39 protein-coding genes and 1 pseudogene (1 of these 40 cut by a window edge) are annotated in these 50,799 nt (G+C 72.1%); 9 read left to right on the top strand and 31 right to left on the bottom strand.

What is annotated here, in order from left to right; translation table 11 throughout:
- From BGP79_RS06495 to BGP79_RS06465, 7 genes and pseudogenes are all read right to left on the bottom strand, one after another.
- Nucleotides 1-937: pseudogene (locus BGP79_RS06495) on the bottom strand (peptidase M23); the annotation flags it as partial.
- A 2-nt stretch (nucleotides 938-939) separates the two neighbouring features.
- Nucleotides 940-1,854 (bottom strand): permease-like cell division protein FtsX, encoded by a 915-nt coding sequence (gene ftsX, locus BGP79_RS06490; protein WP_076693777.1) that lies wholly within the window; start codon nucleotides 1,852-1,854, stop codon nucleotides 940-942.
- Entirely contained in the window at nucleotides 1,851-2,540 is a 690-nt protein-coding gene (gene ftsE / locus BGP79_RS06485; protein WP_076693776.1) for a cell division ATP-binding protein FtsE, read from the bottom strand. Before ftsE ends, ftsX begins: the two co-directional genes overlap by 4 nt.
- Nucleotides 2,541-2,719: 179 nt before the next feature.
- Nucleotides 2,720-3,736, bottom strand: a complete 1,017-nt coding sequence (locus tag BGP79_RS06480; protein ID WP_076693775.1) for an alpha/beta fold hydrolase — start codon at nucleotides 3,734-3,736, stop codon at nucleotides 2,720-2,722.
- A 255-nt stretch (nucleotides 3,737-3,991) separates the two neighbouring features.
- Nucleotides 3,992-5,107 (bottom strand): peptide chain release factor 2, encoded by a 1,116-nt coding sequence (prfB, locus tag BGP79_RS06475; protein ID WP_076693774.1) that lies wholly within the window; start codon nucleotides 5,105-5,107, stop codon nucleotides 3,992-3,994.
- A gap of 116 nt (nucleotides 5,108-5,223) precedes the next feature.
- Nucleotides 5,224-6,609: a D-arabinono-1,4-lactone oxidase gene (locus BGP79_RS06470; RefSeq protein WP_083701629.1), complete on the bottom strand. Its 1,386-nt coding sequence runs from the start codon at nucleotides 6,607-6,609 to the stop codon at nucleotides 5,224-5,226.
- Nucleotides 6,609-7,955: an MFS transporter gene (locus tag BGP79_RS06465; RefSeq protein ID WP_076693773.1), complete on the bottom strand. Its 1,347-nt coding sequence runs from the start codon at nucleotides 7,953-7,955 to the stop codon at nucleotides 6,609-6,611. Before BGP79_RS06465 ends, BGP79_RS06470 begins: the two co-directional genes overlap by 1 nt.
- 224 nt (nucleotides 7,956-8,179) lie before the next feature.
- Here BGP79_RS06465 and BGP79_RS06460 point away from each other — a divergent pair, with 224 nt between their 5' ends.
- A complete protein-coding gene (locus tag BGP79_RS06460) occupies nucleotides 8,180-9,391 on the top strand; it encodes a glucose-1-phosphate adenylyltransferase family protein (RefSeq protein WP_076693772.1) in 1,212 nt (403 codons plus the stop codon).
- A 179-nt stretch (nucleotides 9,392-9,570) separates the two neighbouring features.
- Here the strand turns inward: BGP79_RS06460 and BGP79_RS06455 are convergent, their stop codons facing one another.
- From BGP79_RS06455 to BGP79_RS06425, 7 genes are all read right to left on the bottom strand, one after another.
- The gene (locus tag BGP79_RS06455) at nucleotides 9,571-10,035 is read right to left on the bottom strand and encodes a pilus assembly protein TadG-related protein (RefSeq protein WP_233121194.1); all 465 of its coding nucleotides are present in this window, start codon (nucleotides 10,033-10,035) and stop codon (nucleotides 9,571-9,573) included.
- Nucleotides 10,032-10,538: a hypothetical protein gene (locus BGP79_RS06450; RefSeq protein ID WP_083701627.1), complete on the bottom strand. Its 507-nt coding sequence runs from the start codon at nucleotides 10,536-10,538 to the stop codon at nucleotides 10,032-10,034. Before BGP79_RS06450 ends, BGP79_RS06455 begins: the two co-directional genes overlap by 4 nt.
- Entirely contained in the window at nucleotides 10,519-10,938 is a 420-nt protein-coding gene (locus BGP79_RS06445; protein ID WP_076693771.1) for a TadE/TadG family type IV pilus assembly protein, read from the bottom strand. Before BGP79_RS06445 ends, BGP79_RS06450 begins: the two co-directional genes overlap by 20 nt.
- Nucleotides 10,935-11,129 carry a hypothetical protein gene (locus BGP79_RS06440; protein ID WP_076693935.1) on the bottom strand — a complete coding sequence of 65 codons (195 nt, stop codon included), beginning with the start codon at nucleotides 11,127-11,129 and terminating at the stop codon, nucleotides 10,935-10,937. Before BGP79_RS06440 ends, BGP79_RS06445 begins: the two co-directional genes overlap by 4 nt.
- 164 nt (nucleotides 11,130-11,293) lie before the next feature.
- The gene (locus BGP79_RS06435) at nucleotides 11,294-12,235 is read right to left on the bottom strand and encodes a type II secretion system F family protein (protein ID WP_076693770.1); all 942 of its coding nucleotides are present in this window, start codon (nucleotides 12,233-12,235) and stop codon (nucleotides 11,294-11,296) included.
- The gene (locus BGP79_RS06430; protein WP_076693769.1) at nucleotides 12,232-13,089 is read right to left on the bottom strand and encodes a type II secretion system F family protein; all 858 of its coding nucleotides are present in this window, start codon (nucleotides 13,087-13,089) and stop codon (nucleotides 12,232-12,234) included. The genes BGP79_RS06435 and BGP79_RS06430 overlap by 4 nt, the downstream gene beginning before the upstream one ends.
- A gap of 2 nt (nucleotides 13,090-13,091) precedes the next feature.
- A complete protein-coding gene (locus BGP79_RS06425; protein WP_076693768.1) occupies nucleotides 13,092-14,312 on the bottom strand; it encodes a CpaF family protein in 1,221 nt (406 codons plus the stop codon).
- Nucleotides 14,313-14,598: 286 nt separating this feature from the next.
- Between BGP79_RS06425 and BGP79_RS06420 the strand changes: the two genes are divergently transcribed.
- The 3 genes from BGP79_RS06420 to BGP79_RS06410 all read left to right on the top strand — a co-directional run bounded on the left by BGP79_RS06420 (nucleotide 14,599) and on the right by BGP79_RS06410 (nucleotide 19,763).
- The gene (locus tag BGP79_RS06420) at nucleotides 14,599-15,363 is read left to right on the top strand and encodes a hypothetical protein (protein WP_076693767.1); all 765 of its coding nucleotides are present in this window, start codon (nucleotides 14,599-14,601) and stop codon (nucleotides 15,361-15,363) included.
- A gap of 285 nt (nucleotides 15,364-15,648) precedes the next feature.
- Complete coding sequence (locus BGP79_RS06415) at nucleotides 15,649-17,646, top strand: GH25 family lysozyme (RefSeq protein ID WP_076693766.1); 1,998 nt, start codon at nucleotides 15,649-15,651, stop codon at nucleotides 17,644-17,646.
- 125 nt (nucleotides 17,647-17,771) lie between these two features.
- Nucleotides 17,772-19,763 carry a DUF6541 family protein gene (locus tag BGP79_RS06410; RefSeq protein WP_076693765.1) on the top strand — a complete coding sequence of 664 codons (1,992 nt, stop codon included), beginning with the start codon at nucleotides 17,772-17,774 and terminating at the stop codon, nucleotides 19,761-19,763.
- Here BGP79_RS06410 and BGP79_RS06405 read toward each other — a convergent pair.
- Genes BGP79_RS06405 through BGP79_RS06395 form a run of 3 tightly spaced genes read right to left on the bottom strand, consistent with a single transcriptional unit; the run spans nucleotide 19,744 to nucleotide 21,982 of the window.
- Entirely contained in the window at nucleotides 19,744-20,118 is a 375-nt protein-coding gene (locus tag BGP79_RS06405) for a DUF2304 domain-containing protein (RefSeq protein ID WP_076693764.1), read from the bottom strand. The two genes, BGP79_RS06410 and BGP79_RS06405, sit on opposite strands and share 20 nt — an antisense overlap.
- A 25-nt stretch (nucleotides 20,119-20,143) precedes the next feature.
- Entirely contained in the window at nucleotides 20,144-20,809 is a 666-nt protein-coding gene (locus tag BGP79_RS06400; RefSeq protein WP_233121192.1) for a glycosyltransferase family 2 protein, read from the bottom strand.
- Between the two features lie 24 nt (nucleotides 20,810-20,833).
- Nucleotides 20,834-21,982 carry a glycosyltransferase gene (locus BGP79_RS06395; RefSeq protein ID WP_076693763.1) on the bottom strand — a complete coding sequence of 383 codons (1,149 nt, stop codon included), beginning with the start codon at nucleotides 21,980-21,982 and terminating at the stop codon, nucleotides 20,834-20,836.
- A 33-nt stretch (nucleotides 21,983-22,015) separates the two neighbouring features.
- On the opposite strand from BGP79_RS06395, the gene BGP79_RS06390 reads away from it, so the two are divergent.
- Nucleotides 22,016-23,494 (top strand): lipopolysaccharide biosynthesis protein, encoded by a 1,479-nt coding sequence (locus tag BGP79_RS06390; RefSeq protein WP_076693762.1) that lies wholly within the window; start codon nucleotides 22,016-22,018, stop codon nucleotides 23,492-23,494.
- Here BGP79_RS06390 and BGP79_RS06385 read toward each other — a convergent pair.
- On the bottom strand, nucleotides 23,430-24,596 hold the full coding sequence (locus BGP79_RS06385; protein WP_076693761.1) for a glycosyltransferase: 1,167 nt from the start codon (nucleotides 24,594-24,596) through the stop codon (nucleotides 23,430-23,432). The genes BGP79_RS06390 and BGP79_RS06385 overlap by 65 nt on opposite strands.
- Nucleotides 24,597-24,679: 83 nt before the next feature.
- Between BGP79_RS06385 and BGP79_RS06380 the strand changes: the two genes are divergently transcribed.
- Nucleotides 24,680-25,861, top strand: coding sequence for a glycosyltransferase (locus BGP79_RS06380; RefSeq protein WP_076693760.1), 1,182 nt, complete (start codon nucleotides 24,680-24,682; stop codon nucleotides 25,859-25,861).
- Nucleotides 25,862-25,903: 42 nt separating this feature from the next.
- Nucleotides 25,904-26,968, top strand: coding sequence for a non-hydrolyzing UDP-N-acetylglucosamine 2-epimerase (wecB, locus tag BGP79_RS06375; RefSeq protein WP_076693759.1), 1,065 nt, complete (start codon nucleotides 25,904-25,906; stop codon nucleotides 26,966-26,968).
- Between the two features lie 128 nt (nucleotides 26,969-27,096).
- On the opposite strand, the gene BGP79_RS06370 is transcribed toward wecB, so the two are convergent.
- From BGP79_RS06370 to glf, 9 genes are all read right to left on the bottom strand, one after another.
- Entirely contained in the window at nucleotides 27,097-28,260 is a 1,164-nt protein-coding gene (locus BGP79_RS06370; protein WP_076693758.1) for a glycosyltransferase family 4 protein, read from the bottom strand.
- Nucleotides 28,257-29,267 carry a Gfo/Idh/MocA family protein gene (locus tag BGP79_RS06365; protein ID WP_076693757.1) on the bottom strand — a complete coding sequence of 337 codons (1,011 nt, stop codon included), beginning with the start codon at nucleotides 29,265-29,267 and terminating at the stop codon, nucleotides 28,257-28,259. The genes BGP79_RS06370 and BGP79_RS06365 overlap by 4 nt, the downstream gene beginning before the upstream one ends.
- Nucleotides 29,267-30,358 carry a DegT/DnrJ/EryC1/StrS aminotransferase family protein gene (locus BGP79_RS06360; RefSeq protein WP_076693756.1) on the bottom strand — a complete coding sequence of 364 codons (1,092 nt, stop codon included), beginning with the start codon at nucleotides 30,356-30,358 and terminating at the stop codon, nucleotides 29,267-29,269. Before BGP79_RS06360 ends, BGP79_RS06365 begins: the two co-directional genes overlap by 1 nt.
- Nucleotides 30,355-30,951 carry an acyltransferase gene (locus tag BGP79_RS06355; RefSeq protein ID WP_076693755.1) on the bottom strand — a complete coding sequence of 199 codons (597 nt, stop codon included), beginning with the start codon at nucleotides 30,949-30,951 and terminating at the stop codon, nucleotides 30,355-30,357. Before BGP79_RS06355 ends, BGP79_RS06360 begins: the two co-directional genes overlap by 4 nt.
- A gap of 40 nt (nucleotides 30,952-30,991) precedes the next feature.
- The gene (locus BGP79_RS06350; RefSeq protein WP_076693754.1) at nucleotides 30,992-32,287 is read right to left on the bottom strand and encodes a nucleotide sugar dehydrogenase; all 1,296 of its coding nucleotides are present in this window, start codon (nucleotides 32,285-32,287) and stop codon (nucleotides 30,992-30,994) included.
- Between the two features lie 171 nt (nucleotides 32,288-32,458).
- On the bottom strand, nucleotides 32,459-33,259 hold the full coding sequence (locus BGP79_RS06345) for an ABC transporter ATP-binding protein (protein WP_083701626.1): 801 nt from the start codon (nucleotides 33,257-33,259) through the stop codon (nucleotides 32,459-32,461).
- Nucleotides 33,260-34,117: an ABC transporter permease gene (locus BGP79_RS06340; RefSeq protein ID WP_076693753.1), complete on the bottom strand. Its 858-nt coding sequence runs from the start codon at nucleotides 34,115-34,117 to the stop codon at nucleotides 33,260-33,262.
- Nucleotides 34,114-36,165 carry a glycosyltransferase gene (locus tag BGP79_RS06335; protein ID WP_083701625.1) on the bottom strand — a complete coding sequence of 684 codons (2,052 nt, stop codon included), beginning with the start codon at nucleotides 36,163-36,165 and terminating at the stop codon, nucleotides 34,114-34,116. Before BGP79_RS06335 ends, BGP79_RS06340 begins: the two co-directional genes overlap by 4 nt.
- Nucleotides 36,162-37,349 carry a UDP-galactopyranose mutase gene (gene glf, locus BGP79_RS06330; protein ID WP_076693752.1) on the bottom strand — a complete coding sequence of 396 codons (1,188 nt, stop codon included), beginning with the start codon at nucleotides 37,347-37,349 and terminating at the stop codon, nucleotides 36,162-36,164. Before glf ends, BGP79_RS06335 begins: the two co-directional genes overlap by 4 nt.
- 754 nt (nucleotides 37,350-38,103) lie before the next feature.
- Here glf and BGP79_RS06325 point away from each other — a divergent pair.
- Nucleotides 38,104-42,504: an FtsK/SpoIIIE domain-containing protein gene (locus BGP79_RS06325; protein ID WP_143588318.1), complete on the top strand. Its 4,401-nt coding sequence runs from the start codon at nucleotides 38,104-38,106 to the stop codon at nucleotides 42,502-42,504.
- On the opposite strand, the gene BGP79_RS06320 is transcribed toward BGP79_RS06325, so the two are convergent.
- A complete protein-coding gene (locus BGP79_RS06320) occupies nucleotides 42,476-42,949 on the bottom strand; it encodes a hypothetical protein (protein WP_083701623.1) in 474 nt (157 codons plus the stop codon). The two genes, BGP79_RS06325 and BGP79_RS06320, sit on opposite strands and share 29 nt — an antisense overlap.
- A gap of 277 nt (nucleotides 42,950-43,226) precedes the next feature.
- Between BGP79_RS06320 and BGP79_RS06315 the strand changes: the two genes are divergently transcribed.
- Nucleotides 43,227-43,475, top strand: a complete 249-nt coding sequence (locus BGP79_RS06315) for a WhiB family transcriptional regulator (RefSeq protein ID WP_076693750.1) — start codon at nucleotides 43,227-43,229, stop codon at nucleotides 43,473-43,475.
- An 81-nt stretch (nucleotides 43,476-43,556) separates the two neighbouring features.
- Here BGP79_RS06315 and BGP79_RS06310 read toward each other — a convergent pair whose 3' ends face one another.
- From BGP79_RS06310 to BGP79_RS06300, 3 genes are all read right to left on the bottom strand, one after another.
- Nucleotides 43,557-45,068, bottom strand: a complete 1,512-nt coding sequence (locus tag BGP79_RS06310) for a sensor histidine kinase (protein ID WP_076693749.1) — start codon at nucleotides 45,066-45,068, stop codon at nucleotides 43,557-43,559.
- A 1-nt stretch (nucleotide 45,069) separates the two neighbouring features.
- Entirely contained in the window at nucleotides 45,070-49,953 is a 4,884-nt protein-coding gene (locus BGP79_RS06305) for an NAD-glutamate dehydrogenase (RefSeq protein WP_076693748.1), read from the bottom strand.
- A gap of 164 nt (nucleotides 49,954-50,117) precedes the next feature.
- Nucleotides 50,118-50,799, bottom strand: partial view of a hypothetical protein gene (locus BGP79_RS06300; RefSeq protein ID WP_076693747.1) — the 3' portion only. The gene runs 902 nt beyond the window's last position; 682 of the gene's 1,584 nt are visible here — the last part of the coding sequence; its start codon lies beyond the right edge, outside the window — the gene reads right to left on this strand; it ends in the stop codon at nucleotides 50,118-50,120.

Here is a 50,799-nt window from a genome sequence, read left to right as displayed (position 1 = left end):
CGGCCGCGGCGGCGGCACGCTGCCGGGCGGCGGCGGCCGCGGCGGCACGGGCGGCGGCCTCGGCGGCGGCACGCTGACGCGCCGCCTCCAGTTCCCGCCGCTGCCGTTCGGCGATCTGGTTGCGCACCTGCGCCTGGTCCGCCTCGACGCGGGCGAGCTGCCGGCTGATCTGCGGCCGCCTGGCCTTGAGCTGGGCGGTCAGCGTCGCGCTGTTGCCGACCAGCCGGTCCACGGCGGACTTCCGGGCGGCGGCGGCGTCCCGGGCGGCCTGCTCGGCCGCGAGGGCCGCCTCGGCGCGCGCCTTGAGCTGCCGGATCTCGTCCTCGACCGCGTGCAGGCGGGCCGCGGCGTTCTGGTCGGTCGCCTGCTGCTGCGTCCAGGTGCTGAGCACGGTGCTCTGGCTGCGCAGGGCGGCGTCCGCGAGGCGGAAGCTGTCCGTCAGGTCCCGGCCGTCGCCGGACCCGAGCATGAGGGAGACGTTGCTGGAGAGTCCGCCGTTCTTGTACGCCTGGGCGGCGATGGCGCCGATGGCCCGGCGGGTGCGGTCGGCCGCCTGCCGGTCCCGGCGCAGCTGGGCGTCCAGATCCGCCTTGGACTGCTCGGCGAGCGTCAGCCGTGCGGACTGGGATTCCACCTCGCGGGTGGCGGCGGCGACCTTCGCCTGAGCGTCGGCCAGTGCCGCCCGCGCACCGGGCAACTGCTTCTGGTAGACGCGCAGCTGGGCGATGGAGCGGGTGATGCCGGCGTCCAGGCTCTCCATGGCCTCGCCGACGTCACGGGCCTCCTGTTCGAGGGCGGACTGCCGGTCGTCGAGGTCGTCGGCGGTGGCCGGGGCCACCGCGACCAGCCCGGCTGCGAGCACGGCGGCGGCCGTGGCCGACGCCCAGCGGGCCGTGCGCCGGGACGGGCAGGACGCCGTCGTCGTCTCGGGACTCACCCTCACACCTTCAGGTAGCGGCGGAGCGTGAGCACGGAGGAGCCCCCGGACAGGACGATGCCGAGCAGGATCAGGGCGGGCGCCACGAGCAGGGCGTCCCCCGACGAGATGAAGGCCAGGTCCTGGCTCTCCCGGCTGAGGTAGTCCTCGACGTAGAACCGGGTGAACGCCCACAGCGCCGCGGAGGCGAGCACCGATCCGATGGTCGCCGCGATGATGCCCTCGAGCACGAACGGCAGCTGGATCACGGACTTGGACGCGCCGACGAGCCGCATGATGCCGGTCTCCCGGCGCCGGCTGAACGCGGAGAGCCGGATGGTGGTCGCGATCAGCAGCACCGCGCAGATGATCATGATCCCGGCCGTCACCAGCGCGAACACCGACGCCTGGTTCAGCTTGGAGAAGAGGGGTTCGAGCAGTTCCCGCTGGTCGTTGACGGTGTCGACGCCCGCGGTCGAGGAGAAGCCCTCCCGGATGACGTCGAACGTCGTCGGGTCCTTCAACTGGATCCGGAACGAGGAGGGCAGCTGGTCCGCGGTGACGGTGTCCACGATCGGGGAGTTCTTGAACTGCTCCTTGAAGTGGGTGAACGCCTCCGCCGAGGACTCGAAGTGGGCGGACGCGACGTACGGGGCGAACGTCGGCGACCGCAGCTGGGCGGCGATCGCCTCTCGCTGCTGCTCGGTCACCGCTCCGGACGCGCAGCTCGGGGACACGGAGCCCTGCTGGCACAGGAAGAGGGAGATCTCGACCTTGTCGTACCAGTAGCCCTTCATCTGGTTGATCTGCATCTGCAGCAGGGCGGCGGCGCCCACGAAGGTGAGGGAGACGAAGGTGACCAGGACGATGGAGATGACCATGGTGAGGTTGCGGCGCAGCCCGTGGCCGATCTCCCCGAGGATGAAGGCGGCCCTCATCGGGCGCCCTCGTAGATGCCTTCGGCGTCGTCGCGGACGATGGCGCCGTGGTCGAGCTCGATCACGCGGCGGCGCATCTCGTTGACGATCATCCCGTCGTGGGTGGCCATCACCACGGTGGTCCCGTTCTGGTTGACGCGGTCGAGGACCTTCATGATGCCCATCGAGGTGGCGGGGTCCAGGTTGCCGGTCGGTTCGTCGGCGAGCAGGATCGCGGGCCGGTTGACGATGGCGCGGGCGATGGCGACGCGCTGCTGCTCACCGCCGGAGAGCTCGTGCGGGAACCGGCCGTCCTTGCCCTCGAGCCCCACGGTCTGCAGCACGGTGGGCACGGTCTGCTTGATCACGGTGCGGCTCCGGCCGAGCACCTGCATCGCGAAGGCGACGTTGCCGAACACGGTCTTGTTCGGCAGCAGCCGGAAGTCCTGGAACACGACGCCGATGCCCCGGCGGAAGCGGGGCACGCGCCAGGGCGCGATGACGGAGACGTTCTGGCCGGCGACGTAGACGGAGCCGCGGGACGGCGCCTCCTCCTTGAGGACGAGGCGGATGAACGTGGACTTGCCGGAACCGGAGGCGCCGACGAGGAAGGTGAACTGGCCGCGGTCGATCTCGGTGCTGATGCCGTCCAGGGCCGGGCGCGACGTGTCGTCGTAGACCTTGGTGACACTGTCGAATCGGATCATGCGCGCGTGCTGCTCCCGGCCCGCCCCACAGGCACCGAGGCGGGACCGTACCTGGGAACAGGGGGCCTCGGCGGTTCGAGTGTAGGGCGGCGTTGCTTCTCGCCCCGTCAGCCGGGCGGGTGTGTCGTGCGGCGTGTCGGTGGGTGCCGGTGTCGTCAGCTGGTGAGGGTGCCCCTCCGTCAGCCGGCGGCGAGGTCGTCGACGGCAGCGCGGATGCGGGCGACGCCGTCCTCGGTGAAGAGCGGGATCCTCCCGGTCGAGGGGTACTCGCTGGCGGTGAGCGTGGGCAGCAGGGACGCCCAGGACTCGGCGCTGCCCTCGATGTCCCAGGCCGCGGCGTCCTCGGCGTGACCGGCGCGGCGCCAGATCAGCCGAGCCGGATGCGTCAGCCCGTTCAGGGCGGCGAGCACGTCCTCCGCTCCCACCACCTCCGTCGCGTCCTCCCACGCCGCGCGGCCCTGCACACGGATCCCGAGCTCGGGCTCGCGGCCGAGCAGGGCGTAGTCGAGGGCCGCCCGGACATCGTCGGAGAGCGGGACGTCGAAGCGGCCGGACTGCTCCCAGAACCGGTGGTACTCGTCTGTGGACGGGTAGGTGCGCTCGATCGTGTCGAACAACGGCGCGAAGATCGTCGAGATCGTCGCGTCGCGGTCCTCGCCCGGGGAGGCGAGCCGCGGCAGCCACATGTCCACCAGCAGCAGCGCGCTGATCCGCTCGGGGTGACGGTGCGCGAGCACCAGGGCGGCCAGACCGCCCATCGAGTAGCCCACGACGATGACGTCGTCGGCGTCCTCCGCCTCCAGGGTCAAGGCGAGGTCGTCCGCGTGGGCGGACATCCCGTAGGGGCCGAGCAGCGCGTAGCTCTCCCCGCGGCCGCGCAGGTCGGGGGCGATGACCCGGTAGGCGTCGAGCCGGTCGGCGACGGCACGGAAGGTCTGGTGGTGCCCGGTCAGTCCGTGCAGCAGCAGGACGGTGCGGGGGCGGGTGGGCGTCGCGTTCGCGGCGGAGGCCGGGGGTTCGACGGCGGTGTACCCCGTCGCCGGGGTGATCGGCGGCTCCGGTGCCACGGCGGCCGGGGCGGGCGTCGTGGGGTCCTCGTCCGGCTCGGGGACGGCATCCCACACGCCGACGGTCAGATCGCCTCCGCGCACGGCGATCCGGTCCCGGCGGTACGACCGTGTCAGGAACGGCTCCATGGTCCTCTGCTTTCCGGCAGGCAGGCTCGCGCGCCGTCGGCGGCCCGACCTGCGGCAACGCCGTCCATGCGCCTCGACCCCGGCACAGACCGCCGCGGCCACGCCGGGCGGTGCGTGAGCGCCGGCCCCCCGACGGCTCACGCCCTCATCATGCCATCACTGCCACACGACGGAACCGGGCCGCCGTCCGGCTGGGTGAACGCGACCGCTCCGTCCGCGACGGCTCCGTCCGCGACGGGACGGGCGAGGGAGCGACTACTCGGCGGCGCTGCGCCCCGCGGCGCGCCAGCGGATGCCGGCGTCGACGAAGTCGTCGATCTCGCCGTCGAGCACGGCGGCGGTGTTGCCGACCTCGTGCTCGGTGCGCAGATCCTTGACCATCTGGTACGGGTTGAGCACGTAGGAGCGCATCTGGTCGCCCCACGAGGCCTTGACGTCGCCGGCGAGCGCCTTCTTCTCGGCGTCCTCCTGCTCCTTCTTCAGCAGCAGCAGGCGGGACTGCATGACGCGCAGGGCGGCGGCCCGGTTCTGGATCTGGGACTTCTCGTTCTGCATGGAGACGACGGTGCCCGTGGGCAGGTGGGTCATGCGCACCGCGGAGTCGGTCGTGTTGACGGACTGGCCCCCGGGGCCCGAGGAGCGGAACACGTCGATCTTCAGATCCGACTCGGGGATGTCGATGCTGTCGGTCTGCTCGATCAGCGGGATGACCTCGACGGCGGCGAAGGACGTCTGGCGGCGGCCCTGGTTGTCGAACGGGCTGATCCGCACGAGGCGGTGGGTGCCGGCCTCGACCGAGAGGGTGCCGAACGCGTACGGGGCCTTGACCTCGAAGGTCGCCGACTTCAGGCCGGCCTCCTCCGCGTACGAGGTGTCGAGCACCGACGTCGGGTAGCCGTGCCGCTCGGCCCAGCGCAGGTACATGCGCATGAGCATCTCGGCGAAGTCCGCGGCGTCGACGCCGCCGGCGCCGGAGCGGATGGTGACCACGGCCTCGCGCTCGTCGTACTCGCCCGAGAGCAGGGTCACGACCTCGAGCTCGCTGAGGGACTTCTTGATCGAGGTCAGTTCCCGCTCGGCCTCGGCGCGGGTGTCCTCGTCGTCCTCCTCGCCGGCCAGCTGGACCAGCACCTCGAGGTCGTCGATGCGCGAACCGAGCCGCTCGACGCGCTCCAGGTCGGACTGCCGGTGGGAGAGCTTGCTGGTGACCTGCTGGGCGGAGTCGGGGTCGTCCCAGAGGTCCGGCGCGCCGGCCTGCTCGCTCAGCTCGGCGATCTCGGCGCGGACCTTCTCGACGTCGACGACGTTCTCGATGCTGGCGAAGGTGGAGCGGAGCTGGGCGATCTCGGCGGGAAAATCAGTGGTTGCCATGGTTCCTCCAGCGTACGGCACCGCGCCCGGGCGGATCGCGGCCGGCACCGTGGTCGCCCGGCGGGCGGCCGCCGTCGTGGCGCCGTCGGCAGGGTTCGGGACTCACGGTTCGAGACTCAGGGTCCGAGCACGCGTCGCAGGTACGGGTTGGCGAACCGTCGCTCGGGGTCGAGCCGGTCCCGGACGGCGAGCGCCTCCCCGAAGCGCGGGTAGAGGGCGCCCAGGCGATCCGCGTCGAGGCCGTGCACCTTGCCCCAGTGGGGACGGCCGCCGTAGTCGGCGAAGATCCGCTCGGCGGCCGCGAAGTAGCGCTCGTGCGGCCGGCGCACGTGCCGGTGGACGGCGATGTACCCGATGTCCTGCCCGGACCCGGGCGAGAGGGCGACGTCGTCGGCGGCCGCGACCCGCACCTCCACCGGGAACTCGATGGGCTCGGGCCAGGCGTCCGCGAGCCGGCGGATGCGCCCGAAGGCCTCCTGCATGGCCGCGCGTGGGACGGCGTACTCCATCTCCCGGAACCGCACGCGCCGAGGGGCCGCGAACACCCGGGCGGACGGCTCGGTGAAGGTGCCCCGGCCCATCGCGGCGGTGGCGATCCGGTTGATCGTCGGCACGGTCCACGGGACGTGGCGGCTCACCTCGCACAGGCCGCCGAACACGGTGTTGGCCAGCAGCTCCTCCCCCACCCACCGGCCCAGCCGCGAGCGCGGCACGAGCAGGCTGTCCCCGGGCAGCCGCGTGTTCGTCTTCGTCACCACGCGGCCGCTGCCCGGGAACCAGTGGAACTCGGCGTGGTCGGGCTCGTCGAAGAGGGCGTCCCAGCCGGCGTCGACGTCTGCGAGGCTCCGCATGGCCTCCTCGGCCCGCAGCACGAAGGCGGGCACGCACTGCAGGGTGACCTCGGTGAGCACCCCGAGTGCGCCCAGGCCAACGCGGATGAACGGCAGCAGCTCCGGCTCGGTGTCCTCGTCGACGGTGAGGACCTGCCCGTCGCCGCTCACCAGGGTCGCGCCGACCAGTTGCGTCGGCAGGCCCCCGAAGGCGGCGCCGGTGCCGTGAGTGCCGGTGGCGAGGGCGCCGGCGATCGTCTGCCGGTCGATGTCGCCGAGATTGCGCATGGCCAGGCCGAACGGGGCGAGCAGCCGCGGGATCTGCCAGAGCGGGGTGGCCGCGCCGAGGCGGACCCGGCCGCGCGACGCGTCGACGGCGACGTCGTCCGGCCCGCTCAGCCCGCTGAAGGCGGTGAGGTCGAGGGCGATGTCCTCGGGCGTCCCGATGCCGGAGAAGGAGTGGCCGGACGCGAGCGGCCGGACAGGCCGGCCCGTGCCGTCCCCGAGCAGGGCGGCCAGCTCCTCGAGGTCCCGGGGCCGGACCACGGTGATGCCCTCGGCCCGCTCGGTGCGGCCCCAGTTCCGCCACGTCGTGGTCGGTGTCCCGGCGATGGCCGGGGTCGGGACGGTCGTGGGACCGGTGGCCGGGCCGGGTCCGGGCGGGTGCGTCATCAGCGCACCTGCCGCAGCCGGGCGACGACGAGCACCGCGAGGACGGAGATCACGCCGGCCACGGCGAACAGCGCCGTGAAGCCGCCGGTCACGGCGACGACGAGCGCGCCGAGCACCGGCGCGAGCGTCTGCGGGCCGTTCTGGGCGATCTGCAGCAGGCTCATGTCGCGGGCGACGGTCGTCCGGTCCGGCAGCGCGTCGACCACGAGGGCGAGGTTGACCGAGCAGAACGCCCCGTAGGAGAGGCCGAGCAGCGCGCCGGCGACGTCGAGGCCGCCGATCGACGGCGTCACGATGATGAGCGCGGCGGCCACCACCTGCAGGGCGGCCGCGGCGGCGACCAGCGGGCGTCGTCGTCCCCAGCGGTCCGACACCCAGCCGCCGGCGAAGGAGGCGATGACCATGAACACGGTGTAGATCGCGATGACGGTGAGCAACTGATCGTCGGCGGCGGCCGCGTCGAGGCCCAGACCGTTGATCAGGAAGAACAGCAGCAGGCCGGTGGCGAGGGCGTTGCCGGTGTTGACCAGCACGGTCCAGGTCAGCGCGAGGCGGAGGGGCCGCTGGTCCCGCAGCCGGGTGACGATGTCCCGGCCGGCGCGGGCCACGGCCGTGAGAAGGCCGCGACGCGCGGTGCCACCGGCCGTCCTCGTGAGCGGGATGCCGGTGACGGAGGACGCCGGCGGGTCCGGCAGCAGCAGCACGCCGGTGAGGCCGACCACCAGCAGCAGGGCGGCGAGCAGTCCGTAGCCGCCCGGCACCGTCAACGCGAGCAGCACGCACAGGGCCACGCCGAGGATGAGCCCGACGGCCTGGGTCGCCCCGATGACGCCGGAGGCGACGCCGCGGTGGGCGGCGGGCACCTGGTCGGCGACCACCGCGGTCGCGGCGGTACTGGCCGAGACGAGGCCGAGGGACACCGCGAGCCACCCGGCCAGGACGCCCGCCGTCGTCGTCTGCACGCCGAGGATCGCGAGGCCCGCGCTGGCGAGCACGACGCCGCCGACGAGGAAGGGACGGCGACGGCGGCCGGGCAGGCGGTCCGAGAGGCGGCCGATCACCGGGGCCGCGACCAGAGCCAGCAGGCCCACGGCGGAGAAGATGAGGCCGAAGACGATGACGCCGCCGGTCCAGTCGCTTCCCTCGGTGCCGGTCCGCACCTGTTGCGGCAACAGCAGCTGGGTGGGGGTCAGCTGCGCCATCCAGACGACGAGCCACACCCCGGTGAAGGCGAGGGACCAGCGGACGCCGAGTCGCGGGGGTAATGCGAGGTCGTCCGCGCCGCCCTCCGGCCTGCTGGTGTTCGTGGACGTGTCCGGCCGCAGCGCTGCCCGCTCCCCCGTCATGTGTCTCCCCCTCGAGGCGTCCCGCGCCCCTGTCTCCCCCGGTCGCGCCGCGACCCCCGTCGCGCGCACAGTGGCACCACTGTCCCGGCGCGCACCTGCACTGTCAAGCACCACGCGCGCGTCGGCGCAGGTCAGTGGCGCGTCGTCGATGCTGCCTCCCTCGGGTTGCCCCCGGTTGCCGCTGCTACGCTCGACCGACCTCACCCCCTGCCGTCTGGAGTTCCATGAGTGCCGGCCGCTCCCGCCCCTCCGTCCTGGCTGTGCTGCTGGCCGGCGGCGCCGGCAGCCGGCTGGGCCCGCTGACCCAGGACAAGGCCAAGCCCGCGCTGCCGTTCGCCGGCTCCTACCACCTGGTGGACGTCCCGCTCTCGAACCTGGTGCACAGCAATCTCACCGATGTGTGGGTGATCGAGCAGTTCCAGCCGCACTACCTCAACGAGCACGTGGCCAACGGCCGGCCGTGGGACCTGGACCGCACACACGGCGGGCTGCGGCTGCTGCCGCCCTTCCAGGGGGACGACGGCGAGGGCTTCGCACAGGGCAACGCGGACGCGCTGTACCGGCAGGCGGAGCTGATCCGCGAGTTCGACCCGGATCTCGTGCTCACCCTCAGCGCTGACCACCTCTACCGGTTGGACTACCGCGACGTGATCGACACGCACCTGGCGGCCGGCGCGGACCTGACCATGGTGACCACCGAGGTCGACGGCGACGTGTCCCGGTTCTCCGTGGTGCAGGCCGAGGACGGTCGGGTGACCGACTTCGCCTACAAACCGGAGAAGCCGACGGGTTCGCTCGTGGGCACCGAGGTGTTCCTCTACGACACGGACGTGCTGCTGGACACGCTCGGCATGCTGCTGGAGCGGGACGGGAAGCTCGAGGACTACGGCGACGCGCTGGTGCCCCACCTGGTGGAGCACGGCAGCGTGGTCGAGCACCGGCTGGAGGGGTACTGGCGGGACGTCGGCACGATCGAGAGCTACTGGGAGGCACACCAGGAGCTGCTGCGCGGCACCGGGTTCGACGTGGCCGACGCCGCCTGGCCGATGTACACGGCGCAGCCGCAGACCCGGCCGGCGTTCATCGCCGGGGACGCCACCGTGCGGAACAGCCTGGTCAGCCCGGGGGCGGAGATCCACGGCACCGTGATCGACTCGGTGATCGGGCCGCGTGTGGTGGTCGAGGCCGGGGCGACCGTCCGCGGCTCGGTGGTGATGGACGACGTGGTGGTGGCCCGGGACGCGACCGTGGCGACGGCGCTGGTGGATCTGCGGGTGCGGATCGGCGCCGGGGCTCAGGTGGGTGCGGACGACCCGGACCGGTCCCTGGACTCCGACGGGGACGGCGACGCCGGCATCACCGTGCTCGGCTCGGGACACCGGGTGGCGGACGGCGAGCGTGTCCCGGCCGGCGCACAGGTCCCGGCTACCGACTGACCGGTCCTCCGTTCTGCTCCTCCTGGAGCTTCCTTGAGACCAGCCGACGTCACGAAGTCGCGGTTCAACTTCCGCTCGGCCGCTCGGTCGCCTTCGGAACGGCAGGCGCGGAGACGCACCGGTGTTCCCTGCTATCGGTCTTCGTCCCACGGCCGCCTCCCAACAGGGTTCCCGATCCGTCACTGGCGCAGTTCGGCGCGGGCCTGGGCGACCGCGGTGATCGGGATGCCGTCCGGGACGAGGATGCTGATCAGCGGGGGACGCGCGACGCCGTGCAGCTCGACCTGGGCGGTGCGGCCGTCCGTGGTGCCTGTCCCGGCGCCGATCGCCAGCCCGTCGACGCCCGCATCCGGCCCCAGGCCGCCGAGGTAGGCCCGCACGGCGCCGCCCACGCGGTCCGAGTGCAGCACGGGAACCGGCGCGGTTGTCGCTCCGTCACCGGCGAGGTCGAAGGTGTCCGCTGCGGCCAGAGCCGCGGAGTCGGCCACCGCGAGCAGCTTCTTGTGCTCGATGTAGACGGCGGTGATGTCGGCGGCGACACTCGTGACGAGCAGCGTCAACAGGACGAAGCCGATGATCAGCACCGTCGTCTGACCGGCCTCGCGGTCCCCTGCCCGGAGCCTCCGCCGGATGAACCGCCTCACCGGAACCGGCCGAGGATCTCGGTGGCGCTGGACTGGACCGTGGCCGCACTGAGCACCGACCCGCCGATCGACGGCGCCATCGGCAGCGGCACGGTCAGGCGGACGGTCACGGTGACGCGTGATCCCGGTTCGCTGCACCGCGGTTCGGAACAGGCCACGTCGACCGTCCAGGCCCCGCGGTCGAAGCCGAAGTCCGCCATCGTGGTCGCTGCCGCGGCGTCCGCTGCTCCGGCGTCGAGCTGCTCCTCGCTCAGGGCGATCATCTTGGCCGCCTGGTCGGCGGCGCCGACGACGGCGAACGACCCGGCCTGCACGGCGCCGAGGCTGAGGATGAGATAGACGACCGGGACCAGGAGCAGCGTGCCGAGCACGACGAACTCGATCACCGCGCTGCCGGCGTCCCCGTCGCCCGGGGCGCCGGTGATGCGCCGTCGGAGCGCCCCGATCGTTGCTCGCAGGCGGGGCGATCCGACCGCGGCGGCGTCAGGGCCCGGCACTGGCATGGCCCTGCACCTCGAGCAGTCCCGACGGGCCGATCAGGCCGAGCACCGGCATCGGCGCGGTGATGACGACTCGCAGCGTACGGCGCCCTCCGTCACGGCTCTCGTCGGCCTGCACCGAGCCGGCGTAGTCCGGGCCGAGCGAGGAGAGCACCAGGTCGCGCGCGCGCTCCTGCCCCTCGGTCGCGGTGCGGTCGGCGAGCGAGCCGTAGCGTGCTCCCGAACTCGCGGCGTCGAGCAGTGTGTTCCGGACGTGGACGATGACGGCCAGCTGGACGATCGACATGGCGAGCAGGGTGAGGACCGCACCGACGAGCACGAAGTCGACGACCGCGGAGCCCCGCTCGCCGTCCCTCAGGCCGGACCCTCCGGTGTCCTCGCCCGCGAGCGCCGGCAGTCTCATCGGCGGGGCTGCACCTGCTGGATGGCCTGCTCGAAGAGTCCCTGCAGCGCGGGAGCGGCGATCGCCAGTAGCGCCGCGACGAGCACGGCCGACATGAGCGTGATCATCACCCAGCCGGGGACGTCGCCACGCTCGCGGTCGTCGACCGACCGGACCCGCGCGAGGACGAACCGGGGAATGACGACCAGCAGGGCGATGAGAACGGCGGCCGCAGACCCGGGCACGCCGGGATGCGACGGGCGTGTCCGCGGCGGAACGGATGCGGTGGCGGGGACGTGGTGGGTCATGGTGCTCTCCTGTGCGGTGTCGTGCCGGCGAACCGGCGGGATGAGAGGAATCGAGAGGGTCACGTGTGTCACCAGCCGAGATTCAGCAGCGCGATGCCGGGGAAGACCGCGAAGACGACGGTGAGCGGCAGGACGCCGAAGACGAGCGGCACCATCATGCCGATCTCCTTGCGCCCCGCAGCCTCCATCAGCTGGCGCTTGGTCATGTCCCTGACGTCGGCGGCCTGCGCGTGCAGGACATCGGCCAGAGGGGTGCCGCGTTCGATGGCGATGTTCAACCCGTCCACGAATCGAGACAGCGGAGCGAGCTGGGTGCGATGCGACAGGTCGCCCAGCGCGGCCCGCAACGGAGTACCGGCGCGGTTCTGCGCCAGCACGCGCGCGAACTCCCCGGCCAGCTCCCCGTGCGACGTGCGGACGACGCGTTCGAGGGCGCCGCCGGCGCTCTCCCCGGCACTGACCGCCAGGGCCATCAGCTCGGCCAGGCTCGGGAACTCCGCGAGCATGCGTGCCTCACGTCGTCGGATCTGGGCACCCAGCAGCGCGTCGCGCAGGACGAAACCGCCGATGGCCCCGGCCAGCACGAGCAGCAGGCCGGCGACGGTGGACACGCGTCCGGTCAGGACACCCGCCGCCCCCGTCGCGGTCCCGGCGAGCAGCCCGAGGCCGCACCACACGGTCTGCTGCACGCGGTAGTCGAGGACCGACTCGTCGCGGCCGGCCTGCTGCAGCCGGCGGGCGGTCGCTGCGCTGCCGATCGTGAAGCGCGAGAACCAGCGGGCGACGTCCACCACCACGGGCCGGAAGATGCGCTCGACCGAGCCGAAGGGCGTCGCCGGGCCGGCCCCGTCGAGCAGCCGCGATCGTGTCGCTGCTCCCCTCAGCTGGGGTGCGATCCTGTCGGCGAACGTGGGGGCACGCAGGACGGGGAGCCGGACGACCGCGAGCCACAGACCGAGACCGACACCCGCGCCGAGCAGCACGGCCCAGCCCAGCTGCTCGGCGGTCATCGCAGCACCCGCTCGTCCGGCGGAAGGGAACCGATCCGCAGCATCAAGCGGTAGCAGACGACCGAGACGGCCAGGCCGCCGATCAGCACGGCTGCGCCCGCCGCCGAGTTGTACGCGGCCACGGCCTCGGGCCGGGTGGCCATCAGCAGCAGCACGATCCAGGGTGCCGCCACGGCCAGACGGGCGGCGTTCACCGTCCACGACTGCCGAGCCTCCAGCTCGCTGCGGGTCCGTGAGTTCTCCCGCAGGAAGTCCGAGAGGGTGCCGAGCAGTCGGCCCAGGTCGGAGCCGCCGACGTCACGCGTCATGCGCAGCGCCTCGATGATCCGGTCGGCAACCGGGTCGGCGAGCCGTTCCTTGAGCCGGTCCAGTGCCACCTCGAACTGGCCGCCGGACCGGTGGTCGGCACCGAAGTCCCGGAAGAACCGGCGCAGTTCCTCCGGTCCGCGCTCGCCGAGCTGGGTGAGCGCCTCGGCGAGCGAGAGCCCCGCTCGGATCGCGGACCTGAGGTGGTCGACGACGTCCGGCCACAGTTCGCGCAGGGAGGCCGCGCGCCGGTGCGCCCGCCAGCGGACGACGGCGAGCGGGAGCCAGCCGCCGAACAGACCGAAGCACGCCGCGATCGGCGTCGCCCCGGAACTGATCACGAAGACGGCGACGAAGACGAGCACGCCGGCGCCGATACACGTGGCCACCAGCGACGCCGGACTGACGTTCTCGACGCCGGCCGCCAGGAGGAGCGCGCGCAGCCGCCCGGAGCGGCGGTTCGCGGTGCGCGCCGCGGGACGCGACCAGCAGGACCACCAGATGAGCAGCAGACCGACGCCGAGGAGCACACCGAGGACGGCGGACATGGTCACACCCCCAGCAGATCGGCGACGCGATGGCCGGCACGGACGAACTTGTCCTCGACCGGCATCCCACTGCCGGTGGGTGCCAGGTCGCCGTCGCGCCGGTCGAACAGGACCGCGCTCTCGATCACCCCGTTCTCCACGCGCCGGCCGACCGCCAGCACTTGCGCCACCTGTCGGTGACCCGAGGCGAGCCGCTCCGCGTGGACGACGAGATCGAGACACGAGGCGACGGTCGGGACCACGAAGGCGGCACTGATGTTCTCCCCGGCGAGCAGGGGCAGGGTGCAGATCTTCGCGAGCGCATCGTGCGCGGAGTTGGCGTGGACGCTGGCCATGCCGGGGAGGCCACTGTTGAGGGCGATGAGCATGTCGAGCGCCTCGGCCTCGCGCACCTCGCCGACGATCAGCCGGTCCGGGCGCATCCGCAGCGCCTCCTTGACCAGCCGTCGCAGCGGGATCTCCCCGGTCCCCTCGAGGTTCTGCTGCCGGCACTGCATGCCGACCACGTCCCGGAGCGGCAGGTGCAGTTCGAAGATCTCCTCGACCGTGATCACCCGTTCACGGGATCCGATCGACGCGCCCAGACAGTTCAGCAGCGTGGTCTTGCCGGCCTGCGTGGCCCCCGACACGAGGATGTTCAGTCCGGCCGCCACCGCCGCGGCCAGGAATCGCGCCGCCGCCGGCGAGAGCGATCCCAGCTCCACGAGCTGCTCGAGCCGCCGGGCCCGCACCACGAACTTCCGGATGTTCACCGACCAGTGCCGCTTCGTCACGTCCGGGATCACCACGTGCAGGCGGGAGCCGTTCGGCAGGGCCGCGTCGACGAAGGGGCTGGACAGGTCCAGGCGCCTCCCCGAGGACGCCAGCATCCGCTCCACCAGGTCCCGCACCTGCTGGTCGGTCAGCGACAGGGACGTCAGCTCCGACTCCCCGCCGCGGGCCACGTACACCTCGCGGGGCGAGTTGATCCAGATCTCCTCGATGTCCGGATCGTCCAGCAGCGGTTGCAGCGGGCCGAAGCCCGCGACGGCGTCGAACACCTGCCGGGTCGCTGCGGACAGCGCGCCGAGCGGCGGCAGCGAGGTGACGAGGGCGCGCTCCGAGTAGTCGTTGACCGCGGCGTCGACGAGCAGGCGCACCTCGGGACCCTGCCGGGCCGGGTCCAGTCCGCGCAGCCGGATGAGCTCGCGGACCTCCCCCTCGACGATCTGAACAGCGTCCACTGAAGGACCCCCCGTATTCGCGCGGAGTCCCCCACAGGCTTCCGCGACGGCCCGTCGTCACCGGACCGTGGCAGCAGCGTAAGCCCACGTCGGTGCCACCCGCCAGAGGGGACGGCGCCCTGTGGACAACCCGCCGCCGCCGGGCAGTGGAAGAACATCCGACCCCAAGGGACTGGTCAGAGCGGTTGCCATGGTGAACACTGGGCGAACACCGCGTGGCCGGGGGGCGACGCACCGGTGGTTCTCCCTGGGGGCAGGGAGGACGTCGAACGGGTTGGGGGACACCATGAGCCGTACGGTCAGTCGCGACTCCAGCAAGGACGTCCGTCGTGCGCCACGGCGGCGCGCTCGCCGCCACACGCCCGTCGTCGGCGGTGCCCCGCGCTGGCGCCACCCGCTCGTGGTGGCCGCCGGCATCGTCGCGGCGCTCGGGTGGCTGGCCCTGATGGCCGGCAACGTCCTCTACTACACCGGGCCGCACGACGGCGCGCTCGCCCTGTTCAACAGCTCGCGCTTCAACGGGGACAACGACCGGTCCTGGCCCGAGTTCGGCGGCTACGCGGCCATGGCCACCGCCGCGCTGGCGATGCTGCTCCTCGCACTGCGACGCCGCCAGGCGATCTACGGCGCCTGGGCCCTGGTGCTCGCGGTGATGACGGCCGACGACTCCTACGCCCTGCACGAGCGCGGCGCCAAGCTGATCCTGCAGCACGTCAGCCTGCCGTCCGTCGCCGGGCTCCGCCCCCAGGACGCGGGCGAGCTCGGCGTCTGGGCGGTCGGCGGCCTCATCCTCGCGACCCTCGTCGTGCTGGCCGTCCGCCGGGCCGACGCTCTGGGACGTCAGGACAACCGCCGGCTGGTGGGCCTGCTCCTCGCCCTCGCCGTCTTCGCCGTGGGCGTGGACATGGGCGCCGAGCTGCTCGCGAAGGTCGTCACGGGGCACGGGGCCCTGAACTGGCTCGCCCTGATCGAGAGCGGCGGTGAGCTTCTCGTGATGTGCCTGATCGCGCTCACCTCGCTGGCGATGCTCGTGCGACACGCCCGGCACTGACACGCCGAGGCCCGCCTTTCACAGCATCCGGCGCTTACACGGGCATACCGGGGGCCGATAGTCGCAGGCGGGACCGGAGCGACCGCCGTGATCGATCCGTCATCACGGCAGCCGCACCGGCCCCACCCGAAACCCCGTCGTGATCTCGACCGGGCGGCTGCCTGCCGCCCGCGCCGAGGCGACACGCCGTGAACATCGGGGGGTGTTCACGGCGGATCAGCCCTCACCGGACCTCCGGTGTGCCAATCGCGCCCGGCCCCGCGGGCGACATCGCGGAGAACAACCATGACACCTCACTGCCCCGGTCCCCTGGTCTCAGCAGGCGGACACCTCGACTCGACCACGCCGCGCCCCGCCCGGGCTCTCACCCGTCTACTCACCGCCGGGCTCGCGCTCGCGCTCGTCGCCGGCCCCGGTGCCGGTGTCGCCCTGGCGTCCCCGCTCTCCCCGACCGCACCGGACGGCACCCCGTCCGCCGGTCAGCCCTGGAGTGCCCCGGCGCAGTCCGTACCCACCGCTCCCGTCGCGACGGCCACCCCGGCCGCACCGGCACGCAGCACCGCACCGGGCACGAGCCTCCCCCAGGCGAGCACCCCCCTGACCGAGGCGCAGCGCGCCGCCACGGTGCGCACCGGCATCGACCTGGCCGCACTGAAGAAGGAGCAGGGCGCCAACGGCGGCTACCTGGGCAAGAGCGTCAAGGCCCGGCAGACCACCACCGGCACACAGCCCCGCAGCCTGAACCAGACCGCACCGTCCACCACGACCACCGCCGGCACCGTGGCCAACCACTGGGTACCGGACGGCGGCGTGCTCGGCATGGACGTCAGCGGCTGGCAGGGCAACGTCAACTGGAGCTCCGCCTGGAGCCTGGGCTCCCGGTTCGCCTACGTGAAGGCATCCGAGGGCAACTACCAGATCAACGACTACTTCGCCCAGCAGTACAACGGGGCCTCCTCGATCGGCATGATCCGCGGCGCGTATCACTTCGCGCTCCCCGGCGTCTCCTCCGGCGCAGCGCAGGCCGCCACCTTCGTGGCCAGCGGCGGTGGCTGGTCCGGCGACGGCAAGACCCTGCCGCCGCTGCTGGACATCGAGTACAACGGCTACGCCTCCCTCGGCAACGCCTGCTACAACCTCACCCCGGCGCAGATGGTGTCCTGGATCAAGGACTTCTCGAACACCGTGAAGGCCCGGACCGGGCGCGTGCCGGCCATCTACACGACCACCGACTGGTGGATCAAGTGCACCGGCAACAGCACCGCCTTCAGCGACAACCCGCTGCACATCGCCGCCTACTCCACCTGGGTCGGCAACATGCCGGCCAGCTGGTCCACCTTCAGCATCTGGCAGTTCTCCTCGGACGGCCCGTTCGCGGGTGATTCCAACCAGTGGAACGGCACCTACGCCCAGCTGCAGACGTTCGCCCGCGGCGCCGTCGCCGCACCGGCCACGCCCGTCGTGACGGCCCCGGTGCCCGCTGCACCGGCCCCGGCACCCGCGCCCGTGGTGAGCGGTCCGTCCATCAAGTCCGCTGCGGACGTCGTCGCGGTCGACTCCGCCGGCGTGCTGTGGAACTACCCCGCCGTCAACGGCAAGGGCGCCCTCGGGGCCCGCTACCGGGTCGGCTCGGGCTGGGGCGGCACGCGGTCCGTCACGGTGATCGACTGGAACAACGACGGGTACTTCGACCTGCTCGGCCAGTGGAAGACCGGCGCCCTCACCCTCTACACCGGCCGGGCGACCGGCGGCTTCAACGCCTCCCGCACCCTGCTGCCCTCCGGTCTCGCCGGATCGCAGCTGACGGTCGGCTACTGGATCGCCGCCAGCGCCCTGCCGCAGGTGCTCGCCCGTAACGGCAACGGCACGCTCGACCTGTACAGCCCGACCAGCACCGGCGGCCTGGAGTTCTCGGGGCGCATCGGCTCCGGGTGGGCCGGTCTGGACCTGACGATGGCCGACTTCGACGGTGACGGCTACCAGGACCTGCTGGCCCGTCGTGGCAACGGCGACCTCGCGCTGTACCGCAGCAAGGGCAAGGGCACCTTCGTCAACGAGACCCGGCGCGTCGTCGGCCGCGGCTGGGGGTCCTTCAGCTCGATGACGATCACCAGCGGCTTCACCACCGCGACCAGCACCGGCATCAACGCCCGCCGCACCGACGGCACGCTGCAGCACTACCCGATGACGGGGACCGGTGGCTGGGGCACCCGCACGCAGATCGGCAACGGGGGCTGGAACTCCCTGCTGATCGCCGGAGGGGAGAACCTCCGGGCGCGCTGACCCTGGCTCCACGCGAACGACCGTGGCCGCGATGCCCTCTGGGGGGGCATCGCGGCCACAGCCGTCCAGTAGGGTGGACTGACCGTTGCCCCGACCGAGAGAGAAGTACGAACTGCATGAGTTGGATGTCGACGGTCCCTCTCCTGGCTGCCGCGGCGGCCCTCATCGTGCTCCCGGGCGGGCTCGTCGCCTGGCTGTGGGGGGCGCGCGGGCTCACGCTGTGGGGCACGGCCCCCGTCGTCTCCATCGCCATCGCCTCCGCCGGCGCCGTCGCCACCCAGCTGGCCCACGTGCGCTGGAATGCCCTGACCTACGTGGGTGTCACCGTCGCCGTCCTGCTGGTCAGCTTCGTCCTCCGCCTCCTGTGGACCCTGGCCCGCCGGCGCACCCTCCGCCCCACCACGGGCGCGACGGCCCTGACCCGGCCCGCCTACCACTGGACCTCGCTCGCGACGGTGCTCGCGGCCCTCGGCGTCCCGCTCGTGGTGATCGGTGTCCGCTTCGCCCAGATCTTCGGCCACCCCGACGGCATCTCGCAGACGTACGACAACGTCTTCCACCAGAACGCGCTCCAGTTCATCGACCAGACCGGGCGGGGTTCCTCGCTCACGCTCGGCACCCTCGACGCGTCCTCGAACGCGATCTCCTTCTATCCGGCAGCCTGGCACGACATCATCGCCGTGATCAACAGCGCGCTGCCGGTCAACGGCATCGTCGCCACCAACCTCGGCAACCTCGTCATCGGCGCCCTCGTGTGGCCGGCCACCTCCGTGCTGCTCACCCGCACGCTCTTCGGTTTCCGGCCGCTGCTGCTCATCGCCACCGGCGTCCTGTCCACCGGCTTCGGCATCTTCCCGTACCTGCTGGTCGACTTCGGGGTGCTCTACCCGAACTTCCTCGGCCTCGTGCTACTGCCCGCGGTGCTCGCCGTCATCGCCCACCTGCTGCGGCTGAGCACCAACCTGACGCGGCGACCCGTGCGGGACCTGGTGCTCGCGGCGTCGGGCCTGACGGCCCTCATGCTGGCCCACCCGAGCGTCGGGCTGACCCTGCTCGCGGTCGCCCTCCCGTTCGTGCTGGTCTGGTCGCTCCGGCTCACCTGGCGGCTGCCCCTCGCCGTGCGGCCCCTGCGGTTGCTCGCGGGTCTGGTGGCGCCCGCGGTGTATCTCCTGGCCCTCGCTACCGCGTGGAACAGCTTCCGGCCGTCGAAGGCCGCCTCGTTCTGGCCGCCGCTGGGCAGCGTCGGTCAGGCGTGGGGCGAGGCCGTCACCAGCTCGCCGCTCGGCCGGCCGGTCCCCCTGCTGATCGCCGTGCTCACGGTGCTCGGTGTGGCCGCCATCGTGCGCTGGCGCAGCCTGCCGGGCTACTGCCTGCTGGCGGCGACGGCCATCACCATGTGGTTCTACGTCGTCTCCGCCGGGTTCGCCAAGGACGACGTGCGCGACGCGATCACCCGGGTCTGGTACAACGACTCCTACCGCACCGGCGCCCAGCTGGCGATCATGACCCTGCCGGTCGCCGCGTGCGGGGCGGCGTGGCTCGCCGGGGCCCTCTGGTCCTGGCTCGCCGGGCGGATCCCCACCGGATCACCGCAGCGGACCACGGTCACCGCGCTGGCCGGCTCCGCCGTCCTGACCCTCGCCCTGTTCCTCGGCACGTCGGACGCCTCCGTCACCGACGAGCAGAACCACGCGACGGACACCTACCGGCTCACCGATCAGTCCCAGCTGCTCACCACCGACGAGGCGGCCCTGCTGAAGCGGCTGCCCGCCAAGACCCCTGCCGACGCCGTGGTGGCCGGGGTGCCCGGCAACGGCAGCGCGCTGGCGTACGCCCTGGGCGACCGGACGAGCCTGCTGATGACCGCCTCGGCCACCCCGTCGGGCGTCGAATCCGTGCTGTACACCCGGCTCGGGAAGATCACCACGGACCCCGAGGTGTGCGGTGCGGCGCGCGAGCTGAAGGTGACCCACGTGCTGGACTTCGGCACCCAGGAGATCAACAAGATGGTCCACACCTACCCCGGCTTCGCGAACCTCGCGCAGAACTCCGGGCTCACGCTCGTGGACTCCGAGGGTCAGGCGAAGCTGTACCGCCTCAGCGCTTGCGACCAGTAGTCCGCCGCTCGGCGAACTCCTCCGGGGTCACGACCTCGTCGATCGCGATCCGGCGCGCGAGCTGCGTGACGGTCGACTCCATGTGCCGGAAGCGCTGGAAGCTCGTGGCCATGTACACGAGGAAGCTGACGATCAGCGCGTAGAGCACCAGGTCGGTGCCGCGGCCGATGCCGAGCAGGCGCGCCAGCCGGGTCAGCAGTTCCGGGAACACCACGGAGAACGCCGCCACGAGCGCGAACACCAGCAGCAGGATGCGCCGGATGGCGAGGTGGCGGGCGTTGATGCCGCCGCGCATGAGCGCCACGGACATCCCGATCACCGCGAGGACGAGAGCTATCTGAACGAAGATCTGCATGTTGTCACCTAGATGAAGTCGCCGGTCAGCGGAAGAAGAGGTCGGCCAGGATGTTGACCGAGTTGAGCAGGGACTGCCCCTTGGCCTTGGAGTAGTCGGTGTAGACGATCTCCACCGGCTGCTCCTCCCAGCGCACGTTCATGGCGGCCACCTGGTGGATGAGCTCGGAGGCGTGCGCCATCCGGTTCTGCTGCAGGTCGAGCCGGCGGGCCGCTGCCGGGCCGAACGCCCGCAGCCCGTTGTGGGCGTCGGTCAGGTCCATGCCCGTGCTCATCCGCGACTGGATCGCGGCGGTGCGCAGCACGATCCGCTTGGCCGTGGAGAGCTTGGTGCGCTTGTCGAGGAAGCGCGAGCCGAGGACGACGTCGACCTCGCCGCTGTGGATCCGCTCGGCCATCCGCAGGGCGTCCTGCACGCGGTGCTGGCCGTCGGCGTCGAACGTGATCACGCAGTCCAGCTCGGGGTCCTGGGTGGCGTAGGTGATGCCGGTCTGCAGGGCGGCGCCCTGGCCGAGGTTGACCGGGTGCTTGACGACGACGGCGCCGGCCGTGCGGGCCACGCGCACCGAGTCGTCAGAACTGCCGTCGTCGACGCAGACGACGTACGGGAACTGCTCGTGCAGTCCCTCGATGACCCTGCCGACCACCGATTCCTCGTTGTACATGGGGATGACGATCCAGGTCCGGCTCACGGCCCAAGTATCCCACAGGGGAGGTCAGCGACGGTCGAGGACGAGCCGCACGCCGTGCCGCAGGGCGCTCTCCCGGCCGAGACTGCGCAGGGGGTTGGCCGTGAGGTGACGGCCGACCGGACCGGCCCCGTGGCGCGCCGCCACGGCCGCCAGGAAGGCGTCCCGGTCCGTGGACGCGGAGCACGCGGCGACGAAGAGCGCCTGATCAGCCGCGGGAAGGCCGTGCTCGACGGAGGGGTGCACCTCGTGCAGCCGGCGGGCGAAGGTCTGCACCGCGTCCAGGTCCTCGTCGGGCCAGGCCCCCGACGGACCCCGCCGCCGGATCGCGCCGAGCAGATTGGTGCGCGTGAGTTTCGTCGCGATCGCCCGGCGCGCCGGTTCCCCGATCGACGCCAGCCACGCCGGGTCCAGCCGTTCGGGGGCGAGGAACTCCTCGGCCAGGGGCATGACGTCGTGGGTGACGCGGACCTCCGCGTCGTCGCACAGGACGTACTTCGGGCCCCGGGCGGGGAACTCGGTGCTCGCGCCGGAGAACGCGAGGCGCAGGCCCGGTTCGAGGTCCTCCCCCGTCCGCAGGCCCTCGGTGTACCGGAACCCGGCGGCGCGCGCCGTCGCGGTGCGCCACATCCCGCGCGGCGCGGTCGCGTAGGCGAGCCCGTCCTTGACCGGATCCAGGCCGTGACGACGGCCGAACCGGGACCACGGCGTCGGCAGCAGGCCGCCGTTCTGGTGCCGTACGGGAGCGACGACGACGTCCGCGGAGCGCTCGGTCAGCAGCCGGTACCAGTGGTCGATGGCCCCCGGCTCGAGGTAGTCGTCCGAGTCGAGCACCGCCGTGAAGGTGGCCTCGACGGCGTCCAGGCCATGGTTCTTCGGGCCCGCAGGCGAGCGCACGCCGTCCCGGTACTCGAGGAAGCGCAGTGCCGGGGACGGGCTCATACCCGTGGCCGCCTCCACCTCACGGGCACTGATGTCGTGACACACGACCGTGACGCGCACCGCCCCGGGCACCAGGGTCGAGGCGCACGAGGCGATGGCCCGGGCGACGGGCCGATTGACGTCGTGGACCGCGATGACGACGTCGACCAGGGGCGTCGAGGCCGCATCGTCGGCAGCGTCCTCAGCAGACTTCTCGGCGCACCGGCCGGTGTCGGAGTGACGCTCGAATGGCACCTGCGCATTCTACGACCGCAGTACGATGAGCGGATGCCCTCGCTGTTCCGTCGTACCGACGTGTCCCAGTCCAGCGCCCGCAGCATGGCGTCGCGCTGGGCGTTCGGGCTGATGGGCAGCCTCTCCCAGGGTCTGACCCGGTTCCTCTACAGCGTGCTGATCGGTCGTGTGCTCGGCGCGGCCACGCTCGCGAGCGTCAACTCGGCCCTCTCGCTCGCCCTGTTCCTGAGCCTGCTGTGGCCGACGTCGGCCGGCCAGGCCGCCACCCGGTTCGTGGCCCAGTTGCGCGGCGAAGGTCGCCTCGACCAGGCCCAGGCCGTGGCCAACCACCTGGGCCGGCGCATGATCGCGACGTCGCTGCTGCTCGCCGTGGCCACGGTGCTCGGCGCCGTCGTCGTGCTCCACCTGGACCTGAGCACGGCGATCTGCGCCGGCATCCTGTTGCTCGGGTACGCGGGCTGGTCCTTCGCCCGCGGCGTGCAGTACGGGGCCGGCCAGATCGCGCGGGCCGCCGTCTGGGACGTCGCCGGCTCCGTCGCCGCCCTCGTCATGCTCGCCGTCGTGCTGCTGCTCCACGCCGAGCCGATCCTGTTGCTGCCGCTGGCGCTCGGCTACGGTGCCTACGCCGTGATCTGCTGGCCGGCGCCGTCGAGCACCCCGGTCGATCCCGCCCTGCTTCCGTCGATGCGCCGCTTCGTCGGGTACGGCGTACTCGGCACGCTCTCCAGCACGGGTCTGCTGCAGCTGTCCATGGTGAGCGCCCAGCTGGCAGGCTCTCCCCAGGATGCGGGACTCTACGCCGCCGCCCTGAGCCTCGCCACCCCCGCGACCATGCTGGCGCGCACCGGTAGCCAGGTGCTCTTCCCGTCGATGGCGGAAGCGGGCGGCCGCCAGGACACCGCGTCCCTGCGCCGCCAGACCGACCTCGTCACGCGCGGCCTCTCAGTGTCGATGCTCGCGGTCTTCGGGGCCCTTGCCCTGGCCAGTCCCCTCGTCGTGCACGTGCTCTACGGCGAGCGCTTCGCCGGCGCCGAGGACATCCTGCCCGTCCTGCTGCTGGCCGTCATGTTCACGACCCTGCCCGTGGGCGCCGTGAACCGGCTCAACGCCACCGGTGTCCGGGGTGTCCGCTTCATCTCCTTCGTCGCCGCCGGCGGGCTCGTGCTCGCGATCATCCTCTGGGTGGTGCTCGGCCCCGGGCTCGGCGTCATCGGGGTGGCGGTCGGCTACCTGACCGCGTCCACGCTCACCTCCATCGGCCCCCTCGTGGTCAGCTGGCGGCAGGACCGTCAGCGGTGGGCGGGGATGATGCTCCGCCTCGTGGCGGGCGTCGCCCTCATCGTCGGCGGCGTCCTCTGGTCGACCGCCATCCGGCCGCCGCTGTGGACCGGAGTCGTGCTGGCTGTGGTCTTCGTCCTCGTGTGGGCGCTGATCAACGTCCGGGACATCAAGCGCCTGCGGTCGGCGCGGGCCGGGACCCCCGTGCCGGACTCCACGCCGGCGCAGCCGTGACCTCCCGGTAGATCTGCCCCAGTTCCTCGCAGCTGTGGGCGAGGCTTCGCTCGCGGCGGACGAAGTCGACGGCGCTGCGGCGCCGCTCGTCCCGGTCGCCCGCCGGGTCGATCAGGACCCGGGTGATCGCGTCCGCGATCTGGTCCACGGCGCCCTCGTCCACCAGCTGACCGCCCTGCGGATCGACCATCTCGGGAACACCGCCGCACCGGGTCGCTACCACCGGCGTGCCGCACGCCTGCGCCTCGAGCCCGACCAGCCCGGCGGACTCGCCGCGCCCGTCGATGGTCCGGCTCGGTACCACCTGCACGTCGGCGCGCTGCATCCATGCCCGCACCCCGGCGCGGTCGGTCGGGCCGGTCAGCCGGATGTGCGGGTGCTCGGCCGCGACCCGCTCCAGCTCGGCCCGCAGGGGTCCCTGCCCGACGACGACGAAGTCGTGCGCGTGGTCCCGCGCCACCCGGATGGACGCGGCCACCGCGTCGCGGATGCCCTTCTGCTCGTTCAGTGCCCCCGTGAAGAGAACGATCGGGCGCTCGTTCTCGGCCCGGTCCGGTGCCGGGGTGAAGAGGTCGGTGTCCACGCCCTGGTAGTGGATCTGCAGCCGTGCCGGGTCGAAGCCGGCGCGCACCGCGTTGTCGGCGAGGTACCGGCTGACCGCGAGCGTCCGCGTGCCGGCGCGGGCCACGAGGTCGACGTTGCGGTCGTGCCACCGCGCCATCGCGCTCGTCGCGGTGCCGAGCCGGGCGAACACGTCGGCGCCGTGCAGGGTGGTGACGAGCGGGACGTCGAGCCGGCGGGCCGCGCGCACCGCGGGAGCCGACCACGTGGCGAAGTGCTGGTGCACGACGTCGGGCTGCCACGCGACGACCGCGCGCACCATGGCCGGCATGAACAGCGGGATCAGCCGCTCCCGCTGGGCGAATGGGCGATCGTGGAAGGGGACGAGCTCCGTGACGGGCACGTGCATGCCCGGATCGGTGACCTCGGCGGCGAGGGTGAACATCCGCCAGTCGTACGCGTCGCGCATCCGCTCGGCGTGCGCCACGGCGAAGTACGTCGGGGGCACCAGCAGCGTGCTCTTGGTCAGGGCGATCCGCATGGGAGACGAGCCTACCGGCCCCCGCTGGGTACACTTGGCGTGCTCCGCCTCCCCTCCGTCGACGCGAAAGGCCCTCCCGGCCCATGCCCCGCATCCTGTGCCTCTCCTTCTCCGACATCCGCTCCGATTCGCGGGTGCTGCGGCAGGTGGGAGTGCTCGCGGCGTTCGGCGAGGTGACCACCCTCTGTTACGGCGACCGCCCGGACCCGGCGGCCGAGCACCTGCAGATCGACGAGTCGCTGCCGTCCCTGCCGCAGACCCCGAGCGGCGTGCTGCGGCTCGCACTGCGCCGCTACGCCTCCCTCGAACTGGCCGCCCCGGCCGTCGACGCCGCCTACCGCCTCGCCCGGGGCAAGCGGTTCGACCTGATCGTCGCCAACGAGGCCCGCGCCGTCCCGCTCGCGCTGCGCCTGTCGGCCGAGCTGGAGGCGTCCACCGGTCGCGGGAGCGTGCCCGTGTGGGGCGATCTGCACGAGTGGGCCCCCGAGGAACGCGTCCACGTCCTCTCGTGGCGCCTGCTGATCAAGCCGTTCATGACCGACGTGTGCCGCCGGTACCTGCCGCGGCTCGACGCCGTCACCGCCGTCAACGAGCCGATCGCCCAGCTGTACCGCGAGCGGTTCGGCATCGCGTGCGACGTGGTGCGCAACGCCGCCCCCTTCCAGCAGCTCACCCCGTCCGCGCCCGCGCAGGACATCCGGCTCGTGCACAGCGGCGGGGCTGTCCCGGGACGCAACCTCGAGGGTGCCATCGACGCCGCGATCGCTCTCGGCGAGGGGTACACGCTCGACCTCTACCTCGTGAAGGCGCGCGACGGCGGGAAGTACTGGACCGACCTGAAGGAGCGGGCCTCCGCCTCGGACCGCATCACCTTCCACGACGCCGTCGCCCCCGCGGACCTGGCCCGTACCCTGAACCGGTACGACGTCGGGATCTTCAGCCTGCCGCCCCGTACGGTCAACCACCGGTTCATGCTGCCCAACAAGTTCTTCGACTTCGTCCAGGCGCGGCTCGCGGTGGTGTTCGGCCCCTCCCCCGTCACGACGGAGCTGATCGAGCAGCACGGTCTCGGTGCGGTGGCCGAGGACTTCTCCACGGAGAGTCTCGTCCGCGCCGTCCAGAGCCTCTCCCGCGAGCAGATCCAGGCGTGCAAGCAGCACGCCGACGACGCCGCGCGCGAGCTGTCCTCGGAGCGTGAGGAAGGGGTGGAGCGGACCATCCTGCGCCGCCTGCTGCCCGCGTCGTCCGACCGCTCGCAGGCGTGACGTACCAGGCGTGAAGTACCAGGCGTGAAACCGGAAGGAACCATGAAGATCCTCAGCGTCGTCGGCGCTCGGCCCCAGTTCGTCAAGCTCGCCCCCATCGCCCGCGCCATGGAGGGCCGGGCCGAGCACGTCATCGTGCACACCGGCCAGCACTACGACGAGCTGATGAGCGACGTCTTCTTCCGGGATCTCGGCATCCCCGAGCCGGACGAGAACCTCGCCGTCGGCTCCGGCAAGCACGGCGCCCAGACCGGGGCCATGCTCGGCGGCCTCGAGGCCCTGTTCGAGAAGCACCAGCCCGACATCGTGCTCGTCTACGGGGACACCAACTCGACGCTCGCCGCTGCTGTCGCCGCCGTCAAGATCCACATCCCGGTGGCCCACCTCGAGGCCGGCCTGCGGTCCTTCAACCGGCGGATGCCCGAGGAGCACAACCGGGTGCTCACCGATCACGCGGCGGACCTGCTGCTCGCGCCGACCCAGGTCGCGGTGGACCACCTCACCTCCGAGGGGCTCGGTGAGCGCACGGTGCTCGTCGGGGACGTGATGACGGACGTGCTGTTCGCCGTCCGGGACCGCCTCGACGCCGACCCGCGGCCGCTGCCCGAGGGGCTCGTCGAGGGCGAGTACCACGTGGCGACCATCCACCGCCCGGACAACACGGACGACCCCGCCCGGCTCCGCGCGATCGTCGACAACCTGGCGAGCCTGAGTCGGCCGGTGCTGCTGCTCGCGCACCCCCGGCTGCGGAAGCTGGCCGACCAGCACTGCATCGACCTCTCGGCCGGGTCGATCACCGCAACGACGCCGCTGGCCTACCCGGACCTCGTGGACGCCGTCCGCCGCAGTGCGGGCGTGGTGACCGACTCGGGCGGCCTGCAGAAGGAGGCCTTCCTGCTGCGGGTGCCCTGCACGACGATCCGCCCGGAGACCGAGTGGGTCGAGACGGTCGAGCTCGGCTGGAACGCCCTGGTCAGCGCGGACCTGAACGTTCTCGCGCAGACCGTCGAGCGGCCGGCGCCCGCGCCGACCGACGCCGCGCCCTACGGCGACGGCCACGCCGCCGAGCGCACCGTCGACGCGCTGCTGGCGCACGGCAGCCGCTGACGGCGCTGCCACCACCCCTGACACCACGACAGGCCGCCGCCCGGGAGGGACGGCGGCCTGTCGTTCGTTCGGGGTCTCGGTGTGGATCGCTGCGTCGACCGGAGCTCGGCGCACGCGGGACCCGTGTGTCAGCGCAGGACGGCGAGCACGGTGTCGGCAGCGAGCTCACCGGACGCGGCGAGGGACGCGTTGTCCCGCACCCAGGCCATCCGGTGCTCCCGCTCGACGGCGGTGGAGTCCGCGGTGAGCCGCTCCTCGATCGCGGCGGCGACGGCCTCGGGCGTGTGCTCGACGGCGTCGCCGAGCTCGTTGTCCGCGACCACGGCAGCCCCCGCACCCTTACCGGCGAAGATCACCGGCGTGCCGCAGGCGGCCGCGGCGTAGATCTTGGTGGGCTTGGCGAAGTCGTAGCCCTGGTCCGGCTTGATGCTCACCAGCGCGGCGCTCGCCCCGCTGATCCACGCGGCCGCCTCGGCCGGCGGGACCACCCCGCCGAAGACGACGTTCTCGGGGCACAGGCGACCGGCGAGCTGCCGCAGGTGCGCCTCGTCGGAGCCCTGCCCGAAGAACCGCAGCCGGGCGTCGGGGTGCCGGCGGGCGACGATCGCCATCGCCTCGACGAAGACGTCCGCTCCCTGCCACTCGGACATGGTGCCGGTGTAGACGACGTAGGGGTTCCCCCCGGCGTCGGCGGGCGCATCGGTCGGGGCGAAGACGTCCGTGTCGACCCCGTTGCCCACCACGGTGATCCGCTCGGCGGGCACGCCGAAGCCCTGCACCTGCTCGCCGACGGTGTCCGAGACGGCGATGACCGCCGCGGCGTGCCGCAGCACCCGGCCCTCGACCGCCCGCATCGCCGAGATCACCGGCGTCGGGACGGTCATGGCGGCCAGGGCCTCGGACCACACGTCCGCCGCGTAGTAGACGTACGGCCGGCGCCGCAGCCACGAGGTGAGGGCGACGACCGCCCCCGTCGTGGGCGGCGGCTCGGAGACGACGACGTCGGCGTCCGTGAGCAGGAGCCGGAAGAACGCCGGGATGTCGTAGCTGAGGTACTGCACGTAGCCGCGCACGTTGCCGCCGGCGTCCCGCAGCACCGGCCAGCGACGTACCCGCGCCGGGACGGCCGGCGCGACCAGCCCGCGCGGCGGCGTCGTGGTGAGCACCTGCACGTCCGCGCCGCGGCTGTCCAGCCCGTTCACGAGTGCCCGGAGCCGGAAGGCGGCAGCGGCGACGTCCGGGACGAACACCCGGCTGGCGACCACGACGCGACGGGCCGTGGTCGGCTTCACGAGAGGGTCAGCTCCTCCGTCTGCCCGGAGGCCGCCGACGCGATCATCGCCTCGGCCACGCGCAGCGTGTTCAGCCCCTCGCGCATCGTGACGATGTCCTGGACGGAGCCGTGCGTGGTGCCCCGGATCGCGTCGCGGAACGCCTCGTGCTCGACCCGCAGCGGCTCGCGCTTGGCGATGGCCAGGCGGGTCACGTTCCCCTCGGAGACGCCCCGGAAGTTGGAGACCGCGTCCCACTCGGTCTTGACGGACCCGTTCTCGTAGTACGTCAGGTCCGCGGTGAGGGTGTCGGCGACGAAGGCGCCCCGCTCCCCCGTGACGACCGTCACGCGCTCCTTCATCGGGGACAGCCAGTTGACGAGGTGGCTCGTCATGATGCCGTTCTCGAGGGTGCCGACGGCGGCGACCATGTCCTCGTACTGCCGGCCGGACTGCGTCGTCGTGCGGGCGCTGACCGAGACGAACGGGGACTGGGCGAGCCAGGCCGTCAGGTCGATGTCGTGCGTGCCGAGGTCCTTGACGACGCCGACGTCGGCGATGCGGGCCGGGAACGGCCCCTGCCGGCGGGTGGCGATCTGGTAGACCTGCCCCAGCTCGTCGGACTCGATCCGGGCGCGCAGGGACTGCAGGGCCGGGTTGAACCGCTCGATGTGGCCGACGGCGCCGACCAGGCCGCGCGAGTCGAAGGCCTCGACGAGGCGCTCGCCCGCGGGCACGGAGGAGGCGATGGGCTTCTCGACCATGACGTGCACGCCGGCCTCGGCCAGGGCGAGCCCGACCTCCTCGTGCAGGCCCGTGGGCACCGCGACGACGGCCATGTCGATACCGGCGGCGATCAACTCGTCCACACCGCTGAGGACGGGCAGCGAGCCGGCGACGCCGTGCGGGTCACCGAAGGCGTCGGCGACGGCGACCAGGTCGACGCCGTCCAGCTCACGCAGCACCCGGGCGTGGTTGCGGCCCATCATGCCGAGCCCGATGAGACCCGCGCGCAGGTTCGCCGCCATCAGGCGCCCGCCGCCGCGACGGCGTTGACGGCCGTGACGATGCGGTCCAGGTCCTCCGCGTCCAGTGACGGGTGCACCGGCAGGGACAGCACCTGGGCCGCCGCGATCTCCGTGTTCGGCAGGTCCTCGGTCCGGTTGAAGGACGGCAGCCGGTGGTTCGGCACCGGGTAGTAGACGCCCGAACCGATGTCGTACTGCTCGCGCAGGGCGCGGGCGAAGCCGTCCCGGTCCTCGGGCACGCGGATCGTGTACTGGTGGTAGACGTGCACGGCGCCGTCGGCGACGGCGGGCGTCGCCACGTTCTGCAGGTTCTCGGTCAAGTACGCGGCGTTGGACTGCCGCGTCTTTGTCCAGCCCTCGACCTTGGTCAGCTGCACGCGGCCGATGGCGGCGTGCAGGTTGGTCATGCGGGCGTTGAAGCCGACGAGCTCGTTCTCGTACTGCTTCTCCATGCCCTGGTTGCGCAGCAGGCGCAGCCGGCGCTCGACCTCCGGGTCCGCGGTGGAGACCATGCCGCCCTCACCGGACGTCATGTTCTTCGTCGGGTAGAGGCTGAACACGCCGAAGGTGCCGAAGGTGCCGACCTTCTGCCCGTGCAGGCTCGCGCCGTGCGCCTGGGCGGCGTCCTCGAACAGAGCGATGCCGCGCTCGTCGGCGAGGGCCTTGAGCTTGTCCGCCGCGAACGGGTGACCGTACAGGTGCACGGGCATGATGCCCTTCGTCTTCTCCGTGATGAGCGAGGCCACGTGGTCGACGTCGAGGCCGTAGTGGTCCAGCTCGATGTCCGCGAAGACGGGGGTGGCGCCGGTCAGGGCGACCGAGTTGCCGGTGGCGGCGAAGGTGAAGGACGGCACGATGACCTCGTCGCCGGCGCCGATGCCGGCGGCGAGCAGGCCCAGGTGCAGGCCCGAGGTGCCGGAGTTCACGGCGACGGACGCGCGGCCGTCCAGGAGGACGTCGCTGAACTCCTGCTCGAACGAAGCGACCTCCGCGCCCTGGGCCAGCATGCCGCTGACGAGGACGGCGTCGACGGCGCGGCGCTCCTCCTCGCCCACGATGGGCCTGGCGGCGGGAATGAAGTCCTTGCTCATGCGTTCTCCTCCGACTCGGTGAGCTCCTCACCGTTCTGCACGTACGTTTCCCCGGTCTCGGGGCACACCCAGAGACCGTCCTGCTCCCGCAGCGGGTGGCCGGCCTTGCCCACCCAGCCGATCCGGCGGGCCGGGACCCCGGCCATCAGCCCGAACGCGGGCACGTCCTTGACCACCACGGCGCCGGCGGCGATCGTCGCCCACCGGCCGATCGTCACCGGGGCCACGCACACGCTGCGCGCCCCGATCGAGGCGCCGTCGTGGATGGTGACACCGACGGGCGTCCAGTCGTGGGCGCTCTTGAGCGAGCCGTCCGGGCTGATCGAACGCGGGTAGGTGTCGTTGGTCAGCACCACCGCGGGCCCGATGAAGACGCCCCGGCCCAGCTGCGCCGGCTCGTACACCAGCGCGTAGTTCTGGATCTTGGTGTTCTCCCCGATGGTCACTCCAGTGCCGACGTAGGCGCCGCGGCCCACGATGCAGTTCGCCCCGAGGACCGCGTCCTCGCGCACCTGGGCCAGGTGCCAGATCTTCGTCCCGTCCCCGAGCGTGGCCCGCTCGGAGACATCGGCGCTGTCGACGACGTCCGCCATGTCCCTCTTCTCCCTTGCGTGGTGGTGTGTCGGGGCCGGCTCAGGCGGCCGGGCGCCCGATCACCCGGTAGGTCACGGACGGCCACGCCTCGGGCGAGGACACGCGACGCCCGTCGATGAAGGTGCGGATGCCCGGCAGGTCCGCCGGCGTCAGGGACCGGTACTCGGCGTGGTCGGCCTGCACGACGGCGGCGTCGACCGGCTCGCCCAGGTGGTACGGCGTGAAACCGAGCTTGCCCAGCTCCTCGTCGGTGTACATCGGGTCGTGCACCAGGGCGGTGGCGCCCCGCTCGGTGATCGAGGTGACGGCGTCGAACACCCCGGAGAACGCCGTCTCCTTGACCCCGCCGCGGTAGGCGGCGCCGAGGACGACGACGCGCTGGCCGGCGAGGTCGCCGTGCGCGCCCTCGAGCAGGCCGATGGTGAAGTCCGGCATGCCGGCGTTGGCGTCGCGGGCCGCACGCACCACGGTCGCGTCCGGGTCGTTCCACAGGTACAGGCGCGGGTAGACCGGGATGCAGTGACCGCCGACGGCGATGCCGGGCTGGTGGATGTGGCTGTAGGGCTGCGAGTTCGAGGCCTCGATGACGTTGTAGACGTCGATGCCGTTGCTGCCGGCGTAACGGGCGAACTGGTTGGCCAGCCCGATGTTGACGTCCCGGTAGGTGGTCTCGGCGAGCTTCGCCAGCTCGGAGGCCTCCGCGGACCCGAGGTCCCACACGCCGTTGGGCCGCGGCAGGTCGGCGCGCTCGTCGAAGTCGAGCACCGCCTCGTAGAACTCCGTCGCCTTCGCCGCGCCGGCCTCGCTCAGGCCACCGATCAGCTTGGGGTACTTGCGCAGGTCCTCGAAGACGCGGCCCGTGAGCACACGCTCCGGGGAGAAGACGAGGTGGAAGTCGGTGCCCTCGGTCAGCCCGGAGATCTCCTCCAGCATGGGCTTCCACCGGGTGCGGGTGGTGCCGACCGGCAGCGTGGTCTCGTAGGAGACCAGGGTGCCCGGGGTGAGGTGCTCGGCCAGCGAACGGGTCGCGGCGTCCATCCAGCCGAAGTCGGGGCGGGCCTCCGCGTCGACGAACAGCGGCACGACGAGCACAACCGCGTCGGCGCCGGGCACGGCCTCGGCGTAGTCGGTGGTGGCGGTCAGCCGGCCGGCGGGGACGAGCTCGCCGAGCTTCTCCTGAAGATGTGCCTCCCCCGGGAACGGCTCCTGCCCCGCGTTGACCAGGTCCACGACCGTCGGGTTCACGTCGACGCCGACGACGTCGTGACCCTTCGAGGCGAACTGGACGGCCAGCGGAAGGCCGATCTTCCCCAGAGCGATCACTGCAATCTTCACGTAACGGCCTACCTGTCTCCCGCGTTCATCGGTTCCTGGCGCCCGCGGCATCCGCGGAGAGCCCCGGTCAATGGTAGCCGCCAGGGCCCGGGTGCGCCGTCCGCGACGCGGGGGTGACCGCCCCACCGGTGCGGGGGACGGGTGCTGCTGCCGGCCGCTGCCGGCGTGGTGTCAGTCCTCGCCGCGGAGACGTTTGATGGCGTTCTCGACGGGACCGTCGAGGACCTTGCGGCCGTGCTCGAGGAGGATGCCGCGGTCGCACAGCTGCGCGACCTTGTCGAGTTCGTGGCTGACGACGACCAGGGTGCGGCCCTGCGCGACCATCTCGGAGATCCGCTCCATGCACTTCTTCTGGAACGGCTCGTCCCCGACGGCGAGGATCTCGTCCACGAGGAAGACGTCCGGCGTCGTGTGGATCGCCACGGCGAACGCGAGCCGCAGGTACATGCCCGAGGAGTAGAACTTCACCTCGGTGTCGATGAACTGCTCGATCTCGGAGAACGCGACGATGTCGTCGAACTTGTCCTCGATCTCCTGCTGCGTCATTCCGAGGATCGCGCCGTTCAGGTACACGTTGTCCCGGCCGGTCAGATCCGGGTGGAAGCCGGCGCCGACCTCGATCAGGCCGGCCACCCGGCCGCGCGTGGCGATGTCGCCGTCGTCCGGCCGCATGACGCCGGAGATCAGCTTGAGCAGGGTCGACTTGCCGGACCCGTTGAGCCCCAGCAGCGCGACCGACTCGCCCTGGCGGACGTCGAAGCTGACGTCGTCGAGCGCCTTGAACCGCTCCGACAGGTCACCGCGGCGGCCCTTGACCAGCCAGACGAAGGCCTCCTTCATCGAGCGGGTGTGCCGCAGGACGAACTTCTTGGTCACGTTCCTCGCGACGATGACGACGTCGTCGCCCGAGTCCGAGCCCGGTGACGCGGCCGAGGCCCCCGACGGTGTCGCGGTGCGGTTCTGGCTCTTCATTCACAGCTCCTGGGCAAAGTGACCTTCCAGCTTCCGGAAGGCGAGGTCTCCGACGACGAGGACGAGTACGCTGACGACCAGCGCGATCGGCGTCCACTGCGTGAGCAGGTGCGGCGGAATGTCCGCGGTCCCGTCGGTGGTCGGCAGCCAGAACGCGTAGTGGAAGAGCTCGACGGCCACGGTGATGGGGTTGGACATGTAGATCGGGAACACCCAGGCGGGCAGTTCCTTCTGCACCATCGTCCACACGTACAGCACCGGCGAGAGCCAGGTGGCGACCATCGTGATCAGGTCGACGATGTTCTCCGAGTCCCGGAAGAAGACGTTGGCCACGCCGAACAGCAGGCCGAGGCCCGAGGAGAGCAGCACCATGATGACCATCGCCACGATGATGGAGCCGATCTGCAGCAGGCCCGGGTGCCAGCCCACCGCGAAGCACGCGATCAGCAGGATGAGCAGCTGCGGCAGGAAGTGGATCAGCGCCACCCACACCGTCGAGACGGAGAACAGTTCGCGCGGCAGGTAGATCTTCTTGATCAGCGCCCCGTTGGCCACCATGGCCCGGGCGCCGTTGCCGAACGCCTCGCCGAAGAAGTTGATCAGCACGATGCCCGAGAACAGGTACACGGGGTAGTTCGCCATGCCCTTGTTCAGGCCGAGGAACACGCCCAGGGCCAGGTAGAACACGAGGAACTGCACGCCCGGCTTGATGTAGGACCACACCAGGCCCAGCACCGAGCCGCGGTAGCGGACCTGGATCTCCTTGTTGACCAGCAGGCGCAACAGGTAGCCGTGGCGGAAGACGTCGGCCAGGCCGCGCCCCTGCCCCGGCCGGACCAGCGGCTGCACCGCGGTCATCGCCGCACCTCGGACTCGGTGTACGCCGTGAAGGTCTCCTCCCAGGCCTCGGCGGAGGCGATCCGCGCGGCGGCGTCACGGTACTGGCGGCGCAGTCGCGGCCACTCGCGCAGCAGCTGCGCGTGCAGCGCGGCGGAGCGGGCCAGCTGCTGGCGCAGTTCCGCGGGGTCGCGCCGGTACCAGGCGACCCCGGTGCCCTCGGCGTTGGAGACCAGCGCCGAGTCGTACTGCGAGATGCGCCACCACTTGTTGTCCTGGTGGGCGATGTGCGCCTGCGGGCGGGCCTGCGCGGACGGGGAGACCGGGGCGATCAGCTGGCGCGCGACCGTCTTCGCGGCCCACGGGATCAGCTTCGAGTAGCCGGGGGCGGAGAACCCCTGGCCGTGCCGCGGGGGCTTCTCCACGTGCGGCGCCGGGTACTTCTCGACGTCGGCAGCGAGCTGCGCGTCCGGGTACTCGCTCGTCATCGCGCGGATCTGCTTGATCCGCTCCGGCAGGATCCGGTGCAGCTGCTCCGGTCCGGCGAGCACGTCCTCCAGGGCCATCGCTCGGCCGGCGGCCGTGTAGTACTGCATGGAGATCAGGTGCTTGATGTCCGCGTAGCCGGACTCGCGCAGCACCTTGCCACCCCGCTCGTACGGGGAGTGGATGAGCGCGGAGATCAGGCGGTTGCGGATGTGGAAGTACGCCTGCCAGCCGACCAGGTCGTCCTTGTCGATCCACGAGACGTGCCACACGGCGGCACCGGGCAGCGACACCGTCGGGTAACCGGCCTTCTTGGCGCGCAGCCCGTACTCGGCGTCGTCCCACTTGATGAACACCGGCAGCGACAGGCCGATCTCGCGGATCACGCTGGTGGGGATCAGGTCCATCCACCAGCCGTTGTAGTCGACGTCCACCCGGCGGTGCAGCCACGGGGTGTTGCGCAGCGTGAACCGCTCCAGGTCGTGGCCGAGCACCTGCTCGGGGACCGGCTGGTCCGGCTGGAAGCGCCACGGGTTGACGACCTCGCCGAACGTGTGGAGCACGGTCCGGTTGTAGAGGTCGAACATGTGGCCGCCGACGATGGTCGGCTTGCGGCAGCGGTCCGCGAAGGTCAGGAGCCGGCTGATGGAGGCCGGTTCGATGACGACGTCGTCGTCCAGCAGCAGCGCGTAGTCGCTGCCGTTCTGCACGGCCTCGTACATGCCGCGGGAGAAGCCGCCGGAACCGCCCAGGTTGGCCTGGTTGATGATCCGCAGCTTGCCCGGCAGCCGCGCGGCGACGGCCTCGAAGTCGGGGTGGTCGGCCACCTTGGTGGAGCCCTGATCCACGATCAGGATCTCCTGGAGCACGTCCAGGGCCTCGGGGCTGTCCGCGAGCAGACGGAGGTTGTCCAGGCAGTAGGACACCTTGTTCATGGTGGTGATCTGCAGGGTGATCCGGCCCGGCGTGCGGCCCTCGTCGACGCCCTGCCAGCCGGCCTCGTCGAGGATCAGCGCCTCGTTGCCGGCCACCAGGTCGAACCAGTACCAGCCGCCGTCGCCGAACGGGGCCAGCGGCAGGTCGAACACCGTGTCGGCGGGACCGCTCACGCGCCGCGAGTCCACGCGCTGCAGCGAGCCGCGGGCGTTGGACTTGTAGACGATGATCGTGCCGGTGCCGCGGGTGCGCACGGAGAGCCGGACGGCCTCGAGCGTGGTCCAGCGCCGCCAGTAGGAGGCGGGGAACGCGTTGAAGTAGGTGGCGAAGGAGATCCGGCTGCCGGCGCGCACGGTGGTCGCAGTGCGGCTGATGAAGTCCTCGGCGTGGGCGGTGCCGCCGCTGCTGGAGACCGGCGCGGCGCGTTCGACGCCGCGGGAGTCCTCGGCGGAGCCGTCCATGGTGCTGAGCTGGGCGCCCGCCGCGCTGCCGATGTCCACGTACAGCGGGATGGTGTCCATCTGGGCCGCGGTCGGCAGGATCACACGCTGCAGCGTCGTGAACCGCTCGTCGCTGCCGGTGGCGGTGTCGCTGCCGGTGCTGGTGCCGGTGGCCGGCTGGTTGGTGCTCGTCGCGTCGGCGCTCATTCGTCCACTCCCCCGCTGACCAGCGGCTGTCCGCCGCTGAAGTGCGGCTTGATCTTGTTCTCGTACATGGTCAGCGCGGAGCCGATCGCCATGTGCATGTCCAGGTACTTGTAGGTGCCGAGCCGGCCGCCAAACAGCACGGACTTCTCGCCGCGCGCCAGGTCGCGGTACGCCAGCAGCTTCGCGCGGTCCTCGGAGGTGTTGATCGGGTAGTAGGGCTCGTCGCCCTTCTCCGCGAAGCGCGAGTACTCGCGCATGATGACCGTCGCGTCCTTCGTGTAGTCCCGCTCCGGGTGGAAGTGGCGGAACTCGTGGATGCGGGTGAAGGGCGTGTCCTCGTCCGGGTAGTTCATCACCGGGGTGCCCTGGAAGTCCTCGATGTCCAGGACCTCCTCCTCGAGGTCGATGGTCCGCCAGGAGAGGTCGCCCTCGGCGTAGCCGAAGTAGCGGTCCACCGGGCCGGTGTAGACGACGGGCACCTGGCCGAGCACCGCGTTGCGCCCCAGCTCGTGATCCTCGTCGAAGAAGTCGGTGTTGAGGTGGACCTCGATGTTCGGGTGGTCGGCCATCCGCTCGATCCACGCCGTGTAGCCGTCGACCGGCAGGCCCTCGTGGGTGTCGTTGAAGTACCGGTTGTCGTACGTGTACCGCACCGGCAGCCGCGAGATGATGTCCGCCGGCAGGTCCTTCGGGTCCGTCTGCCACTGCTTGCCCGTGTAGTACTTGATGAACGCCTCGTACAGCGGCCGGCCGATCAGCTGGATGCCCTTGTCGTTCAGGTTCTGCGGGTCGGTCCCGGCGAGCTCGCCGGCCTGCTCGCGGATCAGCTCGCGCGCCTCGGCGGGGCTGTAGGCCGAGCGGAAGAACTGGTTGATGGTGCCGAGGTTGATCGGCATCGGGAACACCTCGCCCTGGTGACGCGTGTAGACGCGGTGCACGTACGAGGTGAACTCCGTGAACCGGTTGACGTACTGCCAGACGCGCTCGTTGGAGGTGTGGAAGAGGTGTGCGCCGTAGCGGTGCACCTCGATCCCGGTCTTCTCCTCGTTCTCGCTGTAGGCGTTTCCGCCGATGTGGTGCCGCCGATCCAGCACCGCCACCTTCAGCCCGAGTTCCTCCGCGGCTCGCTCGGCCACGGTCAGGCCGAAGAAGCCCGAGCCGACGACGACAAGATCAGCTTTCACCAACACTCCTGGTAATCGAGGAATCCGGGCGCGCGCAGGACGCCGCCCGGGAAGCACCGCCCCAAGATTACCCGACCGGCACCCTGCGACCGCCGGGAACGCGGCCTGTCGCGGAGTTCCGTACCGGGCGCTTCTCCCGCCACAGGGGGCAGCCGACGGTCGGTTGTGCACATCGTCACGCCGATGCCGGCCGGGCGCGGTGCCCCGGCCTACCGTCGAGCCGACGGCGATCTCGAGCCCTCGACGGCGGCGGTGCGGCGCGGTCGGTGGGCAACGGGAGTGCGGCGGCGCGAGCATGGCGCACGCGGGGTGCGGCGGCGGCGCGGGCGCGGGCGCGGGCGCCACGAGCGACCGGGCGACGGTTCTCGCCGGCGAGCGCGGTGGCTCCTCGCCGTCACGGCGAATGACGTCGAGATCCGAGTCGGGAAGGAGGATGAGCGTGCGGGTACAGATCGTCCTCGTGCACGGCCCCGGTGTGGGCGGTGGCGCTGACCGCGCTTCCGGGCGCGGGTGCCGGTGCCGGGCCCCGGTGGTCCACCTGGTCGCCGATCTGCCCGACGCGGGTGGCGACCACGCGGACGGCGAGCCGGTGTCCGGTCACGGGCCGCCGTCCGGGTGCTCGAAGGACGCTGGACCGGACGTGGCTAGCCTGGGCGCGGCGGACTGCGGCGCGACGGGCCGCAGTGCAGCGGGCCGCGGCGCCGCAGCTCCGACCGGGGGATCGGGCGCGACCGCAGCGGTCCCGGCCGCTCCGGTGACGGAACCGACGGGTCCGGGACCGATCCTCGCGGCGCTGGTGCTCCGGGTCTGCGGCCGGGGCGATGCCACCGTCGACGGCGTGGCCCTCGACCGGGTGCGCGTGCTTCCCGCCACGAACTCCCTGGTCGTGCGGGTCGGCGTGCCGCCGAGGCGATCCGGTGGCGAGGACGGCGTCGGCACCGTGCCGCCCACGGATCGCGATCTGGCGGCCGGACTCGTGCTGGGCGTGGCCGGCGGCGCGGGAGCGGGCACGCTGCTGGCCCTGCATCGGGGACGGCACACGATCGGGCGCGCCGGCTCGGACCTGGTGATCGACGACCCGTCCGTCTCGCGCCACCATGCCACCCTGGACGTCCTGCCCGACCGCATCGTGCTGAGCGACACCGGATCCGCCAACGGGCTCGTCGTGGACGGCCGTCGGCAGGTCCACGCCGTGGTCACCGTGGACTCCCGGATCACTGTCGGGTCGGTGCCGTTGCGGCTGCGTGCCGCCGACGACCTGTTGCCGTCCCACCCGACCCGTCTCGGGGCACCGCTCGAAAAGCCCGCGTCGTTCGTCCCTCCGGCCGTCGTGTCCCGCAGCGCGCCGCCCGGTCTGCTGGCGGTCTCGGCCGCGCTGCCGCTGGTCATCGGCATGGTGCTCGCGGTGACGACGGGGTCCTGGATGCTGCTTGGCCTGACGGCGATGTCGGTCCCCGTGAGCCTCGTCCCGGCGCTGACGGCGGTCCGGGCGGCGCGCATGGAGCGCCGAAGGGGCGGCCACCCGGCGTCCCCTCGGGGCGCGAGCAACGCCGGAGGGAGCACGGTCGGGACGGGCGCTGGCGGTGGCAACGCGACTGCCGAGGACGCCGACGGTGTCGTCGGCCTCCCGGACCTGACCGTTCATCAACTCGCCGCGCACCAGCACGCCGGCCCAGGGGTGCCCGACGAGCGGGTGCGTGGCGGACGAGCCCCCGTCGAGCACGATCTCGTCGAGCGGGGCGGCGCGGGCGGGCTCGGCGGCGGGGCACCGGGGAACCACGCACCGGCGGTCCCGGCTCGACCGGCGGCCCCGCTGCGCCTCGGAAGCGACCAGGCATTCGTCCGCGCGGGTCGAGAGGCGACGCCCGGCCGACGCCCCCGGTGGCGGGTTCGACGGCGCCCTCCTCGCGGCGGCCGCCGCACTCGTGCGGTCGGGCTCCGGAGCGCCGCACAGCGGCCGCCGTCGCCGGTGGCCGCGGCGGCGACGGTCGTGATCGATCTCGCCGCGCAACGGCGGATCGACCTCCTCGGACCGGCCCACGCCACCGCCGGCCTCGTCCGAGCGGTGCTGACCCAGCTCGCGGGCCTGGACCCCGCGCTGCGGGTGCACCTGTGCGTCGATGCGCAGACCAGCGCGAGCGCCCGACTGCTGCCGTGCGTCACCGTGCTCTCCCCCGCTCTCGCCGACCTCGGTGGTGGTCAGGGTGACGGCACCGCCGCGGCGGACGTGCTGATCGTCGAGCTCAGCCGTCTGGATGCCCGTGGACGCGCCGAGCTCGATCGTGTGCTGCAGCATCCGCCCCCGGTGCTGATCCTCATCGGCGCAGGTGTGGCGGATCCCGCCACGGCATCCGGAGGCGTGGCGGCCGACCGAGCGATCGTCCGGCTGGCCATCGGGGCGCACTGTCACGCCGGACCCAGCGCCGCGACCGGGCCGGGGGCGACGAGGACATGCGCCACGGATACCGCCTCGAGCAATGCCTCCGCCCGCAACGCCGGCTCGAGCATCGTGACGCCCACCCGGACGTCCACGACCGTGCTCGACGCCGGCTCCGCGGCCACTGGCTCGATCGTCACCGCGGACGGCGAGCGCAGCTTCGTTCCGGACCTGATGACGGCCGCGGCCTTCGAGGACCACTGCGTCTGGCGAGCGGCGTCCGCGCAGCCGGCGGCCCGGATCCGCTCCTCGAGCGCGCTGCCCGCCCACTGCGCCGCGGAGGCCGTACACGAGAGCGCCCGGTCCCGCACCGGGACGGCCCGACTGCCCTGCGTCCTCGGCATGGGCACCGACGGTCCGCTCATGATCGACCTCGCAACCGACGGTCCGCACCTGCTCATCGCCGGCACGACCGGTGCGGGCAAGTCCGAACTGCTCCGCACCCTCGTGACGTCACTGGTGCGCGACCGCACGCCGGCGCAGCTGGGCCTCGTGCTGATCGACTTCAAGGGCGGGACGGCACTGGCACCCCTCGCCGCGCTGCCCCACTGCGACGCCCTCATCACCGACCTCGACGGCGGGCTGGACCGCGCGCTCGCCTCGGTGCGCGCCGAGCTGCGGCAGCGAGAAGCCCTGCTCCGACGTTGGGGAGCCGACGGCGTGGACGACGCGGCCATCCCACCGGACGCGGCTCCCGGGCGGTTGGTGATCGTCATCGACGAGTTCCGGGTGATGGTCGACGATCACCCCGACGGCCTGGCCGAGCTCGTGCGTCTCGCCGCGCAGGGCCGGTCGCTGGGCATCCATCTGGTGATGGCGACGCAGCGGCCGCGCGGCGCGGTCAACGGCGACATCCGCGCCAACACCGCGATCCGGATCGCCCTGCGCACCCAGTCGGAGGAGGAGTCGTTCGACGTGCTCGGCTCCCCGGTGGCCGCCCGCCTGCCCGCTCGACTGCCGGGCCGCGCCTGGATCAGCGTGGGAGACCGCCCACCGGTCCTCTTCCAGACCGCCACGGTCACCCTCGCCGACGGCATCGCCGGTGCGCTCAGGTCCCGGCCAGCGATGCCGCGGATCGCCCGGTGGGACGCCGAGGGCATCGGGGAGAACGCCTGGCTCGTGCTGCCCGCGCCGTCGACGGCCGGGGACCCGGCACCACCCCCGGCAGCACCGGCATCACCGGCTCGACGGTGCATCATCGCCCCGCCGCTGCCGCCGGCCTGCTCCGGCTCGGACGTCCTGCTCCACGCCGCGGAGGCTGCACGCCCGGGGAGTGCGCCGCTCGGGCTGATCGATCGGCCGGACGAGCAACGGCTGCAGCCCTGGCTGCATCGACCCGGCGTCGACGCCCACCTGGCCGTCCTCGGTGAGGATCGGCCGGCGGTCGTGGACGTCGTGCGTCGCCTGCTCGCGGCGACGGCCGCCGGCGCGCGCTGTTACCTGCTCGACGCAGCGGACACCCTCGCCGGCGTCCTGCCGGAGACCGCGATCGGTGCCCGGGTCACGGCGGCGGAGCCGCAGCGCGCCGCACGAGTGCTCGAGCGCCTCGTCCAGACGGTCGACGCCCGGGGCCTGGCCGCGACCGACGCGAGAGCGGAATCCGCTACCGGGGCTCGTCCGGGGGACGGTCCGGACGACGAGCCCACCACCCTGTTGCTCGTGGTGCACGACTGGTCCGTCTGGAGCGCGGCCTTCCGCGCACATCCGGGAGCCGGTGGCGAGGAGCTGCTCGTGCGTCTGGCGTCCGGGTCGGCCCCGAGCCTCAAACTGATCGTCAGCGGCGGCCGGGACCTGCTCGCCAGCCGGATGCTCACCGCTCTGGGGTGCCGGGTCCACGTGCCCGGCACCGCGGACCCCCTGACCGTCGCCGGGTGGCCCCGGCTGCCACGGGTCGAGCGGATCCCGGGCCGGGTCGTCGTCGAGGCGCCCGACGCCGGACCGGTGCCGGCCCGGGCGCAGCTGATTCTTCCCCCGATGCCTCAGACGATCACCCCGCCCGTGGACCGCGGCGACCCGGTGGGAGACGGCCCCGTCATCCGGGCCCTGCCGACCCGGCTCACCCTCGCTCAGATGCTGCCGCACCGGACAGGAGGCGTCACGGAGGGGTCCGCCGGATGGTCGTTGCTCGCCGGTCTCGGCGGCGACGGGAAGGACCCCCGGCATCTCGTGGTGGGCCCGGGGCGTGTCCTACCGGTGATCGGTGCCCCCGGCTCGGGTCGCAGCACCCTGCTGCGAGCGCTGCTCGCGCTCGACGCCGACCGGCGCGGCACGTATCGGGACCGCCCGGACCCGGACATCACCGGTCCGCACCACGTCGAGGAGCCCACCGTGACGCTCTGGCCCGGCGCGCGTCCCGATCCCGGCGGGACGGGGCCGGGTGTCCTGTTGGTCGACGACGCGGACACCGCCGACCCGGCGAGCCTGCAGCGGCTCGGCGACCTGGTGGCCGAGGGCTTCGCGGTCGTGGTCGTCGTCGCCACGTCCACCGCTCTCACGCACCGGTTGCCGCTGATCTCGGCGGCGCTGGTGGAGCGCCGCTTCGTCGTGGTGGGGATGGACGACCCGACGGCGCTCACACCGCTGGGCGTGCGGCTCCCTGTCGACCCGACCGCGGTGCGGGGCCGGGCGATGGAGGTGAACGGCTCGGGTCGTCACCTGTTCCAGGTGCCGGACGTGACCGGCGACCCGTTCAGCCGGCGGCCGGGGCGGGAGTGGTGAAGGCGATGACGTCGCGCCGGAAGAGGAGGTAGATGACCGCGAGTGCCGGCAGGCCCAGCAACAGCGCCCATCCCCACGACGCTCCGGTGAGCGAGGCCGCCGCGATGGCGAACAGGAAGAACTGCCAGACCAGGACGGCTGCCCGCGCCCACCGGCGGCCGCGGGTGAGCGCCACCGCACTGACCGCCTGCCACGCGGCGACCAGCAGGATCAGGGTGAGCGTGAACACCGCACCGCCGACCGAGGCGGCCGGGGACGAGACCAGGGCGGCGCCGTACCAGAACCCGACGACCAGCATGCCGAGCACCTCGAGCAGCACCACGCCGACCAGCACCAGCACGGCCGCGGGGCGGGAATGCGCGGCTTCACCGCGGCGTTGTTCCGTGCTGTCGGCGGACGTGGACCGCGGGACGCCGGAGTCGTCGGCCGGTTGCTTCTCAGTCATGGGGCTGCATCCTCACCCCGGCAGCCTAGTCGGGGTGAGCATCGCCGAACCGGCTCACACGGGAGCGTCCGCAGGCAAGGGCAGGCCCTGTGATCTTTTTCTCAGGGCTGTGGCGAATGTCCAGCACATGACCTCTTGTTTGCCAAAACGTTGCATGTCAGGCTGGAACAAGCCGTGAACGTCGACCCCGACCCCGGGTCCGTTCGACAGATTGATGTCTCTTGGTGACCGTGAGCCCTCTGGTCGATTCCGGTCACCGTACGAAGGAGTTGTTCCCATGGATTGGCGTAGTCGTGCCGCGTGTCTCGAACGCGACCCCGAGCTGTTCTTCCCCGTCGGCAACACCGGCCCCGCTCTGCTCCAGATCGAGGAAGCGAAGAGCGTCTGCCGTCGCTGCCCCGTGATGGACACCTGCCTGCAGTGGGCCATCGAGACCGGCCAGGACGCCGGTGTCTGGGGTGGCATGAGCGAGGACGAGCGTCGCGCCATGAAGCGCCGTGCCGCCCGCGCCCGCCGCGCCAGCTGACCTTCCTCTTCTTCGACTGATGGCCCGCACCCCTCGGGGTGCGGGCCATCAGTCATCTCCGGGGGGACAGGACACCTGAGCTCAGTCGTCGTCGGCGTTGCGCATCGGGATCGTGACGCGGACCAGCGTCCCGCCGGCCGGCCGCGGCTCCCAGCCGATCGTGCCCGCCAGCTCGCTGCCCACAAGGGTGCGCACGATCTGCATGCCGAGGCCCTCGTGCTCCGGCGCGTACACCGGGCTGCCGCCCGGAGCCGCCGGTCGTTCCGTCAGCCCCACCCCGTCGTCCTCGACGGTCAGGGTGAGCGCCTGGTGCGGCTCGTCGTCGGGCGTGCGGCAGGCGGAGACCGTCACGGTGCCGGAGCTGTCCCGCAACCCGTGCTCCACGGCGTTGGTCACGAGCTCGTTGATGACGAGCGCCAGCGGCGTCGCCAGATCGCTGCGCAGTTCCCCGAACCGGCCGACCAGGGCCGTGCGCACCTCCTGGCCGGGGGACGCCACCTCCGCGGCCAGCCTGATCTGCCGGCCGATCAGCTCGTCGAAGTCGACGTTCTGGGCCAGGCCCTGCGAGAGCGTCTCGTGCACGAGGGCGATCGTGGCCACCCGGCGCATCGCCTGCTCCAGGCCCTGCCGCCCCTCCTCCGACTTCATCCGCCGGGACTGCATCCGCAGCAGCGCGGCCACGGTCTGCAGGTTGTTCTTCACCCGGTGGTGGATCTCCCGGATGGTCGCGTCCTTGGACACCAGCTCCATGTCACGGCGCCGCAGTTCGGACACGTCCCGGCACAGCACCAGGGCCCCGAACCTGTCGTCGCTGTCCCGCAGCGGGATGGCGCGCAGCGTCAGGCTCACGCCCCGGCTCTCGACCTCGGTCCGCCACGGCATGCGCCCGGTCAGCACCAGTGGCAGGGTCTCGTCGACGAGGCGCTGGTCGCGCAGCAGCGACGTCGTCACCCGGGCCAGCGACTGGCCCTCCAGGGAGTCGACCTCGCCGAGCCTCCGGAACGCCGACACCGCGTTCGGGCTCGCGTACTGCACGGTGCCCTCGACGTCGAGCCGGATCAGCCCGTCCCCCACCCGCGGGGCGCCTCGGCGCGTGCTCGTGGGCGTCGCGAAGTCCGGCCACAGGCCGAGCGTGCACATCCGGAGCAGGTCGAACGCGCACTGCCGGTAGGTCATCTCCAGGCGGGACGGCAGGCGCGCGTTGGACAGGTCCAGGTGGCTGGTGATGACGGCCAGGGTCCGGCCGTTGCGCACCATCGGCACCGCCTCGACCTGCGTGCCGTGCTCGTCGGCCCAGTCCGTCGCCGAACTGCGCTCGATCTGCCGGCTCACCTCCGCCCGGGCCACCAGCGGCGCCAGGTCGTCGGGGATCCGGTCGCCGACGGGGTCGGTGTGGAACACCGTGTGCGACGTCGACGGACGCACGTGCGCGACGGCCGTGTACCCACCGTCCCCATCGGTGAACCAGAGCACCAGGTCCGCGAACGCGAGGTCCGCGACGAGCTGCCAGTCCCCCACCAGCAGGTGCAGCCATTCGGCGTCGCCCGGACCGAAGTCCGCGCGTCTGGTCATGGGGTCGGTGAAGATGGCCATGTCACCTCCGGACGATGGAGCGGAGCAGTCGCAGCGCCACCGACAGCGACGCCATGTCGTCGGTCTGGCGGGTGGTCGCCTCATTGAACATACTGCGCACCCGGTCCAGTCGCTCACTGTTGAGCTGCTGCCACCGCTCGAGCCGCTCGGGCCCGTCCGCCTCGGGGGTGTCCTCGGTGGACTCGATCACCGTGGTCGTCAGGTCCGCGACGGTCGAGTAGAGGTCCTCCCGCAGGGCGCCACGGGCGAGGGCCTGCCACCGGTCCAGCCGGGGCAGCCGGGTGATCCGCTCGAGCAGGTCGTCCACCTCGAACCGGTCGTAGATGGCGAAGTACGTGTTCAGCACCAGCTCGATCGGCTGCCCGTTCTGCCGCGCCAGTTCGGCGACGTCGAGCAGCGCGTAGCTCTCGAACAGTCCGGCCCACCGCGCCGCGAGGCCGTCCGGGACCCCGCCGTCGACCGCCCGCTGGTACCACTGCCGCTCCCGCTCCAGGTCGGTGCCGCGCAGGAAGCGGCCGATGCCCTTGCGCAGCGGGTCGATCACCGGCTCGAACAGCTCGACCGACCGGCCGATCCGCTCGTCGGCGTAGCCGTGCGTCACGAACCAGCGCACCGCGCGGTCCAGCAGCCGGCGCAGATCGGAGTAGATCAGGCACCACGTCTCCGTGGGCACCCCGGCCGGCACCTCGGTCAGCTTCCGCACGACGTCGTCGAGCGCGTAGATCCGGCGCAGGGAGGTGAACGCCCGGGCGATCGACGCCTCGTCGACACCGGTCTCCTCCATGGCCCGGAACGCGAAGGTGATGCCGCCGATGTTGACCATGTCGTTGGCGACGGCGGTCGCGATGATCTCCCGGCGCAGCGGGTGCGCCAGCACCTCGTCGCGGAACCGCTCCCGGATCGGGCGCGGGAAGTACGCCAGCAGCACGTCCTCGAACCACGGGTCGTCGGGCACGTCGCTGCGCAGCAGCGCACCGGTGAGCTGGATCTTCGCGTATGCCGCGAGCACCGACAGTTCCGGCGAGGTCAGGCCCCGGCCGTCGGCGATCCGCTCCTCGACCTGCTCGGTGGTCGGCAGGAACTCGAGGGCCCGGTCCAGGTCGGCGTGCTCCTCGAGCCAGTCCATGTGCCGTTCGAAGCTCGGCGCCCACTCGGGCCCGTGCTGCTTGTCGTTGAGCAGCAGCAGGTTCTGGTCGACGTTGTCCGCGAGCACGAGCTCGGCGACCTCGTCGGTCATGGAGTGCAGGAACGTGGCGCGTTCCGCTGCGTCGAGCCGGCCCGCGCGGACGGCGGAGTCGACCAGGATCTTGATGTTGACCTCGTGGTCGGAGCAGTCCACGCCGGCGGAGTTGTCGATCGCGTCGGTGTTGAGCACGACGCCGGCCAGGGCGGCCTCGATCCGGCCGCGCTGGGTCATGCCGAGGTTGCCGCCCTCGCCGATCACGCGGGCACGCACATCGGCGCCGTCGATGCGGATCGCATCGTTGGCCTTGTCCCCCACCGAGGCGTTGGTCTCGGTGCTCGCCTTGATGTAGGTGCCGATGCCGCCGTTGTAGAGCAAGTCGACCGGGGCGGTGAGGATGAGCTTGAGCAGCTCGGGTGGGCTGAGCTGCTGCACGCCCTCGGGCAGCCCGAGCACCGCGCGGACCTGCGCGGAGACCGGGATGGACTTGGCCGTGCGCGGGTAGATGCCCCCGCCGGCGCTGATCAGGCTCGCGTCGTAGTCGGCCCAGGAGGAGCGGGGCAGGTCGAACAGCCGGCGTCGCTCGGCGAACGAGGCGGCCGGCTCCGGGTCGGGGTCGAGGAAGACGTGCCGGTGGTCGAAGGCGGCCACGAGGCGGATGTGCTCGGAGAGCAGCATCCCGTTGCCGAACACGTCGCCGCTCATGTCGCCGATGCCGACGACGGTGAAGTCGTCCGCCTGCGTGTCGGTGCCCAGTTCCTTGAAGTGCGCCTTGACGGACTCCCAGGCGCCGCGGGCGGTGATGCCCATGGCCTTGTGGTCGTAGCCCACCGAGCCGCCGGAGGCGAAGGCGTCGCCGAGCCAGAAGCCGTACTCGGCGCTGATGGCGTTCGCCGTGTCGGAGAACGCGGCGGTGCCCTTGTCCGCGGCGACCACGAGGTACGGATCGTCCTCGTCGTGCCGGACGACGTCGTCGGGCCCGACCACGCTGGCCGTGCCGTCCTCGGCGGTGATGCGGTTGTCGGTCACGTCCAGCAGCGCGCGGATGAAGGTGCGGTACGCGTCCTGCCCGGCCTCGAGCCAGGCGGCGCGGTCCACCGCAGGGTCGGGCAGTCGCTTGGGGTAGAAGCCGCCCTTCGCGCCGGTGGGTACGATGACGGCGTTCTTCACGGTCTGCGCCTTGACCAGGCCGAGGATCTCGGTGCGGAAGTCCTCCTGGCGGTCCGACCAGCGCAGGCCGCCGCGGGCGACGGCGCCGAAGCGCAGGTGCACGCCCTCGACCTCGGGCGAGTACACCCAGATCTCGAACGCCGGCCGGGGTGCCGGCGCCGCGGTGATCTCGCGGGTGGCCAGCTTGAAGGCCAGGCGCGAGCTGCCCTGGTAGAAGTTGGTGCGCAGCGTGGCACCGATGACCTCGGCGAACCCGCGCAGCAGCCGGTCGGCGTCCAGGGTGGCCACGGCCTCGATCGCCGCATCCAGGGCGGCGCCGGCCTGCTCCCGCCGCGCGACGCGGACGGCGTCGTCGGCCGCGCCGAGCTGCGGGTCGAACGCGGCCTCGAACACCGCGACCAGCGCCCGAGCGACGTCCGGGTTGGCGAGCAGGGTGTCCCCCATGAACCCGTAGGAGCTGGGGTTGCCGAGCTGGCGCAGGTACTTGGCGTAGGCGCGCAGCACCTGCACCTGCCGCCAGTGCAGGCCCTCGGCGAGGATGAGCCGGTCGAACCGGTCGGACTCCATCGCGCCGGCCATCGCGGCGCGGAACGCGTCGGCCAGGTCGATCGCCCCGGCCATCGGGTCGATGCCCACTGGGTACTTCAGGCCGAGGTCGTACAGGTGGAACGTGGCACCGTCGGCCCGCTCGATGCGGAAGGGCCGCTCGTCGAGCACCTGCAGGCCGAGGTTGTGGAAGACCGGCAGCAGCGCGGTCAGCGAGCGCGGCTCGGTCAGGTAGATCTTCAGGCGCGCGTCGGCGGCCGAGGCGGGGCTGTCGTCGTCCTCGTTCGTGGCGTCGGGGCAGCGGAGCACGAGCTGGGGGTGCCCGCTCGCCTCGGCCTCCTCGAAGCGGCCGATGTCCTCCAGGGCGTCCTCGACCTCGAAGTCGGCGCGGTACGCGGCCGGGAACGACTCGGCCCACTGGCCGGCGAGGCGGCTGACCTCGGTCAGCTCGGTGCGGGTCCGCAGCACCTGGTCGATGCCCTCGGACCAGGAACGGCTCGCCCGCTGGACGCGCTTCTCGAGGTCGTCGACGTCGACGTCGCGCACCTCCACGCCCTGGGGCAGGCGGATCCGGAAGTACAGCCGGGCCAGCACCGACTCGCTCATCCGCGCCTCGAAGTCGATCGACTCGGCGCCGAAGGCGGTGGTCAGCTCGTTCTCGATCCGGTGCCGCACGCTCGTGGTGTACCGGTCGCGCGGGAGGTAGACGAGCACGGAGACGAACCGTCCCCACACGTCGGTGCGCAGGAACAGTCGGGTCCGGCGACGCTCCTGCAGGTGCAGGATCGCGGTGACCGTCTCGATCAGCTCGGGGGTGCTGATCTGGAACATCTCCTCGCGCGGGTACGTCTCGAGGATGTTCTTCAGGTCCTTGCCGGAGTGGGAGTCGGGCGGGAAGCCGCAGTGCCGCAGCACGGCCTGCACCTTGTCGCGGACCAGGGGGATGTCCTCGACGGAGCCGGTGAACGCGCCCGCGGCCAGCACCCCGAGGAACAGCTTCTCGCCGATCACGTTGCCGGCGGCGTCGAAGTCCTTGACCCCGAGGTAGTCCAGCCAGGCGGGCCGGTGCACGGTCGAGCGGGAATTGGCCTTGGTCAGGACGAGCGCGGTCTTCTCCCGGGCCTTGCGCTGACCGGCGCTGGTGAGCTGGTGCTGGACGTGCTCGGCGTGCCGGAGCACCCCGAGGGCGGTGCCGGGCCGGTTGACGAGGACCTCGTGCCCGTCGCGGTCGACCAGGTCGTGCTCGCGGTAGCCGACGAGGGTGAAGTTGTCGTCCGCGAGCCAGCGCAGCAGCTGAGCCCCGCTCGTGCGCGCGGTGATGGTGGGGTCGGTCAAGGCCTCCAGCCCCTCGGCGGCGTCGATCAGCGCCTCCCGCATGGGGGTGAAGTCGTCGACGACGGCGCGGACGTCGCCGAGCACGCGGCGGGCGCCGTCCACGAGGGCGTCGCGCTCCTCGGTGGAGTCCACCCGGGCGGCCTCGACGGCGATCCAGGACTCGACGGTGCTGACGGTGTCCCCGGACTCGCCGTCGGCGACGCGGGCGGAGACGTGCGGCAGTGCGGCGGTGTCCCCGCTGGAGACGCCGCTGTGGCTGGGGACCTTCTCGACGCTGCGCAGCCGACCGGTGGTCCGGTCGCGGGTGACGATGAAGGTGGGGTGGCTGACCTGCCGGATGGCCGCGTGATGACGGGCGATCTCGGCGACGACGGAGTCGACGAGGAAGGGCATGTCGTCGATGACGACGTAGAGCACGGTGGCGTCCGGCTCGGAGTCCGCGAGGACGAGCGCCTCACCCGGCCGGCGGGTGGCCGCCAGCTCCTGGTGCCGGTGGACGCGCTGGACCAGCGTGTCCTTCTCGTAGGACTCGAGGTCCTCGGCGGAGAGGTGCTGGTAGTAGTTCGTCACGAACACCTCATCGCCCGCCGGGTCCACGGTGGTGGCTCCGGACGGCGAGGCGGGTCGATCGGACTGGTCTCCGGCAGACATCGGGGGTGGCCTCCGTACGCATCGGGATGTGCGTCCGCGCCGTTGCGGACGTCTCCCTCGACACTAGTCCGGGACGTGACGGGCGTCATGAACGCCTCGCCCAGTCAGATGGCGCGTCCTTGTGCAGGTGCCCGACCGGTTCGGCCAAATTCGCCCGGCTTCGTTCAGACGCCGTCGGGCTCCAGCGCCGTCGCTCTTCCCGTCGTCCGCGACCGCCGGAACCATGCCGGTCGAACCCGCTCCGCAGCCTCGCATCCGAGCAGGGACGGCACCAGACTGCGGATGCCGGCCCGGAGGGCGCTTCCGGGCGCCGACTCCCGCAGCACCGTGCCGCCGAGCAGGGCGGCGTCGGCGGCGGGATCGGCGGGCAGCAGCGCCGCGATCGGCAGCTCGGGCCCGTACCGCTCCCACGCGGCCCGGATCTGCTGGCGGCTCCCCCGGCCGACGCTCTCCCGGCGCACCCGGTTGACGGCCACGACCGGCGTGGCGGTGGGCACCGCCTCGGCCAGCTCGGCGATGCCCTTGACGAGGCGGGGCAACCCGATGGCGTCGGCGCCGCCGACCGCGATCACGATGTCGGCCTTCTCGAGGGCGCGGAGGGTCGCGCCGTTGCGCCGGGGGGCCACGGTGTCGAAGCTCAGTTCCTCATCCGCCTCCAGGCAGAAGCCGCAGTCGATGACGGTCGCCCGCGCCGTGGCTCGGCAGAGGTCGATCACGCTGCTCAGCGCCGATGGCCGCACCTCGGGCCAGCGGTCCGGTCGGGTGATGCCGGTGAGCGCGCGGAGCCGGCCGCCCCCGACGACGACGTCCGCGGCCACCCGGTGCAGGCCGGCGACATCGAGCAGA

This window comes from Tersicoccus sp. Bi-70, assembly GCF_001968825.1.
Lineage (GTDB): Bacteria > Actinomycetota > Actinomycetes > Actinomycetales > Micrococcaceae > Tersicoccus.
The sequence above is the reverse complement of the archived record's forward strand: the minus strand, read 5'-3'. Positions and strand labels throughout refer to the sequence as shown.

Bases quoted from the DNA above. Each gene is read 5' to 3' on its own strand.
- BGP79_RS06340 (WP_076693753.1), bottom strand. From the start codon at position 34,117: ATGACCGCGGTGCAGCCGCTGGTCCGGCCGGGGCAGGGGCGCGGCCTG.
- BGP79_RS06365 (WP_076693757.1), bottom strand. From the start codon at position 29,267: ATGGCGGCGAACCTGCGCGCGGGTCTCATCGGGCTCGGCATGATGGGC.
- BGP79_RS06355 (WP_076693755.1), bottom strand. From the start codon at position 30,951: ATGGCGGACGTCGTCGACAGCGCCGATGTCTCCGAGCGGGCCACGCTC.
- BGP79_RS06320 (WP_083701623.1), bottom strand. From the start codon at position 42,949: ATGACTGAGAAGCAACCGGCCGACGACTCCGGCGTCCCGCGGTCCACG.
- BGP79_RS06360 (WP_076693756.1), bottom strand. From the start codon at position 30,358: ATGAGCAAGGACTTCATTCCCGCCGCCAGGCCCATCGTGGGCGAGGAG.
- BGP79_RS06410 (WP_076693765.1), top strand. From the start codon at position 17,772: ATGTCGACGGTCCCTCTCCTGGCTGCCGCGGCGGCCCTCATCGTGCTC.
- BGP79_RS06390 (WP_076693762.1), top strand. From the start codon at position 22,016: ATGCCCTCGCTGTTCCGTCGTACCGACGTGTCCCAGTCCAGCGCCCGC.
- BGP79_RS06470 (WP_083701629.1), bottom strand. From the start codon at position 6,609: ATGACGCACCCGCCCGGACCCGGCCCGGCCACCGGTCCCACGACCGTC.
- ftsE (WP_076693776.1), bottom strand. From the start codon at position 2,540: ATGATCCGATTCGACAGTGTCACCAAGGTCTACGACGACACGTCGCGC.
- BGP79_RS06335 (WP_083701625.1), bottom strand. From the start codon at position 36,165: ATGAGCGCCGACGCGACGAGCACCAACCAGCCGGCCACCGGCACCAGC.
- BGP79_RS06460 (WP_076693772.1), top strand. From the start codon at position 8,180: ATGAGTGCCGGCCGCTCCCGCCCCTCCGTCCTGGCTGTGCTGCTGGCC.
- BGP79_RS06385 (WP_076693761.1), bottom strand. From the start codon at position 24,596: ATGCGGATCGCCCTGACCAAGAGCACGCTGCTGGTGCCCCCGACGTAC.
- BGP79_RS06405 (WP_076693764.1), bottom strand. From the start codon at position 20,118: ATGCAGATCTTCGTTCAGATAGCTCTCGTCCTCGCGGTGATCGGGATG.
- BGP79_RS06345 (WP_083701626.1), bottom strand. From the start codon at position 33,259: ATGAAGAGCCAGAACCGCACCGCGACACCGTCGGGGGCCTCGGCCGCG.
- prfB (WP_076693774.1), bottom strand. From the start codon at position 5,107: ATGGCAACCACTGATTTTCCCGCCGAGATCGCCCAGCTCCGCTCCACC.
- BGP79_RS06430 (WP_076693769.1), bottom strand. From the start codon at position 13,089: ATGTCCGCCGTCCTCGGTGTGCTCCTCGGCGTCGGTCTGCTGCTCATC.
- BGP79_RS06310 (WP_076693749.1), bottom strand. From the start codon at position 45,068: ATGGCCATCTTCACCGACCCCATGACCAGACGCGCGGACTTCGGTCCG.
- BGP79_RS06315 (WP_076693750.1), top strand. From the start codon at position 43,227: ATGGATTGGCGTAGTCGTGCCGCGTGTCTCGAACGCGACCCCGAGCTG.
- BGP79_RS06465 (WP_076693773.1), bottom strand. From the start codon at position 7,955: ATGACGGGGGAGCGGGCAGCGCTGCGGCCGGACACGTCCACGAACACC.
- BGP79_RS06415 (WP_076693766.1), top strand. From the start codon at position 15,649: ATGACACCTCACTGCCCCGGTCCCCTGGTCTCAGCAGGCGGACACCTC.
- BGP79_RS06305 (WP_076693748.1), bottom strand. From the start codon at position 49,953: ATGTCTGCCGGAGACCAGTCCGATCGACCCGCCTCGCCGTCCGGAGCC.
- BGP79_RS06380 (WP_076693760.1), top strand. From the start codon at position 24,680: ATGCCCCGCATCCTGTGCCTCTCCTTCTCCGACATCCGCTCCGATTCG.
- BGP79_RS06435 (WP_076693770.1), bottom strand. From the start codon at position 12,235: ATGACCGCCGAGCAGCTGGGCTGGGCCGTGCTGCTCGGCGCGGGTGTC.
- wecB (WP_076693759.1), top strand. From the start codon at position 25,904: ATGAAGATCCTCAGCGTCGTCGGCGCTCGGCCCCAGTTCGTCAAGCTC.
- BGP79_RS06420 (WP_076693767.1), top strand. From the start codon at position 14,599: ATGAGCCGTACGGTCAGTCGCGACTCCAGCAAGGACGTCCGTCGTGCG.
- BGP79_RS06450 (WP_083701627.1), bottom strand. From the start codon at position 10,538: ATGCCAGTGCCGGGCCCTGACGCCGCCGCGGTCGGATCGCCCCGCCTG.
- BGP79_RS06445 (WP_076693771.1), bottom strand. From the start codon at position 10,938: ATGAGACTGCCGGCGCTCGCGGGCGAGGACACCGGAGGGTCCGGCCTG.
- ftsX (WP_076693777.1), bottom strand. From the start codon at position 1,854: ATGAGGGCCGCCTTCATCCTCGGGGAGATCGGCCACGGGCTGCGCCGC.
- BGP79_RS06480 (WP_076693775.1), bottom strand. From the start codon at position 3,736: ATGGAGCCGTTCCTGACACGGTCGTACCGCCGGGACCGGATCGCCGTG.